General features: G+C 69.6%; 53 protein-coding genes (2 of these 53 cut by a window edge). 35 read left to right on the top strand and 18 right to left on the bottom strand.

The annotated features are described in order from the left end of the window. A protein-coding gene (locus ORI60_RS30090) for a helix-turn-helix domain-containing protein (protein ID WP_266041372.1) crosses the window boundary here: on the bottom strand, positions 1–550 show its 5' portion. It extends 287 nt beyond the left edge of the window; the window shows 550 of its 837 coding nt (coding positions 1–550); it begins with the start codon at positions 548–550; its stop codon lies beyond the left edge, outside the window. Positions 551–677: 127 nt separating this feature from the next. Between ORI60_RS30090 and ORI60_RS30085 the strand changes: the two genes are divergently transcribed. Next, a complete protein-coding gene (locus tag ORI60_RS30085; protein ID WP_266041371.1) occupies positions 678–1,178 on the top strand; it encodes a DUF4262 domain-containing protein in 501 nt (166 codons plus the stop codon). Then, on the top strand, positions 1,175–1,642 hold the full coding sequence (locus ORI60_RS30080) for a GNAT family N-acetyltransferase (RefSeq protein ID WP_266041370.1): 468 nt from the start codon (positions 1,175–1,177) through the stop codon (positions 1,640–1,642). Before ORI60_RS30085 ends, ORI60_RS30080 begins: the two co-directional genes overlap by 4 nt. A 183-nt stretch (positions 1,643–1,825) precedes the next feature. Here the strand turns inward: ORI60_RS30080 and ORI60_RS30075 are convergent, their stop codons facing one another. After that, complete coding sequence (locus tag ORI60_RS30075; protein ID WP_266041369.1) at positions 1,826–2,389, bottom strand: TIGR03086 family metal-binding protein; 564 nt, start codon at positions 2,387–2,389, stop codon at positions 1,826–1,828. Between the two features lie 149 nt (positions 2,390–2,538). Here ORI60_RS30075 and ORI60_RS30070 point away from each other — a divergent pair, with 149 nt between their 5' ends. Beyond that, positions 2,539–4,008, top strand: a complete 1,470-nt coding sequence (locus ORI60_RS30070; protein WP_266041368.1) for a peptide MFS transporter — start codon at positions 2,539–2,541, stop codon at positions 4,006–4,008. Positions 4,009–4,171: 163 nt separating this feature from the next. Here ORI60_RS30070 and ORI60_RS30065 read toward each other — a convergent pair whose 3' ends face one another. Together ORI60_RS30065 and ORI60_RS30060 are read right to left on the bottom strand one after the other, a co-directional pair. Further along, entirely contained in the window at positions 4,172–5,452 is a 1,281-nt protein-coding gene (locus ORI60_RS30065) for a cytochrome P450 (protein WP_266041367.1), read from the bottom strand. 31 nt (positions 5,453–5,483) lie between these two features. Next, the gene (locus tag ORI60_RS30060; protein WP_266041366.1) at positions 5,484–6,077 is read right to left on the bottom strand and encodes a TetR/AcrR family transcriptional regulator; all 594 of its coding nucleotides are present in this window, start codon (positions 6,075–6,077) and stop codon (positions 5,484–5,486) included. Between the two features lie 154 nt (positions 6,078–6,231). Between ORI60_RS30060 and ORI60_RS30055 the strand changes: the two genes are divergently transcribed. From ORI60_RS30055 to ORI60_RS30020, 8 genes are all read left to right on the top strand, one after another. Then, positions 6,232–6,384, top strand: a complete 153-nt coding sequence (locus ORI60_RS30055; RefSeq protein ID WP_266041365.1) for a hypothetical protein — start codon at positions 6,232–6,234, stop codon at positions 6,382–6,384. A gap of 236 nt (positions 6,385–6,620) precedes the next feature. Beyond that, entirely contained in the window at positions 6,621–9,494 is a 2,874-nt protein-coding gene (locus ORI60_RS30050) for a PQQ-dependent sugar dehydrogenase (protein ID WP_266041364.1), read from the top strand. Positions 9,495–9,633: 139 nt separating this feature from the next. Then, entirely contained in the window at positions 9,634–10,833 is a 1,200-nt protein-coding gene (locus ORI60_RS30045) for a glutamate-cysteine ligase family protein (RefSeq protein ID WP_266041363.1), read from the top strand. Next, positions 10,830–12,134 carry an ergothioneine biosynthesis protein EgtB gene (gene egtB / locus ORI60_RS30040; protein ID WP_266041362.1) on the top strand — a complete coding sequence of 435 codons (1,305 nt, stop codon included), beginning with the start codon at positions 10,830–10,832 and terminating at the stop codon, positions 12,132–12,134. The genes ORI60_RS30045 and egtB overlap by 4 nt, the downstream gene beginning before the upstream one ends. Positions 12,135–12,138: 4 nt before the next feature. Then, on the top strand, positions 12,139–12,864 hold the full coding sequence (egtC, locus tag ORI60_RS30035) for an ergothioneine biosynthesis protein EgtC (RefSeq protein WP_266041361.1): 726 nt from the start codon (positions 12,139–12,141) through the stop codon (positions 12,862–12,864). Continuing rightward, positions 12,861–13,832, top strand: a complete 972-nt coding sequence (gene egtD, locus ORI60_RS30030; protein ID WP_266041360.1) for an L-histidine N(alpha)-methyltransferase — start codon at positions 12,861–12,863, stop codon at positions 13,830–13,832. Before egtC ends, egtD begins: the two co-directional genes overlap by 4 nt. A 63-nt stretch (positions 13,833–13,895) precedes the next feature. After that, positions 13,896–15,494, top strand: a complete 1,599-nt coding sequence (locus ORI60_RS30025) for an alpha/beta hydrolase (RefSeq protein WP_266041359.1) — start codon at positions 13,896–13,898, stop codon at positions 15,492–15,494. 80 nt (positions 15,495–15,574) lie between these two features. Beyond that, positions 15,575–17,188: an alpha/beta hydrolase gene (locus ORI60_RS30020; RefSeq protein WP_266041358.1), complete on the top strand. Its 1,614-nt coding sequence runs from the start codon at positions 15,575–15,577 to the stop codon at positions 17,186–17,188. 488 nt (positions 17,189–17,676) lie between these two features. Here the strand turns inward: ORI60_RS30020 and ORI60_RS30015 are convergent, their stop codons facing one another. Next, on the bottom strand, positions 17,677–18,396 hold the full coding sequence (locus ORI60_RS30015) for a sulfite exporter TauE/SafE family protein (RefSeq protein ID WP_266041357.1): 720 nt from the start codon (positions 18,394–18,396) through the stop codon (positions 17,677–17,679). A gap of 63 nt (positions 18,397–18,459) precedes the next feature. Between ORI60_RS30015 and ORI60_RS30010 the strand changes: the two genes are divergently transcribed. After that, on the top strand, positions 18,460–20,223 hold the full coding sequence (locus tag ORI60_RS30010; protein ID WP_266041356.1) for a LamG-like jellyroll fold domain-containing protein: 1,764 nt from the start codon (positions 18,460–18,462) through the stop codon (positions 20,221–20,223). Here the strand turns inward: ORI60_RS30010 and ORI60_RS30005 are convergent. Next, the gene (locus ORI60_RS30005) at positions 20,183–21,106 is read right to left on the bottom strand and encodes a sigma-70 family RNA polymerase sigma factor (protein WP_266041355.1); all 924 of its coding nucleotides are present in this window, start codon (positions 21,104–21,106) and stop codon (positions 20,183–20,185) included. The genes ORI60_RS30010 and ORI60_RS30005 overlap by 41 nt on opposite strands. 152 nt (positions 21,107–21,258) lie before the next feature. Here ORI60_RS30005 and ORI60_RS30000 point away from each other — a divergent pair, with 152 nt between their 5' ends. Further along, positions 21,259–22,470, top strand: a complete 1,212-nt coding sequence (locus tag ORI60_RS30000) for an RNA-guided endonuclease InsQ/TnpB family protein (RefSeq protein ID WP_266041354.1) — start codon at positions 21,259–21,261, stop codon at positions 22,468–22,470. Positions 22,471–22,524: 54 nt separating this feature from the next. Here the strand turns inward: ORI60_RS30000 and ORI60_RS29995 are convergent, their stop codons facing one another. Further along, the gene (locus tag ORI60_RS29995) at positions 22,525–23,487 is read right to left on the bottom strand and encodes a helix-turn-helix transcriptional regulator (protein WP_266041353.1); all 963 of its coding nucleotides are present in this window, start codon (positions 23,485–23,487) and stop codon (positions 22,525–22,527) included. A 185-nt stretch (positions 23,488–23,672) separates the two neighbouring features. Between ORI60_RS29995 and ORI60_RS29990 the strand changes: the two genes are divergently transcribed. Further along, the gene (locus ORI60_RS29990; RefSeq protein ID WP_191303927.1) at positions 23,673–23,864 is read left to right on the top strand and encodes a S1 RNA-binding domain-containing protein; all 192 of its coding nucleotides are present in this window, start codon (positions 23,673–23,675) and stop codon (positions 23,862–23,864) included. 38 nt (positions 23,865–23,902) lie between these two features. On the opposite strand, the gene ORI60_RS29985 is transcribed toward ORI60_RS29990, so the two are convergent. The 4 genes from ORI60_RS29985 to ORI60_RS29970 all read right to left on the bottom strand — a co-directional run bounded on the left by ORI60_RS29985 (position 23,903) and on the right by ORI60_RS29970 (position 27,225). Then, positions 23,903–24,760 (bottom strand): hypothetical protein, encoded by an 858-nt coding sequence (locus ORI60_RS29985; protein ID WP_266041352.1) that lies wholly within the window; start codon positions 24,758–24,760, stop codon positions 23,903–23,905. Continuing rightward, entirely contained in the window at positions 24,757–25,218 is a 462-nt protein-coding gene (locus tag ORI60_RS29980) for a hypothetical protein (protein ID WP_266041351.1), read from the bottom strand. Before ORI60_RS29980 ends, ORI60_RS29985 begins: the two co-directional genes overlap by 4 nt. A 97-nt stretch (positions 25,219–25,315) precedes the next feature. After that, positions 25,316–25,792 (bottom strand): hypothetical protein, encoded by a 477-nt coding sequence (locus tag ORI60_RS29975; RefSeq protein WP_266041350.1) that lies wholly within the window; start codon positions 25,790–25,792, stop codon positions 25,316–25,318. Further along, positions 25,792–27,225, bottom strand: a complete 1,434-nt coding sequence (locus ORI60_RS29970; protein ID WP_266041349.1) for a helix-turn-helix domain-containing protein — start codon at positions 27,223–27,225, stop codon at positions 25,792–25,794. Before ORI60_RS29970 ends, ORI60_RS29975 begins: the two co-directional genes overlap by 1 nt. Before the next feature lie 383 nt (positions 27,226–27,608). Between ORI60_RS29970 and ORI60_RS29965 the strand changes: the two genes are divergently transcribed. The 10 genes from ORI60_RS29965 to ORI60_RS29920 all read left to right on the top strand — a co-directional run bounded on the left by ORI60_RS29965 (position 27,609) and on the right by ORI60_RS29920 (position 38,271). Beyond that, positions 27,609–28,097, top strand: coding sequence for a hypothetical protein (locus tag ORI60_RS29965; RefSeq protein WP_090014002.1), 489 nt, complete (start codon positions 27,609–27,611; stop codon positions 28,095–28,097). A gap of 9 nt (positions 28,098–28,106) precedes the next feature. Beyond that, on the top strand, positions 28,107–28,505 hold the full coding sequence (locus ORI60_RS29960; protein ID WP_266041348.1) for a Rieske (2Fe-2S) protein: 399 nt from the start codon (positions 28,107–28,109) through the stop codon (positions 28,503–28,505). A gap of 106 nt (positions 28,506–28,611) precedes the next feature. Continuing rightward, positions 28,612–29,082 carry a Rieske (2Fe-2S) protein gene (locus ORI60_RS29955; RefSeq protein WP_266041347.1) on the top strand — a complete coding sequence of 157 codons (471 nt, stop codon included), beginning with the start codon at positions 28,612–28,614 and terminating at the stop codon, positions 29,080–29,082. A 42-nt stretch (positions 29,083–29,124) separates the two neighbouring features. Continuing rightward, positions 29,125–31,026 carry an excinuclease ABC subunit UvrC gene (gene uvrC, locus ORI60_RS29950; protein ID WP_266041346.1) on the top strand — a complete coding sequence of 634 codons (1,902 nt, stop codon included), beginning with the start codon at positions 29,125–29,127 and terminating at the stop codon, positions 31,024–31,026. A gap of 92 nt (positions 31,027–31,118) precedes the next feature. Then, positions 31,119–31,730 (top strand): HD domain-containing protein, encoded by a 612-nt coding sequence (locus ORI60_RS29945; protein WP_266041345.1) that lies wholly within the window; start codon positions 31,119–31,121, stop codon positions 31,728–31,730. A gap of 784 nt (positions 31,731–32,514) precedes the next feature. Next, positions 32,515–33,372, top strand: coding sequence for an RNase adapter RapZ (gene rapZ, locus ORI60_RS29940; RefSeq protein ID WP_416234516.1), 858 nt, complete (start codon positions 32,515–32,517; stop codon positions 33,370–33,372). A gap of 5 nt (positions 33,373–33,377) precedes the next feature. After that, on the top strand, positions 33,378–34,346 hold the full coding sequence (locus tag ORI60_RS29935; protein WP_266041473.1) for a gluconeogenesis factor YvcK family protein: 969 nt from the start codon (positions 33,378–33,380) through the stop codon (positions 34,344–34,346). Then, entirely contained in the window at positions 34,337–35,323 is a 987-nt protein-coding gene (gene whiA / locus ORI60_RS29930) for a DNA-binding protein WhiA (protein ID WP_030478101.1), read from the top strand. The genes ORI60_RS29935 and whiA overlap by 10 nt, the downstream gene beginning before the upstream one ends. Positions 35,324–35,469: 146 nt before the next feature. Next, on the top strand, positions 35,470–36,834 hold the full coding sequence (locus ORI60_RS29925; protein WP_266041343.1) for an FG-GAP-like repeat-containing protein: 1,365 nt from the start codon (positions 35,470–35,472) through the stop codon (positions 36,832–36,834). A gap of 36 nt (positions 36,835–36,870) precedes the next feature. Then, positions 36,871–38,271, top strand: a complete 1,401-nt coding sequence (locus ORI60_RS29920) for an FG-GAP-like repeat-containing protein (protein WP_266041342.1) — start codon at positions 36,871–36,873, stop codon at positions 38,269–38,271. 46 nt (positions 38,272–38,317) lie between these two features. Here ORI60_RS29920 and ORI60_RS29915 read toward each other — a convergent pair whose 3' ends face one another. Further along, positions 38,318–40,669 (bottom strand): ATP-binding protein, encoded by a 2,352-nt coding sequence (locus ORI60_RS29915; protein ID WP_266041341.1) that lies wholly within the window; start codon positions 40,667–40,669, stop codon positions 38,318–38,320. A 90-nt stretch (positions 40,670–40,759) separates the two neighbouring features. Here ORI60_RS29915 and ORI60_RS29910 point away from each other — a divergent pair, with 90 nt between their 5' ends. The 6 genes from ORI60_RS29910 (at position 40,760) to ORI60_RS29885 (ending at position 44,839) form a co-directional block, all read left to right on the top strand. Further along, entirely contained in the window at positions 40,760–40,975 is a 216-nt protein-coding gene (locus ORI60_RS29910) for a hypothetical protein (protein ID WP_266041340.1), read from the top strand. A gap of 115 nt (positions 40,976–41,090) precedes the next feature. Then, positions 41,091–42,095: a type I glyceraldehyde-3-phosphate dehydrogenase gene (gene gap / locus ORI60_RS29905; RefSeq protein ID WP_090105218.1), complete on the top strand. Its 1,005-nt coding sequence runs from the start codon at positions 41,091–41,093 to the stop codon at positions 42,093–42,095. 17 nt (positions 42,096–42,112) lie between these two features. After that, entirely contained in the window at positions 42,113–43,306 is a 1,194-nt protein-coding gene (locus ORI60_RS29900; protein WP_266041339.1) for a phosphoglycerate kinase, read from the top strand. Continuing rightward, positions 43,306–44,094, top strand: a complete 789-nt coding sequence (gene tpiA / locus ORI60_RS29895) for a triose-phosphate isomerase (RefSeq protein ID WP_266041338.1) — start codon at positions 43,306–43,308, stop codon at positions 44,092–44,094. Before ORI60_RS29900 ends, tpiA begins: the two co-directional genes overlap by 1 nt. Positions 44,095–44,188: 94 nt before the next feature. Continuing rightward, positions 44,189–44,428, top strand: coding sequence for a preprotein translocase subunit SecG (gene secG, locus ORI60_RS29890; RefSeq protein WP_089958273.1), 240 nt, complete (start codon positions 44,189–44,191; stop codon positions 44,426–44,428). Between the two features lie 66 nt (positions 44,429–44,494). Continuing rightward, positions 44,495–44,839, top strand: coding sequence for an RNA polymerase-binding protein RbpA (locus ORI60_RS29885; RefSeq protein ID WP_030470277.1), 345 nt, complete (start codon positions 44,495–44,497; stop codon positions 44,837–44,839). 69 nt (positions 44,840–44,908) lie between these two features. Here the strand turns inward: ORI60_RS29885 and ORI60_RS29880 are convergent, their stop codons facing one another. Then, entirely contained in the window at positions 44,909–45,775 is an 867-nt protein-coding gene (locus ORI60_RS29880) for a hypothetical protein (protein WP_266041337.1), read from the bottom strand. Between the two features lie 193 nt (positions 45,776–45,968). Here ORI60_RS29880 and ORI60_RS29875 point away from each other — a divergent pair, with 193 nt between their 5' ends. The 3 genes from ORI60_RS29875 (at position 45,969) to ORI60_RS29865 (ending at position 49,386) form a co-directional block, all read left to right on the top strand. Then, the gene (locus ORI60_RS29875) at positions 45,969–46,598 is read left to right on the top strand and encodes a hypothetical protein (protein ID WP_266041336.1); all 630 of its coding nucleotides are present in this window, start codon (positions 45,969–45,971) and stop codon (positions 46,596–46,598) included. After that, positions 46,595–48,205 carry a serine/threonine-protein kinase gene (locus ORI60_RS29870; protein ID WP_266041335.1) on the top strand — a complete coding sequence of 537 codons (1,611 nt, stop codon included), beginning with the start codon at positions 46,595–46,597 and terminating at the stop codon, positions 48,203–48,205. Before ORI60_RS29875 ends, ORI60_RS29870 begins: the two co-directional genes overlap by 4 nt. Before the next feature lie 83 nt (positions 48,206–48,288). Then, a complete protein-coding gene (locus tag ORI60_RS29865) occupies positions 48,289–49,386 on the top strand; it encodes a hypothetical protein (protein ID WP_266041334.1) in 1,098 nt (365 codons plus the stop codon). On the opposite strand, the gene ORI60_RS29860 is transcribed toward ORI60_RS29865, so the two are convergent. The 3 genes from ORI60_RS29860 to ORI60_RS29850 form a co-directional block, all read right to left on the bottom strand. After that, complete coding sequence (locus ORI60_RS29860) at positions 49,376–50,632, bottom strand: sensor histidine kinase (protein WP_266041333.1); 1,257 nt, start codon at positions 50,630–50,632, stop codon at positions 49,376–49,378. The genes ORI60_RS29865 and ORI60_RS29860 overlap by 11 nt on opposite strands. Positions 50,633–50,764: 132 nt before the next feature. After that, positions 50,765–51,394: a DUF4360 domain-containing protein gene (locus ORI60_RS29855; RefSeq protein WP_266041332.1), complete on the bottom strand. Its 630-nt coding sequence runs from the start codon at positions 51,392–51,394 to the stop codon at positions 50,765–50,767. A 77-nt stretch (positions 51,395–51,471) separates the two neighbouring features. After that, entirely contained in the window at positions 51,472–52,098 is a 627-nt protein-coding gene (locus tag ORI60_RS29850; RefSeq protein ID WP_266041331.1) for a DUF4360 domain-containing protein, read from the bottom strand. A gap of 194 nt (positions 52,099–52,292) precedes the next feature. Between ORI60_RS29850 and ORI60_RS29845 the strand changes: the two genes are divergently transcribed. After that, the gene (locus ORI60_RS29845; RefSeq protein ID WP_266041330.1) at positions 52,293–52,682 is read left to right on the top strand and encodes a response regulator; all 390 of its coding nucleotides are present in this window, start codon (positions 52,293–52,295) and stop codon (positions 52,680–52,682) included. Here ORI60_RS29845 and ORI60_RS29840 read toward each other — a convergent pair. Continuing rightward, positions 52,670–55,564: a substrate-binding domain-containing protein gene (locus ORI60_RS29840; RefSeq protein ID WP_266041329.1), complete on the bottom strand. Its 2,895-nt coding sequence runs from the start codon at positions 55,562–55,564 to the stop codon at positions 52,670–52,672. The two genes, ORI60_RS29845 and ORI60_RS29840, sit on opposite strands and share 13 nt — an antisense overlap. A gap of 117 nt (positions 55,565–55,681) precedes the next feature. On the opposite strand from ORI60_RS29840, the gene ORI60_RS29835 reads away from it, so the two are divergent. After that, positions 55,682–57,061, top strand: coding sequence for a hypothetical protein (locus ORI60_RS29835; RefSeq protein ID WP_266041328.1), 1,380 nt, complete (start codon positions 55,682–55,684; stop codon positions 57,059–57,061). Between the two features lie 179 nt (positions 57,062–57,240). On the opposite strand, the gene ORI60_RS29830 is transcribed toward ORI60_RS29835, so the two are convergent. Further along, positions 57,241–57,284, bottom strand: partial view of a GNAT family N-acetyltransferase gene (locus ORI60_RS29830; protein ID WP_266041327.1) — the final stretch only. The gene runs 385 nt beyond the window's last position; 44 of the gene's 429 nt are visible here — the last part of the coding sequence; its start codon lies off the right edge, out of view — the gene reads right to left on this strand; the stop codon is at positions 57,241–57,243.

Raw genomic sequence — 57,284 nt, 5'->3', positions numbered from 1 at the left:
CGCGCCACACCTCTTCGCCGCCGACAGGCAGCCACAGCGCCTGTTCGTGCACGTAGAAGGTGAAAGTCCTGTCGTAGTCGAGGATCTCCGTCCGGGCGGCCCTCGCGGCGACGGTCGCGGCGAGGTTCTCCGGCGAGACCGTCCGCGCCTTCGCGGTCACGGCGGCGATGTACTCGAAGATCTGGAGCAGGCCGGGGACGAGGATCATCGACCAAGCGATGATCTCGGTGGCTTCCTTCTCCTGGTTGATCAGCGTGCGGACCTGGTCCGGCACACCCTCGTCGGGCACCCGCAGGTAGACGCTTCCCTGTTCGCGGAACAGCTCGATGAGCCGTTCGCGTTCCTCTAGCGGTGTGCGGCAGTAGGCGAGCAGCTCGCGCACCTCGGGCTCGTTCACTCCGCCCTTGCCGGCGAGCATGTCGGACAACTTCGCCTCTTGCCAGCCGAGCGCCTCGGCGAGCTGGCGCTGGGTCAGGCCGGTGCTCTCGACGGAGGCCCGGACGCCGTTGCCGAACTCGCGGCCCACCACGCTGGACGATCTCTTGGGCATGGACGGACGGTAGGGGCGAAGACCGCGAAAGCTCTATCGTTTCGCGCCAAATCTGCCTGAAGGTGGGAGCGTTGGAACAGCTCCAAGCAGGCATAAGGCGCCGGAGAGGTGCCGTAGGCTGGGTGCCGTGCTTTCCGACGAAGACATCGAGCTGCGCGCCCGCCTGCTCTCCGCGGCTGACCGGTTCGGCCACATCAACATCGTCGTGAACCCGGACGCCGAGGGGCCGGGCTACGTGTTCTCGGTGGGGGCCTGGCGGCGGTTCGGCGTGGCCGAGGCGGTGGTGATCGGGCTGCCGCAGGGCATGGGCGAGATGCTGATCAACCTGTACGTCAAGCGGGCCAGCGAGGGCGAGCGGTTCCTGCCCGGCAAGCTCTACGACGACTTCTTCGAAGGGGTGCCCGTCGCGTTCGAGCGGGTCTACAAGGGCTTCTACCCCGAGTTCTTCGGGAGCGCGTACCTGCTCTACGACGGGTCGGACTTCGCGGCGCTGCAGATCATCGTGCCGACGCCGCAGGGGCAGTGGCCGTGGCAGCCGGACGCGCCGGAGGGGTTCCACGACCACCAGATCATCCTCACCGAGAGCGGCCTGCCGGAGAGCTGGACGCCGGGGGTCACCGGGCCGTGAACGTCCACATCGGACCGTTGACGCGCGGGCACGCCGGTGAGGTCATGACGATCCAGCGCGCCGCGTACCTCGCGGAGGCCAGGCGGTACGGGGCGTGGGACCTGCCGCCGCTCGTCGAGACGCTCGGCGAGATCCGGCGCCACCTCGGGGACGGCACGCCGGCGTTCGGCGCGTTCGACGGGGCGCGGCTCGTCGGGTCGGTGCGCAGCCGGCTCGACGGCGAGCGCATGGAGGTCGCCCGGCTGGCCGTCGCGCCGGACGTGCAGGGCGGCGGAGTCGGGCGCAGGCTCCTGGAGGCGATCAGCGGGCGGGCGCCCGCGGACGTGCGGGTCGTCTGGCTGTTCACCGGCGCCGAGAGCGACGGGAACATCAGGTTCTACGAGAGCGCCGGGTTCGTCCGGGTCAGCGAGCACCTCGACGCCGTCGGCATCAGGTGCGTCACCCTGGAGCAGAAGGTCGTCTGACGGAGACCGAACCGTTGTCCGGAGGTCGTTGTCCGCTTTCCGCGCGCCGACACCGGACAACGATCCACCTGTAGAAATGCGGTGCGGTCGACGGTCCGGGGGGATCCGGCGACCGCAGTCGGGGGAGGAGCGCCCCGCACCGCGGGAGGTACAGGGGGATGCGGTGCGGGGCGCTTCGGACAGCTAAGGCTTGCGTCCGAGGAGCCCGATCAGTCGTGTCTGGTCGTCCGCGTCCGGTGCCACCGGAACAGGTGAGTCGAACATCGACGACTCGCCCCACTCGTCGATGTTGCGCTCGACGTAGGCCAGCACCGCCGAGGCGAGATCGGGATCGATGCGTTCGTCGGCACCGATCGAGCGCGCCAGGTCCCACGCGTGGACCGCGAGATCCGTGGTCATCTGCCAGCAGTACTCCTCGGCGTCCAGCTTCCCCGACGACAGGGTCACCGGTTTGGCCAGCGCGAACGGCCCGAGCCACGCCTCGCGCGCCGCCGCGGCCGCCACGACCCAGGACACGAGCGGGTCGTCGCCCAGGTTGTCGTGGTCGAACCTGTCGCCGACCTGCGCCGCCGTGCAGCCGGCCAGCAGTTCGGGCGCCCAGAGCTGCTCGTGGACGAGATGACCGACGAGATCTCTGACCGACCACTCCCGGCAGGGGGTGCCGAGCGACCACTGGTCCGGTGCGATCTGCCGGACCCGCCGGTCGAACTCCGTCATCGCCACGCCGTGCGCCTGGATCAAGTCCATCCCAGCAGTGCATCAAATCTCGGCCAAGTGCGCACCCCGGCGTGAGAGTTGGGCCACTTGGACGCAACCCCGATTACAAACCGTACGCGCGTTCGGCGTAATCTCGACCAGATCCGCCGTGACAGAAGTTGACACGAGAGGACGATGACGTGAGCGCTCCTAGCGCCAGCATCTCCGCGCAGGACAAGGGATTCTTCGGGCACCCCCGGGGCCTGTCCACGCTGTTCTTCACCGAACTCTGGGAACGGTTCTCGTTCTACGGGATGAAGGCCATCCTCGGCCTCTACCTGTGGACAGCCGTGTCCGAGGGAGGTCTTGGCGTCGACAAGGCGCTCGCCCTGTCGGTCGTGGCCATCTACGGCACCGCGGTCTACATGTCCGGTGTCGCGGGCGGCTGGCTGGCCGACCGCGTCTGGGGCGGCCAGCGCTCGGTGTTCTACGGCGGCATCCTGATCATGCTCGGCCACATCTCGCTGGCCCTGCCGATCGGCCTCACGGGCGTCTACGCCGGCCTGATCCTCATCGTGCTCGGCACAGGCCTGCTCAAGCCGAACATCTCGACCGTCGTCGGCGGCCTCTACGAGCAGCACGACACCCGTCGCGACGCGGGCTTCACGATCTTCTACATGGCCATCAACATCGGTGGCTTCATCTCGCCGCTGATCACCGGCGCGCTCGCGGACGGCCTCGGCTTCCACTGGGGCTTCAGCGTGGCCGCGGTCGGCATGGCGCTCGGCCTGGTCCAGTACCGGTTCGGCCGCAAGAACCTGCGCGGCTCGGCCGCCGTGGCGCCGAACCCGTTGCCCGCGCAGGAGAAGGGCCGCATCTACGGCCTGATCGGCCTCATCGCCGCGGCCATCGTCGCGCTGGGCGTGCTGGCGTTCTTCCTCGGCGGTGTCGAGGGCGTCATCCTGATGATCAGCATCATGTCCGTCGTGCTGCCGATCGGCTACTTCACCGTCATGCTGCGCAGCAAGAAGACGCTGCCGCACGAGCGCCCGCGGGTCGTCGCCTACATCCCGCTGTTCGTCGCGGCGGCGATGTTCTGGCTGATCTTCGAGCAGAGCGCGTCGGTCATCGCGGAGTTCGCCGACTCGAACGTCGACAACCACGTGTTCGGCTGGGAGTTCCCGGTCGCCTGGTTCCAGTCGATCAACCCGATCATGATCATCGTGCTGGCGCCCGTGTTCGCGCTGCTGTGGGTGAAGCTCGCGAACCGCGCGCCGTCCACGCCGCGCAAGTTCGCGGGCGCGCTGGTGCTCGTCGGCCTGTCGTTCGTGCTCATGTACTTCGCGAGCAACTCGGCCGCGGACGGCAAGGTGACGCCGCTCTGGCTCGTGGTGATGTTCCTGATCATGACCGCCGGTGAGCTCATGCTCTCGCCGGTCGGCCTGTCGGTCACGACGAAGCTGGCGCCCAAGGCGTTCGCCTCGCAGACGATGGGCCTGTGGTTCCTGGCCAGCTCGGCCGGCAGCGGTGTGGCGGCGCAGCTCGTGAAGTTCTACACGACGAGCCCGTCGGCGTACTTCCTCACGCTGGGCGGCGCCGCGGTCGTCCTCGGCGCGGGCCTGGCCGTGGCGGCACCGGCGATCAAGAAACTGATGTCCGGCGTCGAGTAAGGCCTGACCAAAGGCGAGAGGGAGGCCCGTCGCGGCGGCGGTGCGGCGGGTCTCCCTCTCACTTCTAAGAATGCACTACGCAGATGTGTCATTGGGGCACGAACATTGCTCCAGCCGGGTGAAGTCGAGCACTCGCCGCAACGAAACTAGCCCCAGGTCAGCACTACTTCACCGTCAGTGATCGACTGGTCTCGTTGGCCCGCACCGGAAGTCGCAACGCGCCGCGGATGAGCTTCGAGCGCCTGCGCGTCACCGGGCCGTCCGCCGCCAGGTTCGGGAAGCGCTTGAAGAGCTCGTGCAACGCCAGCGAGCCTTCGATGCGGCTCAGGCCGGCGCCGATGCAGTAGTGGATGCCCGCGCTGAACGCGAGGTGCTCGCGCGCGTTGGACCGCGTCGGGTCGAACCTCTGCGGGTCGGAGAACACCCGAGGGTCGCGGTTCGCGGCCGCCAGCATCAGCATCACCGGCATGCCCTTCGGCAGCGACACCCCGGCCAGTTCGAGGCGTTCCCCCGGCCAGCGGATCGTGTACTGCACGGGCGGGTCGAGCCGCAGCACCTCCTCGACGAACCCCTCGGCGTACTCGGGGCTCTGCGCCAGCGGTGCCACGGTGTGCGGGTTCTCGAACGCCTTCAGCACGCCGTTGCTGATCAGGTTGACCGTCGTCTCGAAGCCCGCGAAGAGCAACAACCCCGTGGTGGCAACGAGATCCTCGCGGCTGAGGTCCTCGTGCCGCGTCACCAGGTGGCTGACGATGTCGTCCTGGGGGTCGCGGCGCCGTTCCTCGATCAGGACGTCGATGAAGTCGTTGTACTCGACGATCGTGGCGTGCAGGTTCTTGAGCTGCTGGTGCGACCACACCCCGTCGAGCGTCTCCGCGAGGGCGCTGCCCCAGCGGGCGAAGACGTCCTTGTGGTCGTCGGGCACGCCCAGCAGGTCGGCGATGACCTGGATCGGCACCTGCGAGGCGAACTCGGTGACCACGTCGAACCGGTCGCCCAGCCGGTCGAGGTGGTCGGTCACGATCTTCTGGATGGACGCCGTGCGGTCCTTCAGCGCCCGTGGCGTGAAGAACGGCTGCACGAGCTTGCGCAGCCTCGTGTGGTCGGGCGGGTTCTTCATCAGGAACGAGTCCTGCACCGGGTTGACGATCTTCTCGCCGTCCTTGACCAACGTGATCGGCACCATCGACGCCTCGTCGAAGGTCGCGGTGACGAACCTGTTGTCGCGCAGCACCGAGTCGCAGATCTCGCGGCTCGGCGTGACGTAGGCACCCATGCGGCTGCGCACCATGTCGCCCTTGGCGCGCACCTTCTCGTACATCGCGTACGGGTCGCGGTCCGGCGGCGATGCCATGACACCCGCGTACGGGTCACCGATCAGGGCGTAGCCGCGGACGAGCGTGCGCAGCGCGAAGAACTGGGCGGCGGTCTTCAGCGTGGACATGTGTCCACAGTGCGGTTTGCGCGAAGAACGTTCAAGGGTTGCGGCGGTGTCGCCGCACGGTTTCTTCCACGAGATCGAGCACGGGCTCCATGTCGTCGGCCGGCAGTCCCATCGCGAGGTGGGAGACGAGGCCTTCCAGCACCAGTTCCAGGAAGCTCGTCAGCACCGTGACGTCGACGTCGTCGCGCAGGTTGCCGGCCTCGCGCTGGCGGATGAGGCGCTGACGGGTGGCGGCGGTGAGTTGCTCGCTGCGTTCGGCCCACCGCGCCCGGAAGTCGGGGTCGGTGCGGAGCCGGCGGGAGACCTCGAGGCGCGTGCCGAGCCAGTCGGCGGCGTGCTCCTCGGTCCGCTTCTCCGGCTCGTCGAGGAGGTCGCGCATGACCTGGACGAGACCCTGCTCGGCGACGACGTCCGCCATCCGGAGCGCGTCGTCCTCGGCCAGTGCGAGGAAGAGCGACTCCTTGTCGCGGAAGTGGTGGAAGATCGCGCCGCGAGAGAGGCTCGTCGCTTCTTCCAGGCGGCGTACCGTGGCACCCTCGTAGCCGTGTCGCGCGAAACAGGCACGCGCACCGTCGAGGATCTGACGGCGGCGGGCGTCGAGGTGGTCCTGGCTCACCCTGGGCACCGGTAGATGGTCGCAGGGAGACGGTGGGAAATCCAATCCGTACGTACGGATTGAACAGGTCCATCTGTGTGATCTTCCCCGGTGGTCCCTTTCGTGTGGATCATCGGCCGGGCCTGCGCGAACGGGCGGCGTCGTGCCCATATCCTCTGCCGCCATGGACACCCAGGAGATCGTCAAGCTGTCGACGCTCGCCGAGCGCCTGGGCTGGCAGCGGCGTGAGTCCACAGGCGTCCACCTGATCGACCTGCTGCTCAGCCGGCCCGTCTCGGACCTCATCGCCGCCCTCGCCGAGAACCGGGACAGGTGACGGGATTCTGGTAAGCGCTTTCCAGCACGTCCGGGACGGGGTTGACTCAGCCGCCGCGCAGTGGTGTGATCTGCGCGACAGTCAAGAAAGTTTCCTGTCTAAAACTGCATCCGCCGCCGCTCCGCCGTGATCCCCCTACCCCTCTCGTGGGAGGCACAACAGTGGCACCGAGTAGAAGCCGGGCGTTTCGCGCGTTCGGCGTGATGGGTGTTGCCTGCACAACAGCCGTCGCAGTGATGTCGGTACCGGAGCCTGCCCTCGCGGCGCCGGTGCGGTACGAAGCGGAGAACGCGACGATCTCGCAGGGCGTGGTGGAGTCGAACCACGCCGGGTTCTCCGGGGCCGGGTTCGTGAACGTCGACAACGTCGCGGGGAGCTCGGTCGAGTTCACCGTCACCGCGTCGAAGGCGGGCCAGGCCAAGCTGGTCTTCCGCTACGCCAACGGAACCGCGGACAACCGGCCCGCCGACGTGAGCGTCAACGGCGGCCTGGCCGTCGACGAGCGCGCGTTCGCCGGCACCGGCGCGTGGACGACCTGGGCGTCGGCCGAGAACACGGTGAACCTGAACGCGGGCTCGAACAAGATCAAGGTCACGTCCACCGGTGCCACGGGTGGCCCCAACCTCGACTACCTGGAGGTCGAGGAGGTCGCGTCCGTTCCCGCGCTGGAGCAGGAGGCGGAGGACGCGACGATCAGCCAGGGCGTCGTCGAGTCGAACTGGGCGGGCTTCTCCGGCCGCGGGTTCGTCAACTACGACAACGTCATCGGCTCGTCGGTCGAGTACACGATCAACGCCGAGTCCGGCGGCGAGCACGACCTGACGTTCCGCTACGCCAACGGGACGACGACCGACCGCCCGGTCTCGGTGACCGTGGACGGCGCCGGTGCGCAGACCGTCTCGTTCCCCGGCACGGGCGCCTGGACGACGTGGCAGACGCGGACCGTGAAGGTCGCGCTGCACGCCGGTGCGAACAGGATCAAGGCGACCGCGACGACCGCGAACGGCGGCCCGAACGCCGACAAGCTGACCGCGGTGCTGGTCGGCCCGCCCGACGACGAGGCGCCGACGCCGCCGCGCAACCTGCAGTTCGTGTCGTCGACCCACGACTCCGTGACGCTGAGGTGGGAGGCGGCCACCGACAACGTGGGCGTCACCGGCTACGACGTCTACCAGCACGGCCAGCTCGTCACGAGCGTCGGCAACGTCCTGGAGGCGACCGCGACCGGCCTGCGCGCCGACACCGAGTACGACTGGACCGTGTTCGCGAAGGACCGCGCGGGCAACGTGTCGCAGGCCTCGAACAACGTGCCGGGCCGCACCAAGCCGGCGCCCGTGGACAGCCAGGCGCCCACCACGCCGGGCACCCTGCGTTCCACCGGCGCCACCTCGACCAGCGTCGCGATCGCGTGGGGCGCTTCGAGCGACAACGTGGGCGTGACCGGCTACGAGATCCACTTCGACGGTGCCCTGAAGCAGACCGCGGACGGTTCGGCCACGTCGGCGACCGTCGCGGGCCTGGTTACCGGCCAGACGTACGCGGTGAAGGTGCGGGCCAGGGACGCGGCGGGCAACTTGTCGGCCTTCTCGAACGAAATTTCGGTCAAGCCGGTGGCGGGCGGCGGCACCGGTGTGCCGAACCCCGGCACGGTGAAGCAGATCGCCGGCGGGGTCGACGTGGCCTGGGGTCTCGCGTTCCTGCCCGACGGCTCGGCGCTGGTGACCGAGCGCGAGACGTTCACCGTGCTGCGGGTGACCGAGGCCGGTGCCAAGACCGTCATCGGCAAGGTGCCCGGCGCCATGGGCACCAACGGCGAGGGCGGCGCGCTCGGCGTCGAGGTCTCGCCGAACTTCGCCTCCGACCGGTTCGTGTACGTCTACCACACCTACAGCGGCGGGAACCGCCTGGTCAGGGCGCAGTTCGACGGCGCACAGCTGACCGGCTGGACCACGTTGCTCGACGGGGTGCCGAAGAACCGCTACCACAACGGCGGCCGCCTGCGGTTCAGCCCGGACGGCCGCTACCTGTTCATCTCGACCGGCGACGCGCAGAACGGCAACAACGCGCAGAACCTCAACACCAACGCCGGCAAGATCCTGCGCATCAACCCGGACGGCTCCATCCCGTCCGACAACCCGTTCCCCGGCAAGGCGATCTGGAGCTACGGCCACCGCAACGTGCAGGGCCTCGACTTCGACTCGCAGGGCCGCCTCTGGGCCTCGGAGTTCGGCAACTCGCAGCAGGACGAGGTCAACCTGATCACCAAGGGCGGCAACTACGGCTGGGAGCCCTGCGAAGGCACGATCGGCAGCTGCGCCGGCACCGTCCCGCCGAAGAAGACCTGGCCGACCTCGCAGGCCTCGCCCTCGGGCCTGACGATCATCAACGACCACGTCTTCGTCGCCACCACCGTCGGCCAGCGCATCTACCGGATGCGCATCGACGCGGCCGGCAACCTCGTCGACCAGCAGACCTACTTCCAGGGCAGCTACGGCCGCCTGCGCACGGTCGAGGTGGACCGGGAGGGCGACATCTGGCTGACGACGACGGCCGACAAGGACGGGTCGGCCGGCAACGACCGGATCCTGCACGTCGACGTCGTCTACGAAGGTGGCGGCGGTGCCTTCAAGCTGACGTCCCCGGCGTTCGCCGACGACGCGATGATCCCCGCCAGGCACACGTGCGCCGGTGACGGTGTCGCCGGCCAGGACCCGTCGCCGGCGTTCGCGTGGGGCGAGTCCGCCGGGGCGCAGGCCTACGCCATCGTGTTCGCGGACCGCGTGAACAACGGCAACAAGCTCCACTGGGCGATCTGGGACATCCCGGGTGGTACCCGCTCGCTGCCGGAGAACCTGGGGTCCGGGTTTGCCGTGCCGGGCCAGGGCTCGGCGAAGCAGAAGGCGATGGGGTCCGGTGCCAACGCCCTGAAGTACTTCGGGCCCTGCCCCGGCGGCTCGACCAACCCGTACACGTTCACGTTGTACGCGATGAACACCGCGACCGTGCCCGGGATCACCTCCGGTTCGTCCATGGCGCAGATCGAGACGGCCATCAAGAACGCGTCAACCGCCAACACGGTGTTGCGCGGCCGTTCGAATGCCAGGACGTAGATCCAGCCAGTGGGACAAGCGCCCGTGTGCACGCGTGCACACGGGCGCTTCACTTGGTTCGTAAGGATTTGAGGGCTGCGAGTGTCAGACCCCGCGTGTAGCGTCGAACGGGCCAGACGATCACGGGGAGTGTGGCAGCGTGACTGCGTTGCGTAATCAACCGGCGCCGGCGAGGTTCGCCGACCGCGCCGAGGCCGAGGCTTATGTGGCCTCGGTCTGCTTCAAACACGGGCCTCCGAGGCTTTTCGGCGTGGAGCTGGAATGGACCGTCCACCACGCCGAAGACCCTGCCCAGGTCCTCGACGAACACCGGCTCGCCGCCGCTCTCGGCGAACACGCACCACCCACTCTCGTTCCGGACAGCCCGCAGAGGCCGCTTCCCAGCGGCACCCCGCTGACCGTCGAACCGGGCGGGCAGGTCGAGATCTCCACTCCTCCCTGCACCAGCCTTCCGGACCTCTTCTCCACAGTCGCCCAGGACATCTCCCACCTCACCGCCATGCTCGCCGACCACGGTCTCGTGCTCGGCGACAAAGGCGCTGACCTGCACAGACGGCCCACGCGCCTGCTCCAGGTGCCTCGGTACGCCGCGATGGAGCACGCGTTCGGCGCGCTCGGCGCCGACGGCATCTCCATGATGTGCAACACCGCGGGCCTGCAGGTGTGCCTCGACTTCGGCGAGCAGAAGCACCTGCAGGACAGGTGGGCCGCCGTGCACCAGCTGGGCCCGGTGATGATCGCGCTGTTCGCGAACTCGCCGAGCATCGGCGGCATGCACCAGGACTGGGCGTCCGCGCGCATGCGGGCGCTCTACGGCTGTGATCCCGTGCGCACCAGACCCAGTGCCGTGTGCGCCGATCCGGCCCAGGCCTACGCGCGCAGAGTCGTCGACACCCCCGTCATCGTGGTGCGCGGGCCGGGTCCGAACTGGATCCCGGAGCGCAGGTTCACGTTCGCGGAGTGGGTGGACGGCGCGCACGACCGCGTCCCCACGAGCGACGACCTGGACTACCACATGTCGTTGATGTTCCCGCCGGTGCGACCGCGCGGGTACATCGAGATCAGGTACCTCGACACACCCGCTCCGGGCGGGTGGATCGCGCCGAGTGCGCTGCTCGTCGCGCTGTTCAGCGATCCGTCCGTTGTGGACGGTGTGCTGGCGGCGACGGAACGGGCGGCCGGGCGGTGGCTCGCCGCCGCCCGGTACGGACTGGCGGACGAACGCATCGCGCGTGCCGCGAAAGACGTTGTGGCGCTGGGCATCGAGGCGTTGCCCCGCACCGGACTCTCCCACGACCAGATCGGCGCCATCAGCCGGGAGCTTGAGGGGAAGCTGTGACTCGCCAAATCGATGGAGACGACCTCCGCGAGAAGGTGGCGGGGGAACTGTTGCGCTCGCGCGCGCGTTCCACCGCCCTCACCGACGCCGTCGACGAGCACGACCTCGTGCGGCAGCATTCGAAACTGATGTCGCCGCTGGTCTGGGACCTGGCGCACATCGGCAACCAGGAAGAGCTGTGGCTGGTTCGCGACGTCGGCGGACGCGAGCCGGTGCGCAGCGACATCGACGAGTACTACGACGCGTTCAAGTTCTCCCGCAGCGTGCGGCCCGAGCTGCCGCTGCTCAACCCCCGTGAGGCCCGCCAGTACGTCGGCGACGTGCGCGGCAAGGTGTTCGACGTGCTGGAGAAGGTGCCGCTGCAGGGGCGCCGGCTCGTCGAGAACGCCTTCGCGTTCGGGATGATCGTGCAGCACGAGCAGCAGCACGACGAGACGATGCTCGCGACGCACCAGTTGCGCACGGGTGAACCGGTGCTGCACGCACCGTTGCCGCCCGGTGGAAACCTGGTGCCCGCGACGGAGGCGTTCATCCCGGGCGGGCCGTTCGAGATGGGCACGTCGGACGAACCGTGGGCGCTGGACAACGAACGCCCGGCGCACGCCGTCCACGTCGACTCGTTCTTCATCGACACGACACCGGTCACCAACGGCGAGTACGCCGAGTTCGTCCTGGCCGGCGGCTACGACGACCGTCGCCTGTGGACGGACGAGGGCTGGGAGCACCGGACGAACGCCAAGCTCGTGGCGCCGAGGTTCTGGCAGCGCGAGGAGAACTCGTTCGTGCGCACGGCCTTCGGCGTGACGGAGCCGATCGTGCCGGACGAGCCCGTGGTGCACGTCTGCTACCACGAGGCCCAGGCGTACGCGACGTGGGCGGGCAAGCGCCTGCCCACCGAGGCGGAGTGGGAGAAGGCGGCCCGCTTCGACACCGCCGCCGGCAGGACGCGCCGCTACCCGTGGGGTGACGAGGAACCGACGGAACAGCACGCGAACCTCAACCAGCGCCACCTGCGCCCGGCCCCGGTCGGCGCCTATCCGGCGGGGGCGTCGCCCGCCGGGGTGCACCAGCTGATCGGCGACGTGTGGGAGTGGACGTCGAGCGACTTCGGGCCCTATCCGGGCTTCGAGGTGTTCCCGTACCGCGAGTACTCCGAGGTCTTCTTCGGCCCGGACTACAAGGTGCTGCGCGGCGGCTCGTTCGGCACCGACAAGTCCGCGATCCGCGCGACGTTCCGCAACTGGGACTACCCGATCAGACGGCAGATCTTCGCCGGCTTCCGCTGCGCCAGGGACGCCTAGCCGGATGTGCCGCCACCTGGCTTACCTGGGCACCGCCGTGCCCGTCGCCGGTCCGCTCTTCGAGGCACCGCACTCGCTGGAGCACCAGTCCTACGCGCCCGCCGACATGCGGGCGGGGGGAACGGTCAACGTCGACGGGTACGGCGTCGGCTGGTTCCCCGGCCCGGTGCGCTACCGGCGGGCCGGCACCCTGTGGAGCGACCCGAACCTGCGCCAGCTCGCGGGCACGGAGTCGACGGCCTTCCTGGCCGCCGTCCGGTCCGCGACCACCGGGATGCCGGTGGCGGACGCGGCCTGCGCGCCGTTCACCGACGGCACGTGGTTGTTCAGCCACAACGGACGCGTCGACGGCTGGCCGCACACCGTGGCCGGGCTGGCGAAGACCCTCGACGTGACCGACCTGCTCACCATGGACGCGCCGACCGACTCCGCGTTGTTGTGGACGGTCCTCAGACGTCGCCTGGAGACGGGGAAGAACCCGGCCCAGGCGCTCGTTGAACTCGTGCGGGAGGTCGCGGACGTGGCGCCGAAGTCACGCCTGAACTTCCTGATGACCAACGGGAAGGTGCTCGTGGGGACGACGTGGACACACGCCCTGTGGGTGCTGCAGAAAGGCGAGGGCGTGACACTCGCGTCCGAGCCGCTCGACGACGACCCGGACTGGCGGGAGATCCCCGACCGGCACGTGGTCACCGCCGTTCCATCCACTGTGGAGGTTCGACCTTTATGACCGAGCCGGTGCTGGACGTTCATCTCAAGCCGGAGGACGCCGCACACGCGCTACGTGCCGACGTGCGGGCCGGACTGACCGCGGACCCGAAGTGGGTCTCGCCGAAGTGGTTCTACGACGCCGTGGGCAGTGCGCTGTTCGAGGACATCACGCGGTTGCCCGAGTACTACCCCACCAGGGCCGAACGGGAGGTGCTGGCGGAGCGCGCGGGCGAGATCGCGGAGACCACGGGCGCGCACTCGCTGGTGGAGCTGGGTTCCGGCTCGTCGGAGAAGACGCGGCTGCTGCTCAGCGCGTTGCGCGAGCACGGGACGTTGCGGGAGTTCGTGCCGCAGGACGTGTCGGTGTCGGCGCTCACCGAGGCCGCGCACGCGATCATGGCGGACTACCCGGGCCTGCGGGTGCACGGCGTGGTCGGCGACTTCACGCAGCACCTGTCGTTGCTGCCCGGTGAGTCGCCGCGCGTGGTCGCGTTCCTCGGCGGCACGATCGGCAACCTCATCCCGGAGGAGCGGGAGAAGTTCCTCCGCACGGCCCGCGACGTGCTGGATCCGGGGGAGTGGCTGCTGCTCGGCACGGACCTCGTCAAGGATCCGGGCACGCTGGTGCGCGCGTACGACGACGCGCAGGGCGTGACGGCGGAGTTCAACCGCAACGTGCTGAACGTGCTGAACCGCGAGGTCGGCGGAGACTTCGACGTCGAGGCGTTCGAGCACGTGGCGTTGTGGAACGCCGAGCAGGAGTGGATCGAGATGCGCCTTCGGGCGAAGCGGGCGATGAGCGTGACGCTCGCCGAGCTCGGCCTGGTCGTGGAGTTCCGCGAGGGCGAGGAGCTGCGCACCGAGGTGTCGGCCAAGTTCCGCGAGGAGGGCGTGCGGCAGGAGCTGGAGGACGCCGGGTTCTCGCTGCACCGCTGGTGGACCGACGCCGAGGGCCGGTTCGCGGTCTCGCTCGCCCGAGCGGTGTAGCCGGGGTCACAACCCGACGAAAGGCGGGTACACGCGGTGCACGCCCAGTGATGGGCTGCAACGATGACTCCTGCATCAACGCGTGCCGTGCGCGTGGCGCTCGTCAGTGCGCTCGCGCTCGGCACGGTCATCACCGGCCTGGGCAGCGCGTCAGCCCAGCCGGAAGCCGCCTCCGCCGTCAGACCCGCCGCGTGGGGGCCGTGCGCGGCGGACGTGCTCGCCGAGATCCCCGCCGCCGAACGCACGAAGGTCAGCTGCGCGGTCCAGGCGGTGCCGGTCGACCACTCGCGCCCGCGCGGGGACTCGACCGGCGTCGTCATGATGAAGCGCCCCGCCGGAGACCCCTCGAAGAAGATCGGTTCGCTGTTCATCAACCCCGGCGGCCCCGGTGGCGCCGGCCTGATCTACAGCGCCTACGGCAGCAGCTTCTTCACGCCGGAGATCCTCGAGAAGTTCGACCTCATCGGCTTCGACCCGCGCGGTGTCGGCCGCAGCGCGCCGCTGCGCTGCTTCCGCACCCAGGAAGAGGCCGAGGCGGTCAACGAGGGCTGGTACGCGCTGCCGATCACCAAGGACGAGATCGCCAGCTCGATCCGGCAGTCCAAGGTCTACACCGACTACTGCAAGATCAACGCCGGTCCGCTGCTCAACCACATGTCGACGGAAGCGGTCGCACGCGACCTCGACGTGATGCGCGAGGCCGTGGGGGACAGGCAGCTCACGTACGTCGGCTTCTCGTACGGCACGCTGCTCGGCGCGACCTACGCGAACATCTTCCCGCACCGGTCCCGCGCCCTGGTGCTGGACGGCAACGTCGACCCGCAGCTGCGCCTGACCAACGGCGCGCAGTACGACCGCGAGCGCGCCCGCGGCTTCGAGATCGCGCTGGACGCGATGCTGAAGCGCTGCGACTCGGTCGGTGTCGCGAGGTGCGCGTTCGCCGGTGACGCGCGCAAGAAGTTCGACGACATCCGCGAGTCGCTGCGCAAGGGCCCCACGACGTTGCCCGACGGCACCCAGGTGACGCTGACCGGCCTCGTCGGCCGCACCGCGAGCAACCTGTACAGCCCGACCACGTTCAAGGCGCTGACGGCGTGGCTGCAGTCGATCCACGCGGCCCAGAACCCCTCCGCCGCCGCGCTGACCGTCCAGTCCGTTGTGGACGTTCCGGTGCTGAACAACCTCGGCGGCAAGGCCGACATCCGGGTGCTGCCGGAGACGCCGTACACGAGCGACGACTCGTACTACGCCGTCAACTGCACCGACAAGCCGTTCTCCCGCTCGAACCGCAACTGGGCGCAGACCGCGGACAGGTGGGAGAGGGAGTCGCCCACGTTCGGCCGCTACCAGGCCGCGTCCGACCTCCTGACCTGCCCGACGTGGCCCGCCCGCAACCCGGACCGCTGGATCGGCCCGTGGAACCGCCACACCAAGAACCCGATCGTCGTGGTGGGCAACTACTACGACCCGGCGACGCAGTACCTGTTCTCGGAGCGCATGGCCAAGCAGCTCGGCAACGCGCGGCTGATCAGCGTCGACGCGTTCGGTCACTGCATCCTCGGTGACTCGGCCGGCGCCGACGCGGCGGTGACGAGGTACCTCGTCGACCTCACCGCCCCCGCGAACGGCCAGGTCTTCCAGCCGAACGCGCAACCGTTCTAGTTCGTCTACACCCGCCTGTCGCCGGACAACCCGACGATAGGCGGGTACAAACGGTGCACTGTCGGTGATGGGGTGCATCCGTGAAGTCATCCTCCGCATCAGCGCGTGTCGTGGTCGCGAGTGCGCTCGTGCTCGGCACCGTCGTTTCCGGCCTGGGCGTGGCGAACGCCCAGGCCGAGGCCTCGTCCGGCGTCAGACCCGCTGCCTGGGGGCAGTGCGCGGCCGACGTCCTCGCCGGCCTTCCCGCCTCCGTGACGCCCGAGGAGCGCGCGAAGCTCACCTGCGCCGTCCAGGAAGTGCCCGTCGACCACTCGCGCCCGCGCGGTGAGAAGACCGGCATCGCCATGATGAAGCGCCCCGCGAACGACCCGTCCCGCAAGATCGGCTCGATCTTCCTCAACCCCGGCGGCCCCGGCGGGTCCGGCCTGCTGCGCGGCGCCGTCGCGAAGAACTACTTCCAGCCGTCCGTGCTGGACAGGTTCGACGTCATCGGCTTCGACCCGCGCGGCGTGGCCCGCAGCGCGCCGATGCGCTGCTTCCGCACCCAGGAAGAGGCCGACGCGGTCAACGAGGGCTGGTACGCCCTGCCCATCACCAAGACCGAGATCGCGAGCACCATCCAGCAGTCCAAGACCTACACGGACTACTGCAAGATCAACGCCGGTCCGCTGCTGAACCACATGTCGACGGAAGCGGTCGCACGCGACCTCGACGTCATGCGCGAAGCCGTGGGCGACCAGCAGCTCAACTTCGTCGGCTTCTCGTACGGCACGCTGATCGGCTCGACGTACGCGAACATCTTCCCGCAGCGCACGCGGGCGATGGTCATCGACGGCAACGTCGACCCGCGCCTGCGCCTCACCAACGGCGCCGAGTACGACCGCCAGCGCGCCGACGGCTTCGAGATCGCCCTCGACGCCATGCTGAAGCGCTGCGATGCCGTCGGTGCCACCAAGTGCGCGTTCGCCGGTGACGCCCGCGGCAAGTTCGAGGCGATGAAGACCGCGCTGGGCAAGGCCCCCGCGACGCTGCCGGACGGCACGAAGGTCACCCTGACCGACGTGGTGAGCCGCGTCGCCGGCGACCTGTACTCGATCGCCCGGATCACGACCCTGGCCGCCTGGCTGCAGAACGTCCACGTCGCGCTGAACCCGTCCGCCGCCACCTTCGGCGTCCAGGCCGCGGTGGAGCTGCCCGCGCCGCTGAACAACGCCGGTGGCCGCATGGACGTCGACCCGCTGCCCGACACCCCGTACACCGCGGACGACTCGTACTACGGCGTCAACTGCACCGACAAGCCGTTCGCGCGCACGAACCGCCACTGGGAGAGGACCGCGGCGAAGTGGGAGGCGGAGTCGCCCACGTTCGGCCGCTACCAGGCCGCGTCGGACCTGCTGACCTGCGCCACGTGGCCGACGCGCAACCCGGACCGCTGGATCGGCCCGTGGAACCGCAAGACGAAGACCCCGATCGTCGTCGTGGGCAACTACTACGACCCGGCCACGCAGTACCTGTTCTCGCAGCGCATGGCCAAGCAGCTCGGCAACGCGCGCCTGATCAGCGTCGACTCGTTCGGCCACTGCATCCTGGGCCGCTCCGCGGAGACGGACGCGGCGGTCGCGAAGTACCTCGTCGACCTCGTCGCACCGGCCGACGGCCAGGTGTTCCAGCCGAACGTTCAGCCGTTCGCCTGACCGGTTCGCCGGAAGCGGGGGGGGGGCGCCCGCGCGCGCCGGCCCCCGGCGCCCCCCCCCCCCCCCCCCGCCCCCGGGCCGGCCGCCCGGGGGGCGCGGGGGGGGGGGCGGCCGCCCCCCCCCCCCCCCCCCCGCGGCGGCGGCGATCAGCAGGTACGCGGAGTACGAGGGCCACAGCCACACCGCGAGCCCGAAGAGCGCGGCCGTGGCGAACGTCGCCCAGCCGCGTCGCACGACCGCCCACACCAGCAGCGCGGCGGCGACCACCCACAGCAGGCTGTAGTCGTAGAGGGCTTCGTCGATCCGGCGGCTCATCTCGATGCCGCGCAACGTCTCGTAGGTCTCCTCGCCGGTGTACCAGTCCGGCTGGCTGCCGCAGCGCGCGCCGGGTTGCGCGCACAGGTCGCCGAGGTCGCGCAGCGGCGCGTTGACGATCAGCGTCAGCGCCGCGAGAGCGCCGATCGCGAGCACGGCCCACGTGGGGATCCTCACGACAGCAGGCTCCTCGCGATCAGCACCACGGCACTCGCCCCCGCCACGACCAGCGTGGGAGTCCGCACGCCCTTCGCGTCGAACTTGGCGCGCAACGGCCCCGACAGCAGGAAACCGGCCACCAGGAACGGGATCAGCAGCACTCCGCTCCACAGCTGGTGCGCCGTGACGTTGCCGGTGACGGTCAGCCCGAGGACCGAGACGGCCGAGCCCAGCGTGAAGAACGCCGCGAGCGTCGCCCGCACCTCCGGCCCGGCCTGGTTCTGGTAGAGCAACGCGACCATCGGGCCGCCGATCGACGTGGCCGTGCCGAACGAGCCGCTCGCCACCCCGGCGGTGACCAGTGACGGCGGGGTCGGCTGAGGACGCCAGGACGTGGTCGACAGCAGCACGCACGCCAGCACCACGGCGCCGACGACCACGCCGAAGTTCTTCGGCTCCAGCGAGTCGACGATCCAGATGCCGACGACCGTGCCCGGCAGGCGGCCGAGCATCGCCCAGCCGACGCCACGCCAGTCGACGTGGCCGAACTCCCTGACCAGCGACATGACCGCGTGCGCGCAGGCGATGACCAGGACCGGCACCGGGACGAGCGCCGGGTCCAGCAGCGCGAGCAGAGGCACGGCGACCAGGGCCAGCCCGAAGCCGATCAGGCCCTGCAGCAACCCTCCGAAAGCGACGACCACGCCGGCGAGCGCCAGCAACCCCCAAGACATAGTTCGCGATGCTATCGACCGTTGTTCGCCTGCCGTTGGCCCAGCACACCTACGCTCCGCGCCATGACCGCGTCCCGCCGCTCCTTCCTGCTCGGCACCGGTGCGACCGCCGCCGCTGCCGCCCTGGTCACGCCTGGTTCCGCCGCCGCTGACAACGTTGTCGGCGGCCGCCCCGACCCCGAGGCGCGGCGGTTCACGCTCGCCGTGATCCCGGACACGCAGTACATGTTCGACCTCGACCGCGGCGACTCGGCGCCGTTGAAGGCCACGCTGCAGTACCTGGTCGACCGCCAGAGGTCCGAGAACATCGTCTTCGTCAGCCACCTCGGCGACCTGGTCGAGAACGCCCGCCAGAGCGAGATCGACGACATCAGCGAGCGGTTCGAGGTGCTCGACCGCCGCCGCGTCGGGTACAGCGTGCTCGCGGGCAACCACGACGTGCCGGACTCGCGGCTGGACGACCAGCGCGGACGCACCCCGTACCTCGACAGGTTCGGGCCGCGGCGGTTCCGGTCCTCGCCGACGTTCCGCGGGGCGAGCGCCGACGGCTACAACACGTTCCACGTCTTCCGCGCGGCCGGCAGGGAATGGCTGGTGCTCGCACTGGACTGGCGCATGTCCGCCAAGGGCTTCGAATGGGCGCGCTCCGTGCTGAAGCAGCATCCCAGGCTGCCGGTCATCCTCACCACGCACGAACTCGTCTACGACGGCGGCGACGGCACCGCGGCGATGTCCGACTACGGCCGCAGGCTGTGGAACGAGCTGATCAAGGACAACGACCAGATTTTCCTGACCCTCAACGGGCACTTCTGGCCACCCGCCCGCACGACGATGCGCAACACCGCCGGCAACGACGTGCACGTGCACATCACGAACTACCAGGACCGCTACTACGGCGGCGGCGCGATGATCCGGTTCTACCACTTCGACCTGGACCGCGCCGTGATCGACGTCCGCACCCTGTCGCCCTGGCTGCTCGGCAAGAAGTCGCTCAACCCGCTGGAGCGCAAGGAGACCGAGCTGACCGGCCCGGCCGACCGGTTCAGCGTGCCGATCGACTTCGAGCAGCGGTTCGCCCGCTTCGACCCGCCGGTGCTGCCCGCCCCGCAGCCCGCCCGTGACGTGCTGGTGCGCGGCACGGTCGCGTACTGGCGCCTCGGCGAGGGCCTGAAGGACCTGTCGGGCAACGGGAACGACCTGCGGCAGACCGGCTCGCTGACCCCCTCGGACGACCACAGCAGGTTCGCGCCGTCACACCGGTCGCTGTACTTCGGCAAGGACGGCCACCTGTCCACCGTGGACTCGGCGCCGGTGAACAGGGAGACCTTCGAGCGCGGCTACACCATCGAGCTGTTCCTCAAGCTGCCGAAGGACTTCAACCACCCGTGGTGCGGCCTGTTCACGAAGCTCGCCCCCGGATCCGCGGCCGGCAAGACCGGGGACGACCCGAGCGAGCCGATCGCGACCCTGAACGTCGCCGGTGGCGGTCAGCTGCAGTGGGCGGTGTTCCCGCGCAACCTGCCCGGCATCTCCACGAACTGGGGCCACGAGATGGACTACGAGACGTGGTGGCACATCGCCGTGGTCAACGACGGTGTGCACACCACGCTGCACGTCGACGGATCCCCGTTGCTGCGCAACCCGTCCACACCCGCGCGCGGCATCTCGACCGCCGGTGACCCGTGGCTCGTCGGCGCCTACGCGTACGGCGAGGTCGTCGAGAAGTCGTTGCACGGCTGGATCGGCGACATGCGGATCGTGAACCGGCCGCTGGACCGCGCCGAGTTCATGCGGTCGAAGGCAGCCCGAACCGCGGGAACAGACTGAGGTCGAAGAACGACGAGACGCGCGTGATCCGGCCGTCGCGGACCTCCAGTGCCTGGAGGTTGAACGGCCGGAACACGCCGGCCCCGTCGCGCAGGTAGAGCCCGAACGCGGGCTGGCCGTTCGCCTCCGTGGCGACCATCCTGGCGCCGTGCGGCACCGCCGGGCACTGGTTCGCGAGGTGCCACGCGACCATGTCCGGGCCCCGGTAGAACTGCGGGTACGGCGGCATCTCCCAGACGACGTCCCGCGCGACCATGTCGATGATCGCCGGGATGTCCTTGGCCTCGAAGGCTTTCACCCACCGGTCGAGCAACGGCTTCGCGGCCGCGGGCTCGACCACCTCGTCCTCGCTGAGGTCCTTGAGCTGCGCGTGCGCGCGTTGCAGAGCGCTGTTGACGGCCGCGACCGTCATCTCCAGCTCGTCCGCGGTCTCGGCGGCGCTGAGCTTCAGCACGTCCCGCAGGATCAGCACCGCGCGCTGCCGCGGCGGGAGGTGTTGCAGTGCCGCGACGAACGCCAGCCTGGTGGACTCCCGTTCGGCGACGATCGCGGCCGGATCGGTCGGGAACGGCTCCAGCCACGGCACGTCGTGGTCCTGGGTGAGCGGATCGGACTCGGTGGCCGCCTGGGTGCCGAGCCCGAACGGCAGCGGGCGCCTCGTGCGCCCGTCGAGGGCGGTGAGGCAGACGTTCGTCGCGATCCGGTACAGCCACGTGCGGATGGACGAGCGGCCCTCGAACTGGCCGTACGCCTTCCACGCGCGCAGGTACGTCTCCTGCACCAGGTCCTCGGCGTCGTGCAGCGAGCCGAGCATCCGGTAGCAGTGCGCGAGGAGCTCCCGTCTGAACGGGTCCGCCGCGGTCGCGAAGTCCACTGTCACCATGACCTCCGGTGGAGGCCCCGGCCTTCAGGCCGGGGCGGAATCTGGACTCCGCTTGGAGCGTCTGAGCGGAGCCGGGGCGGTCCAGGCACGCGGTGCGCTGGCCGGCAGTGCTGCGTCGTGGTCGTCATGGTGTTCCCGGTAGGTTGTGGTTCGTGCGAACGGCGTACAAGTGCCGGGCTTATCCGACCCCTGAGCAGGCTGTGGTGTTGAACCGCACGTTCGGGTGTGTGCGTCTGGTGTGGAACAAGACCTTGAGCGAGCGCAACCACCGCTACCGTGCCGAGGGTGTGCGCACGTCGTATCGGCAGACCGATGCGGCGCTGACGGGGTGGAAACGCACCGAGGAACTCGCGTTTCTGTCGGAGGTGTCCTGTGTGCCGTTGCAGCAGACGCTGCGGCATCAGCACACCGCGTTCGGCAACTTCTTCGCCGGGCGTGCCCGTGTTCCGAGGTTCAAGTCCCGTACCGGGCGGCAGAGCGCGCACTGCACCCGCTCGGCGTTCCGGATGCGTGAGGGCGTGCTGACGCTGGCCAAGACCAGCACACCGCTGCGGTTCGTGTGGTCCTTCGGCGGCGTGGACCTGGCCGCGCTGGACCCGACGATGGTCGTGATCTCCCGCGAGCCGGACGGACGCTGGTACGTGGCGTTCGCCGTGGCCACCACCGAGCTCTCCCCGGCCGAGCCCGCCGGCCACGCGATCGGCGTCGATCTCGGCCTCACAGACCTCGTGGTGACCAGTGACGGTGAGCGGATCGCGAACCCGCGGCACCTCGCCCGCAAGGCCCGCAACCTGGCCCGCTACCAACGACGGATGGCCCGCTGCCAGCGCGGCAGCCGCAACCGCCGCCAGGCTCAGGCCAAGGTCGCCCGCGCGCATCGCAAGGTCCGCAACGCACGCCAGGACTTCCTGCACCGCACCACCACGGCTCTGGTGCGCTCGGCCGACGTGATCGCGATCGAGGACCTGTCGGTCAGGAACATGGTGCGCAACCGCCACCTCGCCCGTGCCATCTCTGACGCGGGCTGGGGCGAGTTGCGCAGGCAGCTCGAGTACAAATGCGACCGGGCCGGCCGCACGCTGGTCGTGATCGACCGCTGGTTTCCCTCGAGCAAGACCTGTTCGGTCTGCGGGCACGTGCTCGCAGAGCTTGCACTGTCCGCCCGGCACTGGACGTGTCCGGGCTGCCGCACCCGGCACGACCGGGACCTCAACGCGGCGAAGAACATCCTTGCGGCTGGTCGAGCCGTAACCCGAGACGTCGTCTCGGGTGATGCCTGCGGAGCTGATGTCAGACGGCAAGGGCCCTCCCTTCCGCGATCGGCAGTGAAACAGGAACCCCGTGCCGTGAGGCACAGCGCGTAAGCGCTACCCGCCACGCGGCGGGTGGGAATCCCTGCTCTTCAGAACAGGGACAAGTCAATCCCGCACTGTAATGGCGTTGTGGAGTCTGCGGACGAGGATCTCGACGTAGTCCCTGAGTTCCACCGGTTCGTGCACGTCGAACTCGAAGCCCAGGAACAGCAGGTGGAACACGATCCGTTCGAGAGCGTCGGCGCCCGTGCGCATCAGGCAGGACTGGTCGTCGATCGGTTCCAGCGCGGCGGACATGGGCGTGGTGCGCTCCGCGACCGCCTGCATGGGTGCGTGGATCGTGAGCACCGCCTGGTAGGTGTAGACGTTGGAGGCGACCTGCCTCGACACGAACTCGCCCAGGGACTGTGCGGGCGGCTCGCGGGGCGTGAACCTCGCCGCGAGCGCGGGCTGCTCGGTGATGCGGTCCACCCGGAACGTTCGCCAGTCCTGTTTGGACACGTCCCACGCCACCAGGTACCACCGGCGGCCGGTGTGCACGAGACCCTGCGGTTCCGCGAGGCGTTTCGCGGGCTCGCCCTGCGTCGGGGCGTAGGTGAAGCGCAGCTGCTGGTGGTCGCGGCACGCGGCGGCGATGATCGTGAGCGTCTCCGGGTCGACCGTCGGGCCCGCGGCCGGCAGGGCGGTGGTGTGCGCCTGGAGCGCCTGCACGCGTCGCCGCAACCTCGCCGGCAGCACCTGTTCGAGCTTGGTGAGAGCGCGGATCGACGTCTCCTCGATGCCCGCGACGGAGCCGTTCGCCGCCGTCCTCAGTCCGACCGCGACGGCGACCGCCTCGTCGTCGTCGAGCAGGAGCGGCGGGAGCTCCGCGCCCGCACCGAGCTGGTAGCCGCCGGCCGCGCCGGGCAGCGACGTCACGGGGTAGCCGAGGCTGCGCAGCTTGTCCACGTCGCGGCGGATCGTGCGCACGTCGACGCTGAGCCGGTCGGCGAGCTCCGGGCCCGTCCAGTCACGCCGCACCTGCAACAGGGACAGGAGCTTCAGCAGGCGCGCGGACGTCTCCAGCATGGGAGGGATTCTAGATTCCGTTGCGGACGACGGCCTGTGGTGGCTAGGGTTCTCGTCATGACTGCCGGGTCGGCCTTGTGCCGTGAGCGGAACGGTTGCCCGGCCCTGACTTGATCAGGGCCCCTCCCTCCCCGCGTCTGTCCGCTTTGACGGGACACGCGCTCAGGGAGAGGAGGTGATGCGCAATGCTTCCCAACGTTGGTGATGTCTTTTCGGGGAAGGTCGTCTCGACCGTTCCCTTCGGATCGTTCGTCGAGCACCCCGCCGGTGCACACGGGCTCCTGCACGGCCAGCAGGCCGAGGTCGGTGCCTCGGTGCAGGTGAAGGTGCTCGCGGTGGACGCCGTGCAGCAGCGGTTCAGCCTGGAGCTGGCGTGAGTTGAGTGCTCGGGCAGAGGCGCCCTGCCCGGGCTTTCTCACGGTCTCCGGTAGTCCGCGCACTCGCCGGTCAGGCGGTTGTGCAGGGTCTTGCGGTGCCCCTCGTCCTGGGGTGCCGGACCGAGCGCGTCCGCTGGGCTGGTGATGCCGTGCAGCAGCCGGTACAACACGACATCCGTTGCGGTGTAAAGCCAGTCGTCCGCCTTGCCGGGCGGGGCGGCGGGTCCGAGCATGTTCTCGAACCACGCCGGGAACAGCAGATCCCGTGCCACCGCGTCCTCGATGCGCGCGCGGATCAGCTGCCGCACGTGCCCGATGGCCTCGTTGCCGGCCGTCTTGGCGACGGTGTCCTTGGCGTGCGTGTCGTCGTCCGGGGCGTCGGGGCGTTCCTGGTCCGTGATGGACCGCCACTGCTGGTAGTTCTTGCGCCACAACGTTTCCGCCGAGGGCGGGAGGTGCGTCAGGGCCTCGGCCGCGTCGATCGCCTCCAGTGCCCTGCGGTCGTACTCGGCGATGGCCTTGCGCGTGTCCTTGGCCTCCTGCGGGGTGAAAACCCTGCGGGCGTAGGCTTCCTGGCCTTTGTGGATCTTCGCGAGCTGTGCCTCGTCGATCTCGGGCCAGTCGTCGAAGTCCGCCTTCTGCGTCTCGCTCGCCCGGACCTTCCGGTTCAGCGCCACCAGGAGGCGCTCCAGGCGGTGGACGCTCTCCGCGAGCTCGGTGACGCGGTCGTTGGTCTTGGTGAGCTTGCGGGTGTTGTCCTTGAGCTGGTTCGCCTGGCTGAGCTGGTGGTGCGCCGCGTCGGTCTGGGCGTGGTCGATGCGGGTCTCCAGCGACTTCAGCTCCTTCTTGAGCCGCTCGACCTTGCCGTCCAGCGCCTTGACCGGGTCGATGTTCACTTGAGCGTCCTCCAGGCCCACCAGGCGATGCCCGCCGCGGTGATCAGTGTCGCCCAGCCGCTGGCCAGCGGGGTCAGGAGGGTGGCCAGCAGTGCCGCGCAGATCGCGGTGGTCCTGGCCCGGGGTTCGAAGACCCGGCGGCCCGCCGGGTCCACCAGGACCGACGCGGCCGTGGCCACCGCCACCAGCAGCGAGAGCAGCGACCAGGCGTCGAACCAGCCCACGGCGACGATCAGGGCCGCGGCGGTGGTGGCGATGGCGATCATGCGGTTCGGGGACGTCAGCCTGGCGGCCTCGACGTCCCTGCGGGCCTGCACGACCGCTTCCACTTCGGCGTTCGTGGTGGCGAGGAGGGACCGGAAGTCCGGGCTGCCGGGGCCTGCCGCCTTGAGGGCTCGTAGGGCTGTTCGCAGGGACTGCTGGCGGTCGGCCAGGCGGGCGAACGGATCGGCTGCCATGCCCCGAAATCGTGATCAAGCGCGGTGGGCGGGGCTAGGCCTGTGAGGGGAGTTGGTCCGGTTGCCGACGAACTTCCCTCACTCGGCCTAGTGGCGGTCAGGACTTCCTGCGCGCCCCTTCCGGCCAGACGACCTCGATGGGCACGCCGGACGCGCGTGCCTGCTCCACCACGTCCGCCGTGCCGCCCTTGCCCTGGGCCGGGACGCCGTCCCACACCGCCACCAGGAGCTCGACGGAGGCGAGCATGCGCTCGTTGGCCGCCACGTACGCCAGCCGTCCGCTCGACATGTGCGGGAGGACGCTGACGACCGTGGCGGCCGCGCGGAGCTCGTCGTAGTCGGCCACCTGGTGGGGTTTCAGGCGGTCGCGGTAGTCCAGGGCGGGCAGGACCACCTCCACCTCCCCGCCCAGCGCCAGGACCGCCCTGGCGAAGACCTGGTCGGCTCCGGGAGCCAGGCAGGTCACGCCGACCAGGTTGGTGCCGAGCCGTTCCAGCACCTCCGTGATGGCGGCCTGGACGGCCGGAACGCACTCCGGGACCAGGTTGCTGTGACCGGTGATGCCGACGCGCATCAAGCGGTCCGGATCGCTCTGATCGCGTCTCGGGTGTCCTGCACGGCGGGGATGTGGCGGTGCCGTGCCGCCTCCTTGGCGAAGTCCTCCAGTTTGCGCAGGACTCGCCCGGAGGAGAGCTTCGCCGCTGTCGGCAGGACCTCGTTGATCAACCCGCACGCTGCCTCCGGGTCTCCCGCGACCATTTTGGTGCGCGCCAGTCCGATCACGTCGAAGGCGCGGTTGCGCACCTTGGACGGGTCCCGCAGAGCCAGTGCCCGCCGGATGTGCTGTTCGGCGAACACGGCCTGGGACGGGTCGTGCATGGCGAGGTCGCGGCAGCGGGCGCCGATGACGCCCTCGAGCTCGGCCTCGTCGAAGCTGTGCAGGTAGCGCGGCTCGTTGTCCGCGTCCCGCTGGGCGAAGCTGTCCTGCGCCATGCCCACGGCCTGGTGGAACTCGCGGGTCTTGCCCATGCTCGCGTAGGCCCAGGCCTCGCGGGTGAGCAGGAGCGCCTTGAGCGTCGGCGTGCCGGTGCGGCGGGTGCCGTACTGGCCCAGCTGGACCAGCTCCAGGCCGTCCTCGGGACGGCCCAGGTCGAACATCTGCCTCGCCATGGCCGCCAGGCACAGCGCCGCGAAGCCGTCGTTGTGGCCGGCCTTGGCCATCCGGACGGCCAGCACGTAGTAGCGCTGGGCCGCGTTGTGCAGGCCGGCGTCGAACGACATGCTCGCCGCCACCTTCGACAGTTCCGCGCCGATGAAGAACGCGCGTTCCGTCGTCGGCCCGGACGGTGCCCGGCCCAGGCGTTCGGCCAGCTCGTCGAGCTGACCCAGGACGGCCTTGCGGGCCAGCCCGTAGCCGCCCCGGCCGCCCCATCCGCGCAGCCCGTCGGCCACGCGCTGCAACGCGAACAGTTCCTCCTCGCTGATCGCCGAGTGCGACGACCACTTCGACAGGTTCTGCAGGGGGTGCAACCACCGCTGCAGAGGCTCGACCAGTGCGGACCCCACCGTCACCGCGGCGGCTCCTGTGAGCGCCGCTCGTCTGCTGATCGCCAAGTCGCTCCTCGCCGTCTCCTCGACCGAACGGGCAATGCTCGTCGCCTCCCAGGGGGCGGCGAGCACGTCTGGCGGGCCGTTGTCAGGGGAGCCCACCTGAGCTGGGATGACGACGCGGTCGAACCACAGTCGTTCGCCCGGAACACCGAGCACCAGCGCGAAGTGGCGCAGCCGGTCGAGGCGGTCGATCTGGTTCTCGCCCGACTCGTAACGCGAGAGCTGCGCCTGGCTGATGCCGAGCCACGCCGCCATGCGGTCCTGCGTGACCCGGCTGAGGTGCCGGGGGTGGTGCCGGTACGCGGAGATCAGCGCACCCATGTCGCGGTCCGCGCACGCGGCGACGATCGCGGGGTGGTCCCAGAAGTCGTTCGGGACCTCAGGTGGTCCGTGCACGTCCGCACGAGCGTTGCGGCGGCACCGGTGACACAGCCGATCGGGGTTGTCGGCGGCGATGAACGCCCCACACGGGCAAGCGCGTCTGGATTTGGGTCTCGCTGCATCCATCGGCCTCGCCCCCGTCACTGAGCGTTTTCCCAGTGTACGGACGTGTGATCGTCAGTCCATCCATCTCATGCATAAGACGTAATGGGTTCGCGTGTCGCAGTCCTGGTGCCCCCGCCCGGCGGATGAGCTTCATACGCCTGCTGCATGAGGCCCATGCAGCAGGCGAGTGGTGTTGGCGTGAAGTGAGAAGGACCCTGCACAACGTCAGGCTGCGGGTGGATCCCCGTGGCCGTGACCAGTGCCTGACCCACCAACGGGGAGGACAACCGCCGATGAGCCTCACGACCGCGGAGACCGGCACGGCCGGGATCCCACAGAACAGGGGACACGCACGGGCGATCGGGGAGGCCGTGGCCGGCTACCGGTTGCTCGGCTGGCAGGTGACCGTCACCGAGCAGGGCGTGTTCCTGCCCCTGGGCCCCGCCACGACAGCCTTGGCGATGCCGGCGCGGATCGGGTCGCGAGTCCTGGCCGACCTGAAGTCGCGGATGCTCGCCGGACCGGTCACGGTGATCCCCGGCCCCCGCGAACACTGGATCTTCCTGGCCGAACTGGTGGCGTTGCTGCCCACCCACCTGAAGGCGCCACCGGAGGTCCAGTTCGTGCGGTCGCCGCACCGGATCGCGCTCCCGCCCACCATGACCAGGTACGGATCGCTGCGCTGGGCGAACCCGCCGTCGCACTCGCGGCACTGGTTCCCGCCGTTCACCGCCGTGCTGGCGCTGGCCCGGCAGGCCGCCGCGGAGGACCAGCGCCGATAATCGGTGCTCGTGGATCGTCGTTCAGTGTTGTTGTGTGGGCTCGCCGCCGCCTTGAGCGCCTGTGGCGAGCCCGCTCCTCGCAAGACGGGCGGTGCCGGCACCGCCCGGCCGGGAGACCGCGTCGTCGCCGTCTCCTCGGTGCCCGAAGGCTCCGGCGTGCTGGTGGACATGCCCGGCAACGCCCAGCTGCTGGTCGTGCAACCTCGATCGGGTGAATTCCGCGCGTTCAACCCGGCGTGCCCGCACGTGGGGTCGATGGTCAACCCGCCTGCCCGCGGCGTGATCACCTGCCCGTTGCACGGGAGCACCTTCGACGCCTCGACCGGGGCCGTCCGCAAAGGACCTGCGGAATCAGGTCTCGCCGAGGTCGCGGTCGTGCGTTCCGGGGACGACGTGGTGCTCGGCTGAGACCTGTGGGTTTGCTGTGCATCGGGCTTCTCGCTGAACTCCGGCGGTCCTGTTCGCGTAATGCTGTGGTGTGACCCCGAACACCCACCACCACGGAGGATCGGTCGTGAACACCGAAAGCCTGGTCAGCAGGCGCGCGGCGCTGTGCGGAATCGCGGTTGCCCTCGCCGTGCCCAGCGGACTCGTGACGGCGTGCAGCTCGACCTCGACCGGTTCCGGAACCACACCCACCCAGGGCGGTTCGACTCCGACGGGATCCTCGGGATCCGCCGGGACCAGCGGCACCGCGCTCGTCGCGCTGGCCGACGTGCCCGAGGGCGGCGGCGCCGTCGTCGACGCCCCCGGCGGCAAGAAGATCGTCGTCGCGCGCATCTCCGCCACCGAGGTGAAGGCCTTCGACGCGACGTGCCCGCACCAGGGCTCGATGGTCGCGGAGCCGTCCGGCGGCACCATCACCTGCCCTTCGCACGGCAGCCAGTTCGGTGCTTCCGACGGCGCGGTGAAGAAGGGACCGGCGACGACCGGCCTGCGCGCGGTCGCGGTGAAGGTCGACGGCGACCAGGTGGTCCTGACCTGACCCTTTCTGTTTTTGTCGGACCGCGTCGATAGTCTGGACGGCGTGGCAGATCCCTCGACGTATCGCCCTGCTGTGGGCACGATTCCGGAGGCTCCCGGCGTCTACAAGTTCCGCGACGCCGGTGGCCGGGTCGTGTACGTCGGCAAGGCGAAGAGCTTGCGCAGCAGGCTGAACTCGTACTTCGCGGATCTGGCGGGGCTGCACCCGCGCACGCGCCAGATGGTGACGACGGCGGCCTCCGTCGAGTGGACCGTCGTCTCCACCGAGGTCGAGGCGCTGCAGCTCGAGTACAACTGGATCAAGGAGTTCGACCCGCGCTTCAACGTCCGGTACCGCGACGACAAGTCGTACCCGGTGCTGGCCGTGACCCTGCACGAGGACTACCCGCGCCTGCACGTGTACCGCGGCCCGCGCAAGAAGGGCGTGCGCTACTTCGGGCCGTTCGCCCACGCCTGGGCCATCCGCGAGACGCTCGACCTGCTGCTGCGCGTGTTCCCCGCGCGCACGTGCTCGGCGGGCGTTTTCAAGCGGCACAACCAGATCGGCCGCCCGTGCCTGCTCGGGTACATCGACAAGTGCTCGGCGCCGTGCGTGGGCAAGGTGTCGGCCGACGAGCACCGCGACATCGTGCTCGACTTCTGCGACTTCCTGGCGGGCAAGACGGACAACATGGTCCGCCGCCTCGAACGCGAGATGCTGCAGGCCTCCGAGGAGCTGGAGTTCGAGCGCGCCGCGCGCCTGCGCGACGACCTGGGCGCGCTGCGCCGCGCGATGGAGAAGCAGGCCGTCGTGCTGGGCGACGGCACGGACGCCGACGTGATGGCGTTCGCGCAGGACGAGCTGGAGGTCTCGGTCCAGGTCTTCCACGTGCGCGGCGGCCGCGTCCGCGGCCAGCGCGGCTGGGTGCTCGACAAGGTCGAGGCCCTCGACGACGGCGGCCTCGTCGACCAGTTCATCATGCAGTTCTACGGCGACAACACCGAGAGCACCCCGCGCGAGGTGCTGGTCCCGGTCCTGCCCGACGACGCCCCGGCCCTGGAAGACCTGCTGTCCGAGCAGCGAGGCTCCCGAGTGGTCCTGCGCGTCCCGCAACGCGGCGACAAGCGCGCCCTGATGGAAACGGTGGCGCGCAACGCCTCCGAGGCCTTCGCCCAGCACAAGCTCCGCCGCGCGGGCGACCTCACCGCCCGCTCCGCGGCCCTGCAGGAGATCCAGGACGCCCTGTCGCTCGACACCGCGCCGCTGCGCATCGAGTGCATCGACATCAGCCACGTCCAGGGCACCGACGTGGTGGCGTCCCTGGTGGTGTTCGAGGACGGCCTGGCCCGCAAGTCCGAGTACCGCCGCTTCGCCCTCCGCGAGGCGGCCACCGAGGGCGACGTGGCCTCGATAGCTGAGGTGGTCCGCCGCCGCTTCCAGGCGATGCTCCGCGAAACCGCCTCCGGCGGCCCCAACCCGGGAATAGACCCGGACACCGGCAAACCCCGCAAGTTCGCCTACCCGCCCAACCTCCTCGTGGTGGACGGCGCGGGCCCCCAGGCCGCAGCCGCCTCCGACGTCCTGGCCGAACTGGGCATCACCGACGTGGCGGTGGTGGGCCTCGCCAAACGCCTCGAGGAGGTCTGGGTCCCGGGCGAACAGGACCCGGTGATCCTGCCGCGCACCAGCGACGCCCTGTACCTGCTCCAACGAGTCCGCGACGAGGCCCACCGCTTCGCCATCGCCTACCACCGCCAGAAGCGCTCGAAGCGCATGACCACCTCGGCCCTCGACGAGGTGCCAGGCCTCGGCGAGACCCGCAAAGCGGCCCTGCTCAAGCACTTCGGCTCGGTGCGGAAGCTGCGACAGGCCACAGTGGACGAGATCAGCGACGTGCCGGGCGTGGGCCGCCGCACCGCGGAGGCCGTGGTGGCGACTTTGGCTTCGTCTGGTGGGAGCTCCTGATGGGACCTGGGCCGGCAGGTGGCGGGACGTCGTTTTCCGGCAACGATGTGACGGGGGAAGTGCCGTCGCCGCTATCGGACGACGGTTCGTCGTTGGTTCGCGGTGCCGCGCCGAGCAAGGGCCTGTCGTCGGCGCACCGAGCCATGACGGAGGCCGTGCCGCTGCGGCCGTTACCCGCGCCCGTCGAGGACTTGCTGACCGAGCTGCAGGCGCCGCCGCGTCTGGTCGCACATCTGCGGGCAGTGCACGACGTGGCCTGCGAACTCATCACCTGGATCGAGCGCCACCACCCGTCGGTCGCCGTCGACCGGGACGCGGTCCTGTACGGCGCGGCCACCCACGACATCGGCAAGGTGTTGCACCCCAACGAGTTGTCCGGTCCGGGCTCGGCCCACGAGCCGGCGGGCCACGCGCTGCTGCGAGAGCGCGGCGTCGAGGAGCGGCTGGCTCGGTTCGCGCGGACGCACGCGTCGTGGACCACGCCGGGCATCAGCCTGGAGGAGCTGCTGGTCAGCCTGGCGGACAAGGTGTGGAAGGCCAAGCGCGTCCCGGACCTGGAGCAGCTGGTGACCGAACGCCTGGCGAGCGCCACCGGCCACGAGCCGTGGGAGGTGTTCATGGCGCTGGACGACGAGCTCGACCGGATCGCGTCGGGCTCCGACGCGCGCCTGGCGTTCCAGTCGAGCTATCCGGTCGCGGTGTGAGGCGGCGGCGCGAGGAACGTGGTCGGCGGTATGAGGCCGGCGGGTGAGGAGCAGGGCTCGCGGTGTGAGGCTGCTGGTGTGAGGAGCAGGGCTCGCGGTGTGAGGCTGCTGGTGTGAGAAGCAGGGTTCGCGATGTGAGGCGGCGGCCGACGGAGCTGGCGGTCTGGCCGCCGCGGTGGCGGCGGACGAGGTGCAGGCCGAGGCCGGCGGCGTGGGAGACGTGGCCGGCGGTGTGAGGCTGGCAGGTGAGGAACGTGGCTGGCGATGTGAGGCCGACGGTGCGAGAAGCGTGACTGGCGGTGCGAGAAGCGTGACTGGCGGGTGAGGACGTGGCTGGCGTTGTAAGGCTGGCGGGCGAGGACGTGGCCGGCGATGTGAGGCTGGCGGCGTGAGACACGCAGCGGGCGGTGTGACGAACACGGCGGGCGGTGTGACCAACACGATGGGCGGTGTGACGAACGTTGCCAGCGGTGCGAGGCGAGTGGCCGACCCGCGTGCTCCCTCCTTCTGTCGCGGCGAAGATGACCATGGTTTCGTGACATCCACTAGACGGTGTGAGGCGTGGATCAGGACGAGGTTCACCCGTCCGGGTGGCGAAACCGGCCGCGCCACGTAGCGTCTCAACTGTCGAACCTGCCGCACGCGAGGGCCGTTCCGGTGGAGACTCTTCCCGGGCGCGCCCGGCGTGGCGGGGCCCAACATCGAGCAAGCCCGAACGAGAGCGGCACAGTCGCGCTCATGAACAGGTAACGGAGTCGTAGTCGTGAACGCGGAGAAGTCCGGCATCGAAGTCGCCGTGGTGACCGGGCTGTCCGGTGCGGGCCGCAGCACCGCGGCCAAGTGCCTGGAGGACCTCGGCTGGTTCGTCGTGGACAACCTGCCCCCGGAACTCATCGCCACCATGGTCGAGCTCGGCGCCCAGGCGCGCGGGGCGATCACCAGGGTCGCGGTCGTCATGGACGTGCGCAGCCGCGCGTTCACCGAGGACCTGGCCTCCATCATCAAGGACCTCGACGCGCGCGGGTACAAGCCGCGCGTGCTGTTCCTCGAGGCCACCGACGCCGTGCTGATCCGGCGCTTCGAGGCGGTGCGGCGCGGTCACCCCATGCAGGGGGACGGGCGGCTGCAGGACGGCATCGAGGCCGAGCGGATCCTGCTGACGCCGCTCAAGCAGGAAGCCGACCTCGTGGTCGACACGTCGGCGTTGAGCATCCACCAGCTGCGGTCCAAGATCGAGGACAGCTTCGGCAGCGAGGCGGCCAGCCGGACCAGGGTCACGGTGCTGAGCTTCGGGTACAAGTACGGGCTGCCGATGGACGCCGACCTCGTCATGGACGTGCGGTTCCTGCCGAACCCGTTCTGGATCCCGGAGCTCCGGGAGCAGACGGGGCTCGATGGTGAGGTGCGCAACTACGTGCTGTCCCAGGAGGGCGCGGACGAGTTCCTTGATCGGTACCACGAGTTGCTCAGGCTCATCGGTGCCGGCTACCGGCGCGAGGGCAAGCGCTACCTGACGCTCGCGATCGGGTGCACCGGTGGCAAGCACCGCAGTGTCGCCCTGAGCGAAGAGCTGGCCGGGCGGCTGGCCAGCGAGGACGGCACGGCCGTGAAGGTCGTGCACAGGGATCTGGGACGTGAGTGACGAAGTTGAAAGCTGTTGCTTTGGGTGGCGGTCACGGGCTGCACGCGACGCTGAGCGCGTTGAAGCAGGTCACCGACGACGTGACGGCCGTGGTGACGGTCGCGGACGACGGCGGGTCCTCCGGGCGGCTCCGGCGTGAGCTGTCCGACCTGCTGCCGCCCGGTGATCTGCGCAAGGCCATGGCGGCGCTGGCGGGGGACGACGAGGCCAGCCGGCGGTGGACGTCGCTGTTCAAGCACCGCTTCGGCGGCACCGGGGCGCTCGCGGGGCACGCGGTCGGCAACCTGGTGATCGCCGGGCTGCTCGAGCAGCTCGGCGACCCCGTCGCCGTGCTCGACCTCACCAGCAGGCTGCTCGGCGTCAAGGGCCGGGTGCTGCCCATGTCGAACGATCCGCTCGACATCGAGGCGGACGTCGTGGGGCTGGACGAGGACGAGACCGACGTGCGGCGCATCCGGGGGCAGGTCGCCATCGCGACCACGCCCGGGCTGGTGCAGCGCATCCGGTTGACTGCCCCGAACGGGCGACCTGCCGGCTGTCCGGAAGCGGTACAGGCTGTACTTGACGCCGATGTCGTGGTACTCGGACCTGGATCGTGGTTCACCAGCGTCTTGCCGCATCTGCTCGTGCCCGAACTGCACGACGCGCTCGTGCACACGCGGGCCAGGAAGGTGCTCGTGCTCAATCTCGTCCCCCAACCGGGTGAAACCGCTGGTTTCTCTCCGGAGCGGCATTTGGACGTAGTCTGCGAGCACGCACCCGAGCTGAAGGTGGACGCGGTGATCGCCGACGTCGACTCGGTCCCCACCCCGGACCGGTTGACGCGAGCCGCCTCGGCACTGGGTGCGCGTACGCATCTGGCCAAGATCGCCGCACCGGACGCCGCAGAGCGGCATGATCCGGAGGCACTTGCCGGTTGCCTGAGGCAGGTGGTCGTGGAGACCGGAGTGGGAGGGACTGGCCAGTGGCGATGACGTCGGCGGTCAAGGACGAGCTGAGCAGGCTCGCGGTATCCAAGACCTGTTGCCGCCGCGCGGAGGTGTCCTCCCTGCTCAGGTTCGCCGGCGGCCTGCACATCGTGTCCGGCCGGGTCGTCGTCGAGGCCGAGCTCGACCTGGGTTCCGCGGCCCGCAGGCTGCTCAAGGAGATCCAGGCGCTCTACGGCCACCACGCCGAGGTGTTCACGATCCAGTCGAACGGACTGCGCAAGGGCACCCGGTACGTCGTCCGCGTGGTCAAGGACGGCGAGGGCCTGGCCCGGCAGACCGGTCTGCTCGACCCGCGCGGCCGCCCGGTGCGCGGCCTGCCCGCGCCGGTCGTGTCCGGTGGCGTGTGCGACGCCGAGGCCGCGTGGCGCGGTGCCTTCCTGGCGCACGGCTCGCTGACCGAACCCGGTCGCAGCTCGTCGCTGGAGATCACCTGCCCCGGCCCCGAGGCGGCGCTCGCACTCGTCGGCGCGGCGCGCAGGATGGGCATCTCGTCCAAGTCGCGCGAGGTCCGCGGGGCCGAGCGCGTGGTGATAAGGGACGGCGACGCCATCGGGGCGATGCTGACCAAGCTCGGCGCGCACGACAGCGTGATGGCGTGGGAAGAGCGCCGCATGCGGCGTGAGGTCCGCGCGACCGCGAACAGGCTGGCGAACTTCGACGACGCGAACCTGCGCCGCTCGGCCCGTGCGGCCGTCGCGGCGGCCGCACGGGTGGCGCGCGCGTTGGAGATCCTCGGGCCGGAGGCACCGGACCACCTGGCCGCCGCCGGGCAGCTGCGCCTCGCGCACCGCCAGGCGTCGCTGGAGGAACTGGGCCAGCTGTCGGACCCGCAGATGACCAAGGACGCGGTGGCAGGCCGTATAAGGCGTCTGCTGGCCATGGCGGACAAGCGGGCCAAGGACCTGGGCCTGCCGGACACCGAGTCCGCGGTCACGGCCGAGATGCTCGAGGCAGAGGTCTAGGACGAAGCAAAGCAAATGGCCCGCAGCCGATCGGCTGCGGGCCATTTGCTTTGCAGGTCGTGTGCAGACGGTTTGCAGACGGTTTGCAGGTCAGCATCAGATCGTTTTCCCAGCAAGCAGGAAACACCAACAGCCTGGGGAAACTCATGAATCGCTTGACCGGAATCCTGGCCGCGCTCACCATCTCGTCGTTGTCCTTCGGTCTTGTCGGGACCGGTACGGCGCACGCTGCCAACGCGCTGCCGTGCACCTCGGCCGGACCTTCGTCAGCGGACGCCGCTGACGCCGCGGCACTCAATCCGCAGCTGGCGAAGAAGATGCGCGGCCACATGACCGCCTACAACACCTCCTGCGCCCGTGCGGTGGTGCAACGGGTGAAAGCACGCGGCTTCAACGAGAGAGCCGCGGCCATCGCGATCTCGACGACCATCGTCGAGAGCAGCAACGCCAACCTGGACGGCGGCGACCTCGACTCGGTCGGCCTGTTCCAGCAGCGGGCGAGCTGGGGCAGCTTCGCCGAGCGGACGAACCCCGCGATCGCGACGGACAAGTTCCTCGACACCATGGTTCGCTTCTACCCGAACGGATCCTGGAACAACGCGGACATCGGTGCCGTGGCAGCGGACGTGCAGCGGCCGCGCGAGGACCTCCGTTACAAGTACGGCGTCGAGGCACCCGACGCGGTCAAGATCGCGAACCACCTCTGGGGAGGTGGCGGTGGCGGAACGCCGTTCGGCAAGGCGGACGTGGTGCGGTTCAACGCTGACGGCACGCTCACCGGCTGGCAGAACAACGACGCCTTCAGCGGTTCCTGGTATGCACCACAGGGCATCGGCGGCACCGGTCCAGTGGAGCCGGCACGGCTGAAGTTCGGTGATCTCAACGGGGACGGTCGTGAGGACCTGGTCCGCGTCAACGCCGATGGCACGCTGACGGGCTGGCAGAACAACAACGCGCTGGCCGGTTCGTGGTTCGCGCCCTCGACCATCGGCGGCGTCGGCTCCGTCGAGCCGAAGCAGCTGCGGCTCGCCGACCTCAACGGCGACCACAAGGCCGATCTCATCAAGATCGACGCTGACGGCGCGCTCACCGCCTGGCAGAACAACGACGCCCTCGGTGGTTCCTGGCACGCGCCGGTGAACATCGGCGGCACCGGCGCGGTCGACCCGGCCCAGCTGCGCTTCGCCGACCTCAACGCGGACGGCAAGGCCGATCTGATCAGGGTCAACGCTGACGGCACGCTGACGGGCTGGCAGAACAGCAACGCGCTGGCCGGTTCGTGGTTCGCGCCGTCGACCATCGGCGGCGTAGGGGCCGACGGTGTCACGGGTGTCCGGTTCGCCGACCTCAACGCGGACGGCAAGGCCGACGTGATCAAGGTCAACGGCGACGGCACGTTGACCGCGTGGCGCAACAGCAATGCGCTCGCCGGTTCGTGGTTCGCACCGTCGACCATCGGCGGCGTCGGCATCAACGAGACCGACCGCGTCGACTTCGCAGAGCTCGGCTGAGCAATCCCGCACCTCACTCGGACAAGGAGAACCACCATGACGCTCACTCGCGCCCTCAGCCGGGTCGCCACGACCTTGCTCTCCGCCGCCGTCCTCGGCCCGTTGCTGCTCATCGGCCAGGCCCAGGCCGCCACGGGCGCCGACATCGCCAACCTGGCCAACGCCAACGAGGGGAAGATGGCCTGCAGCACCAACAGCTTGGGAGGCAGGTACTACTACAGCAGCTGCACCGGTTTCAGCGGGCTCCCCGAGTACTGGTGCGCTGACTTCGCCAAGTGGGTCTGGGCGAACGTCGGAGGCATCAGCGTGAACGGCCTCGATCCCGGCGCCCGCAGCTTCTACCGGTACGGACTCAACAACGGCTCACTCACCGACACCCCTCACGTCGGTGACGCCGCGGTCTTCAGCCCGAACAACTCGGTCAGCAACGTCCAGCATGTCGCGATCGTCGTCGCGGTCAACTCCAACGGCACGGTCCGCGTCCAGAACGGCAACTGGGACGGCGGTTCCGGCGACCAGCCGACCACCTCCGGCAGGTCCCGCGTGGTGCCGACGACGATCAACGCCACGACCGGCACCTACTCGGCGAGCGAGGGCTACTACCTCGTGAAGTACGTCCGCCCGGTCGGGATCAGCGACGCGCCGCCGCCCCCGCAGTTCGGCAAGGCCGACGTCGTGCGGTTCAACGACGGAGGAACGCTGACCGGCTGGCAGAACTTCGACGCCCTGGCCGGTTCGTGGTTCGCGCCGGAGGGCATCGGCGGTGTCGGCTCGGTGGAGGCGTCGCGGGTGAAGTACGGCGACCTGGACGGTGACGGCAAGGAAGATGTCGTCCGCGTCAACGCCGACGGCACGCTGACCGGCTGGCAGAACGGCAACGCCCTCACCGGCTCGTGGCACGCGCCGTCGACCATCGGTGGCGTCGGCGACGTCGACCCGAAGCAGCTGCGGCTGGCCGATCTCAACGGTGACAAGCGCGCGGACCTGGTCAAGATCGGCACGGACGGCTCGCTGACCGCGTGGCTGAACAACAACGCGCTGGCAGGATCCTGGCACGCGCCGGTCAACGTCGGCGGCACCGGTCCGGTCGACCCGGCTCAGCTGCGCTTCGCCGACCTCAACGCGGACCGCAAGGCCGATCTGATCAAGGTCAACGCTGACGGCACGCTCGTCGCGTGGCAGAACAACAACGCCTTCGCCGGCTCGTGGTACGCGCCGTCGACCATCGGTGGGGTCGGCGCCGGTCCGATCGCCGGCGTCAAGTTCGCCGACCTCAACGCGGACGGCAAGGCGGAGGTGATCAAGGTTGCCGGGGACGGCCTGCTGACGGCGTGGCAGAACAACAACGCGCTGGCGGGTTCGTGGCACGCCCCGTCGAACATCGGTGGTGTCGGCACCGTCGACCCCGAGCGGGTCGAGTTCCCCGACCTCGGCTGATCTGAACCACTCCGGAGGCCCGCACCTGGCGATCAGGTGCGGGCCTTCAGTGCGTCTGGCGGCCCGCCCACACGGCGAGCTGGGCCCGCGACCGCAGCCCCAGCTTCGACCGCGCCCTGGTGACGTGCCGGGCGACGGTGTGCGGCGAGATGCCGAGCCGCTGGCCGATCTGCCGGTTCGTCAGCCCTTCCGCCACCAGCGTCGCCACGTGCAGCTCGCGGGCGGAGACCAGCTCGTCGTCCTCGGCGTGCGGTTGCGCGGTCAGGGCGTAGGAGATGGCCTGCGCCAGCGACATCCGCTCGCCCGTCGACTCGGCGGCGCGCAGCCGCCCGGCCGCGATCCGCTCGCGGCAGACCGCGCGCGCCTCGTCCAGCAGGGCCTGCCAGTACGGTTCGGCGCGGAAGTCGTAGCGGGTGCGGACGGCGGAGGCCGACACGAGCAGGGACAGGGCGCGTTCGTCGTCTGAACCCTCGCCGACCAGGCCCAGCGCGAGCCCCTCCAGGTCGTAGTACTGGTCCATCGGGTGTTCGGAACCCACCTCGAGGCTCTCGCGGAACAGGCCGATGGCCTCGGCGTAGTTCCTGTGCGCCAACGCGATCGCACCCGCGGTGTGCAGGACCGGGTTCAGCATGTGCGGCAGGCCGATCAGCCGGGTCAGCGTCACCGCCTCGCGGACCAGCGGGGCCGCCCGGTCCGCGAAGCCGTGCTGCACCAGCGTCCAGCCGTAGGAGTTCAGCAGGATGGCGCGCGCGAGCTTGTCGTCCGACTCCTGCAGCAGCGCGGCGGCCTCGCCGAACAGCCGCCAGGCCCGCTCCGGGTCACCGGTGTGGGCCTCGGCGGACGCGAGCACCTCCAGTGCGCGGGCAGTCGTGCCGGGACGGCGGGCGTCGGCGCGTTCGATCGCCAGCGACTCCTCGGCGAACCGGCGGGTCACGTGCCAGCCGCCGCGCACCCGGTGGTGCATCGCCGCCAGGACCGCCAGAACGCTGCGGTACGCCCGCGGCATCGGCCGGGACAGCGCCTGGTGCAGCAGTTCGGTGGGGGCGCCGCGAGGGCCGCGCGGGGTCGACGTCCAGGCCGTCGCGACGATCGCGAGCGCGTGCCGCGACCAGTCGCCCGTCTGCGCCGTGCGGGTCACGGCCAGGTCGAGCAGGCCGACGTTGCGGTCCAGGCGCAGCACGACGGGCGGCGACGGGAAGAACGACGAGATCTCCGGCTCGACTACCGAACACACCCATTCGACGACACGGTCGGCCACGAGAGAGAGTTCCGCGTGCGCGACAGCGCGCTCGTAGCAGTAGAGACGGACCGATTCGAGCTGGCGGAACGTCGTGTGGCCACCGGCCCGGTCGACCACCAGCAACGACTTCTGCTCGAGACCGGTCAGCAGGTCCAGGGCGTCGGGGACACCGCAGACCGCGCTCGCCACGCCGAGGTCGAACGGCACGCCCAGGACGGCGAGCCGCCGCGACGCCGCCTGCTCCTCCTCGGACAGCAGGTCGTAGCTCCAGCCGATCGCCGTCCGCAGCGTGCGGTGCCGGTCCTCGGCGGCGCGCGGCCCCGCGGTGAGCAAGGCGAGGCGGTCGCCCAGCCGGGCGACGATGTCGGCGGGGGAGAGCACGGTGATGCGCCGCGCGGCCAGTTCGATCGCCAGCGGCATGCCGTCGAGGGCACGGCACACGGCGACGACGTCGGCGACGTTCGCGGCGTCCACCTCGAACGAGCGGTCCACCGAGATCGCGCGGTCGCGGAAGAGGACCACGGCGTCGTACCGCCTGGCCTCGGCCACGTCGGCCTCGACCGGGGGCAGCTCCAGCTCGCCCACCGCGAAGACCTGTTCCCCGGCAAGGCGAAGAGGCTCGCGCGACGTCACCAGGACGCGCAGCCGCGGGCAGCACGCCAGCAGCTCCGACACCACGTCGGCGACGTCCGCCAGCAGGTGCTCGCAGTTGTCCAGCACGAGCAGCGGGCGCCGGTGCCGCTCGATCTCGGCGATCACCGCGTCGCGCACCGAGCGGTTCGGCAGCGGGTGCGCGCCGACCGCGGTGTAGATCGCCTGGACGGCGTCGGACACCGGTGCCAGCGCCGCCCACCACGTCCGGTCGGCACGCCTGCTCACGTGCTGGAGCGCCAGCCTGGTCTTGCCGGCACCCGCCGGGCCGACCAGCGAGACGAGGCGGTCCGCGCCCAGCCGCGCCAGCGAGGCCAGCTCCTCGCGGCGGCCCACGAACGTGTCCAGCGGAGCCGGGAGAGCCGGGTCCCGCGGGGAGTCGTCGCGGGCCGAGCTGCGTTCGCGGTACGCGCGCTGACGGCAGGCGTTGGAGCAGTAGCGCCGGCCCGCGGCCGCCTCGGTGAGCGGGTTTCCACATGTCACGCAGGCGGCGGTGGCGGCCGTCATGACCATTGACCGTACCGGCGCGTAACGGTCCGTAACACCCGCTGATTCGGGGTATTGATCGGTCCTTCCGGACGTCGTCAGGATCGGTCCATGACAGCGCAGAGCAGACCGGCGGAACCGGCGGCGTCGCTCGTGCCGCCCCAGGACCGCCCCGTCGTCGACGAGTGGCTCGCCCGGATCAACGCCGTGGTCGGCGGGCACGCGCAGGAGACCGGTCCGGAGGCGTGCCGCACGGCGGCGGAGGCCGCGGAGGAGCTGAGCGCGTACCTCTGGATGCTCCGCGCGGTGCACCGCCGAACGGCCTAGTCGGAGCAGGTTTTTCTGGTTCGATCCAGAGATACTCACTATCCCTGTGACCAGGGACGCAGTTCGGCAGATAGGGTGGGCTTGTTCCTACCAAGCTGAACGCAAGGAGTCAGTCGTGACGGTTCGTGTAGGTGTCAACGGTTTCGGTCGCATCGGGCGCAATTTCTTCCGCGCCGTGAGGGCCGGCGGCCACGACATCGAGATCGTCGCGTTCAACGACCTCGGTGACGTCGCCACGATGGCGCACCTGCTGAAGTACGACAGCATCCTCGGTCGTCTGGACGCCGACGTGCAGGTCACCGACGAGGGAATCTCCGTCGACGGCAAGGTCATCAAGGCCCTCGCCGAGCGCAACCCGGGCGCTCTGCCCTGGAAGGACCTCGGCGTCGACGTCGTGGTCGAGTCGACCGGTTTCTTCACCGACGCCACCAAGGCCCGTGCGCACGTGGACGAGGGCGGCGCCAAGAAGGTCATCATCTCCGCGCCGGCCAAGAACGAGGACCTCACCGTCGTCATCGGCGCGAACGAGGAGAAGTTCGACGGTTCGCAGACGATCATCTCGAACGCGTCCTGCACCACGAACTGCCTCGCGCCGCTGGCCAAGGTGCTGAACGACAGCTTCGGCATCGAGCAGGGCCTCATGACCACGATCCACGCGTACACGCAGGACCAGAACCTGCAGGACGCGCCGCACAGCGACCTCCGCCGTGCCCGCGCCGCCGCGCTGAACATCGTCCCGACCTCCACGGGCGCCGCGAAGGCCATCGGCCTGGTGCTGCCGGAGCTCAAGGGCAAGCTGGACGGCTACGCGCTGCGCGTGCCGATCCCCACCGGCTCGGCCACCGACCTGACCGTCACGCTCAAGCGCGAGGTCACCGTCGACGAGATCAACGCCGCGTACAAGGCCGCCGCCGAGGGCCCCCTGGCCGGCATCCTCAAGTACTCGACGGACCCGATCGTGTCGGCCGACATCGTCACCGACCCGCACTCGTGCATCTACGACGCGCCGCTGACCAAGGTCATCGGCAACCAGGTCAAGGTCGTCGGCTGGTACGACAACGAGTGGGGCTACTCCAACCGCCTCGCGGACCTGGTCAAGCTCGTCGCCTCCAAGATCTGAGCAGGGACGGGAAGTCAGTGAAGACTCTCAGCGACCTGCTCGCCGAGGGTGTCGCGGGTCGGCGCGTCCTGGTGCGCGCCGACCTGAACGTCCCCCTCGACGGAGACAAGATCACCGACGACGGCCGCGTGCGCGCGTCGGTGCCGACGATCAAGGCACTCGCCGACGCGGGTGCCCGCGTGGTCGTCACCGCTCACCTCGGCCGTCCCAAGGGCGAGCCGGACCCCGAGTTCTCCCTGGCCCCGGCCGCCGCTCGCCTCGGTGAGCTGCTCGGCACCGAGGTCGCGCTCGCGAGCGACGTCGTCGGCCCGTCCGCCACGACCGTGGTCGGCGCGCTCACCGACGGTGGCGTCGTGATGCTGGAGAACGTCCGCTTCGACGCCCGCGAGACCTCCAAGGACGACGCGGAGCGTTCGGCGCTGGCCGACGAGCTCGCGGCCTTCGCGGACGCGTTCGTGTCCGACGGTTTCGGCGTCGTGCACCGCAAGCAGGCCTCGGTCTACGACGTGGCGCAGAAGCTGCCCGCGTACGTCGGCGGTCTCGTGGAGACCGAGCTCGGCGTGCTGCGCAAGCTCACCGACGACCTGGAGCGCCCGTACGTCGTGGTGCTCGGCGGCGCGAAGGTGTCCGACAAGCTCGGCGTCATCGCGAACCTGCTGGCCAAGGTCGACCGGCTGCTCATCGGCGGCGGCATGGCGTACACGTTCCTCAAGGCCCAGGGCCACGAGGTCGGCACGTCGCTGCTGCAGGAGGACCAGCTCGACCAGGTGAAGGGTTTCCTCGCCGAGGCCGAGAAGCGCGGCGTCGAGCTCGTGCTGCCGGTCGACGTGCTCGTCACGGCCGAGTTCGGCAACGTCGAGCACGACGTCGTCGGCACCGACTCGATCCCCGCCGGCAAGATGGGCCTCGACATCGGCCCGAAGTCGCGCGAGCTGTTCGCGTCGAAGCTCGCCGACGCCAGGACGGTGTTCTGGAACGGCCCGATGGGCGTCTTCGAGATCGAGACCTACGCCGGCGGCACCCGTGCCGTCGCCGAGGCGCTCGTGAAGTCCGACGCCTTCACCGTCGTCGGCGGTGGGGACTCGGCCGCCGCGGTGCGTGCGCTGGGTCTTCCCGAGGACGGCTTCTCGCACATCTCCACCGGTGGTGGCGCGTCTCTGGAGTTCCTGGAAGGCAAGGAACTCCCCGGCATCAGCGTTTTGGAGTCCTGATGGCAGCCCGGCTCCCGCTCATCGCGGGCAACTGGAAGATGAACCTCAACCACCTCGAGGCCATCGGTCTCGTGCAGAAGATCGCTTTCTCCCTCCCGGAGAAGTACTTCGCCAAGGTCGAGGTCGCCGTTCTTCCCCCGTTCGTCGACATCCGCAGCATCCAGACGCTGGTCGACGGTGACAAGCTGCTGATCAAGTACGGCGCGCAGGACATCTCGCAGCACGACTCCGGTGCCTACACCGGTGAGGTCTCCGGCCCGATGATCAAGAAGCTCGGCTGCCACTACGTGGTCGTCGGGCACTCCGAGCGGCGCGAGTACCACGGCGAGACGGACGCCATCGTCAACGCCAAGGTCAAGGCGGCGCTGAAGGTCGAGGTCACCCCGATCTTCTGCTTCGGCGAGAAGCTCGACGTCCGCGAGGCCAAGGGTCACCTGGAGCTGGTGCGCCAGCAGCTCGAGGACGGCCTCAAGGGCTTCACGGCCGAGCAGGTCGCCAAGATCGTGTTCGCCTACGAGCCGGTGTGGGCCATCGGCACCGGCCGCACCGCGTCGTCCGCGGACGCGCAGGAGGTGTGCTCGCTGGTCCGTTCGTTCGTGGCGGAGAAGTACGGCGAGGAGACCGCGGCGGTCGTCCGGGTGCTCTACGGCGGTTCGGTCAAGTCGTCGAACATCGGTGAGCTCATCGCGCAGAAGGACATCGACGGCGCCCTGGTGGGCGGTGCCAGCCTTCAGGCCGACGAATTCACCAAGCTGTGCGCATTGGCTGCCGGCGGGCCTCTACCCTAAGTTGATCTGGCTAAACCCATAACCCCACTGGTTGCACACGTTCGGCAGTCGAACAGGTACTCTATGGCGTCGGCTGCCTGACAGCGAGGAAGAAATGATCCTGTTCCTGCAGATCCTGTTGATCGTCTCCAGCGTGCTGCTGGTGCTGCTCGTGCTCTTGCACCGCGGCCGTGGTGGCGGCCTTTCTTCGCTGTTCGGCGGCGGTATGCAGTCGAGTCTGTCCGGTTCCTCCGTGGTCGAGAAGAACCTCGACCGCCTGACGCTCTTCGTCGGCGCGGTCTGGGTCATCGCCATCGTGGGCATCGGGCTGCTGATCAAGCTCCCCGGAGCCTGATCAACCGTTCAGCGGCAGAAGCCTTCAGGGGCTTGGGGTAACCACTTGGTGGGGGTGTAACGGTCGATGTCCGGTGGTAACGCGATTCGCGGTACCCGCGTCGGCGCAGGCCCGATGGGTGAATCGGAGCGCGGCGAGTCCGCGCCCCGTCGTCGGGTGTCGTACTGGTGCGCGAACGGTCACGAGTCCCGGCCTTCCTTCGCGGTCGACGCGGAGGTTCCGGAGAACTGGGACTGCCCGCGCTGCGGCCTGCCGGCAGGTCGTGACGAGCAGACGCCACCCGCGCCTCCGCGCAACGAGCCGTACAAGACGCACCTTGCGTACGTGAAGGAGCGGCGCTCCGACGCGGACGGCGAGGCGATCCTCGAAGAGGCTCTCGCCAAGCTGCGCCGCCAGCGCGAAGAGCCTTAAGGCTCAGATCTTCGGTGATCACGCGAAAGGCCCCCTCTACTGCGGAGAGGGGGCCTTTCGCGTTTCTCGCTATCGCCTGAGGCCGGAGAACTGACGGCGCAGCATCGCGGCACCCACGAGCAGGAAGAACAACAGCACCACGAGCGTGCTGGTCGTGCCGCCGGACGAGCTCGACAGCGTCACGTCCACGTTGCCCACGAGCACGATGCCGCACTCCGCGCGCACCTTGTGGCGGCCGGGCTCGATGTTCGAGAACCGCACGGGCGAGCGGAACTCGCCGTTCTCGTCGGCCGTGGTCCGGCCGACGTCCTGGCCCAGCGACCTCAGCGTCACGCTCGCGCCCTTGGGGCAGCCGGTGCCGGTCGCGGTCAGGTCGTCGCCGGGCTGGATGTTGTCCTTGTCGAGGACCAGGACGCCGTCACCGGGGTTGGTCAGCGCGTCGGTCGTCGAGGACGACGGGGTCGACGAGTCCGTCGTCGTGGTGGTGGTCGTCGTGGTCGTCACCGGGGGAGTCGTGGTGGTCGTGATGACCGGGGGACGGGTCGTCACGGGCGGGTTGGTCACCGGCGGGTTGGTGACGGGCGGCTGCGTGGTGACGGGCGGCCGAGTCGTGGTGACCGGAGGCGGCGGAGTCACGGTGAACTGGTTGCGCGCGAGGTGCTGGCACTCGTCGCTCGCGGTGAAGGTGTAGGTGCCGACCTTGCTTCCGGCCGGGATGGTCGCGGTGACCGAACCGTTAGCCGACCACGGCGCGGTGGCCAGTACGCTTCCGGCCCAGCCGATGCGAACAGTGCCCTTGCACCTGTAGAAGCCTGACCAGGTGAATGTCGCGGTGGAGCCCGCGGGACCGCTGGTCGGGTTCGCGGTCACCGACGTCTGCTGCTGTGCGGCCGCAGGTGTGGCGACCAGCACCGTAACACCGGCTGCTACAGCCACGAGTAGACCTAAAGACCGCATTCCAACTCCCCGGATCAGAACCTAAGGTGCGCTAGTGAGACGTCGCATGGCCGGTGCAGGTTTACTGCTGTGGTGCGGAATTATGCTGCTTCCCTCCACGGCCTCCGCACAGGACGGGTCTGTGATCCTCGAGGCCGATGTGGACGGTAGGCCGGTTGGAGTAGGGACCCTGGTGCTGGACCCGTCGCAGACCGCCAAGGTCTCGATCACGGTCCGCAACAACACGGACACCCTGCAGCGAGTGAAGACCGTGCGGATCAGCGGCACCGCGCTGGCGTTGACCTTCTTCTCCTACGACACAACGGTTCCGTTCGACGTGCCGGCGAAGTCCTCCGAGACGCGGTCGTTCCCGCTGGAGCCGACCGACCTCGGCTCGCAGGCGATCGGTCTCCTCCCGGTCACGGTCGAGGTCATCGACGTCCAGCGCGAGAGCATCGCGTCCGTGGAGACGACCGGGGACGTCAAGGGCTCGCTCTGGTCGGTCTACGGGGCGTTCGGGCTGGGCGTGCTCGTGCTGACGGCGTTGTCGTGGGCGGGCGCGCTGATCGCGCTGGCGCGCCGGCGGCTGCCCGCGAACCGGTGGCAGCGGGCCATGCGGTTCCTGCCCGCCGGCATCGGGACCGGGCTGGTCGCGGTCATCTCGCTGTCGGTGCTGCGGCTCGTGGCGCCGTCGCCCACGGCCGAGATCCCGTTCATCGTCGGCGCCGCGGCGGCCGCGTTCGTTCTTGGCTACGTGACACCGCATCCGGGCGAGAAGCCACCGTCCTCAATGGATGCGGACACCGTGAGGATCCAGAGGTGACACTGTCCAGTGTGGTCGCCGCCCTGCCGCAGTACGCCGTCGGCGACCAGATCGGCGAGGGCGGCATGGGTGTCGTCTACGGCGGTGTGCACCGCCGGCTCGGGCGTCCTGTCGCGATCAAACGGCTGCCGCACGCCGTGGCGGAAGACCCGAGGATGAGCGAGCGCTTCGAGCACGAGGCGCGGCTGCTGGCCCGCCTCGACCACCCGCACATCGTCCCGGTCTACGACTACGTCCGGCAGCAGGGCGAGCACCTGCTGGTGATGGAACGCCTCGACGGCGGCACGGTCTGGTCGCGGTTCTCCGGTGACGGCCTGACGGCGCAGCAGTCGTGCGGCATCGTGCTGGCGGCGCTGTCCGGGCTGCACGCGGCGCACGAGGCCGGGGTGCTGCACCTCGACGTGAAGCCGAAGAACCTGCTCTTCACCTCGAACGGCGTGGTGAAGGTGGCGGACTTCGGCATCTCCCAGGTGGTGTCGGAGGGCGCGACCCTCGTGACGCACGGTGGCGCGGTGCTCGGCACGCCCGCCTACATCGCGCCGGAACAGGCGATGGGCAACGCCCTGTCGCCCGCGGCCGACGTCTACGCGACCGGCACGATGCTGTACGAGCTGCTCTGCGGCGACCTGCCGTTCGAACGTGGTGGCGGCCCGATCGCGATGATCCAGAAGCGGGTGTTCCAGGACCCGCGGCCGTTGCCGAACGTGCCGGAACCCCTGGCCGGCGTGGTCATGCGCAGCATCGCGCGGGAGCCCGACGCGCGCTACCGCAACGCCGAGACGTTCGCGGTCGACCTCGCCGGTGCGGCTGGCCACCTGTTCGGGCCGGACTGGCTCGTGCGCCTGGGCATCCCCGTGCACCTCGCACCGCAGGTGTCGGCGTCCTCCACACGTCCGTCGCTGCGGCCCGTGCCGGAACGCGAGACGGTCACGCTCACGGGACAGCGCATCCGGGCCACGCTGGTCGACCCGGTTCCCGCCGCGCGCCTGAGCGGCAGCAGCACGCTGGTGCCGGCCTCGCAGGTGATCAAGCCGCCGTCGACGCCGTGGGCGTTGTGGCTGGTGGCCGCGCTCGCGTTGATCGCGATGGCCGTGGTGCCGTTCGTGGCGACCGGCACCCCGCCCGCGACGACCGTCACGATGGACCTCGCGGACCCCGTGAAGGTCGACGGCACGCATCTCGTCGTGACGGCGGCCGGGATCCCGCTCGCGGACGTGCCGCAGCGCGGGCCCGAGGGCTTCGTGCTGCCGGGCGCGGCGCGGTGGATCATCGGCGGCGTCGTGACGGCCCAGGTCGACGAGCAGCCGCCGTTCCTGCTGGAGTCCAGCCAGACGCCGTGGCTGAGCCTCATGGGCACCGGGTCGGCGTTGCTGCTGCTGTTCACGTTCGCGTACCTGGAGTCGAACCTGCGGGCGTTGCGGCGGCGGCAGACCGGCATGGCGGCGGTGATCGCGTCGGTGCCGCTCGGTCTCGGACTCGGGCTGTCCGTGTGGCTGCTGGTGTCGGTGTTGCTCAAGCACGAGCCGACGATGTCCATCGCACTCACGTGCGGTGTGCTCGGTGCGGCGGCGGCGCTGAGCGCGTCACTGGCCTCCAAGCGAGCCTGACGGCGTTCGAAAGCGACAATCCGACCCCTGACCTGCGTTCTCGAAGAAGCAGTGCTTCTTCGGGCAACCAGGCAGGGGGAACGATGATCAGTCGGAAGGTGTTGCTGAAGGCCGTCGCCGGTGCCGCGGCGCTGGCGACCATCGGGGGCGGCACGGCGGCAGCGGCGCCGCGCAAGCGCGGTGGCGTCTGCTACGACACCGGCGTGCTGCACGCGGCAGGGGAACCGCTGAGCCGCGTGCGCTGGAGCCGTCCGCAGCTGGAGCGGGAGATCCGGCTGATCGCGGACGACCTGCGCTGCCCGTCGATCACCGCGTTCGGCAGCGATCTCGGCCGCCTCGCCGAGACGACGGACGCGGCGGTGCGCCGCGGCATGCGGGTCTTTGTGCAGCCGAGGCTCTACGACCACCCTCAAGAACAGATCCTGGAGCACCTGGCGGAGGCCGCGCGCACGGCGGAGCGCAAGCGGCACGGCGACGACATCACGTTCGTCACCGGCTGCGAGCACTTCCTCTTCACGCCGGGCATCATCCCCGGCGACACGTTCCTCGACCGGATCGAGCACATGCCGTCGATCACGGACTGGCCCGCGGTGGTCCGGCGCTTCCGCGAGTTCCTGGCGAAGGCCGTCGAGGTCGCGCGCCGGGAGTTCCGCGGCCGCGTCACCTACGGCGCGGCGGCGGGCGCGGACGCGCGGTGGACCGACTGGTCGTTGTTCGACCTCGTCGGGCTCGACTACTACACGTACTTCGAGACCGATGCCGAATACGCCGCTGACCTGGACGAATACCGGCGCTGGGGCAAGCCGCTGATGATCCTGGAGCACGGCTGCTGCACGTTCACGGGTGCGGCGAAGGCCGGTGGTATGGGCTGGGACGTCGTCGACCACGAAGCCGACCCGCCCGTGGTCAAGCCCGGCTTCGAGCGGAACGAACGCGAGCAGACCGACTACATCGCCCGCATGCTGCGCGTGTTCGCCGCACAGCCCGATGTCGAGGGATCACACCTGTACTCGGTCATCACGCCGGACTCGCCGCACCACCCGACGTGCCGCGATCGTGACTACGACATGGCCTCGTACAGCCTGTTGCGCACGATCCGTGAGCGGTTCGACGACGAGAACTCGCCCTACCGGCTGGAGCCCAAGAAGTCCTTCCACGCCTTCCAGCGCTTCAATCGGTGATGACGCGTTCCCTCGGGAACGTCGCCGACACCAGGAAGCCGCCGTCCTCGGTCGGTCCCGCCGAGAACTCGCCACCGAGCAGCGTGGCGCGCTCGCGCAGGCCGACCAGGCCGTGACCTCCGCTGGGCAGCGTCGACGACGGGCTGGACGCGGCGGTGTTGCGCACCTCGACCAGCACGTTGTCGTCGTACTGGGCGTCGATGAACACCGTCGCGCTCGCGCCCACGGCGTGCTTGCGGATGTTCGTCAGGGCCTCCTGCACCGTCCGGTAGACGGCGCCGGACACCGGTGCGGAGAGGTCCTCGACGGGGCCCTTGAGCTGGATGGTGACCTCGAAGCCCGCGTCGGCGGCCAGTTCCGGCAGCTCGTCGAGGCTCGGCTGGTTGTCGTCCGTGGTGCGCAGGACGGACACGAGCTGACGCAGCTCGTCGAGCGTGCGCGTCGACAACATGCGGATGGTGCCGGCGACCTGCTTGTGCTCGGCGTCGGCCACGGCCATGCGGAGCGCACCCGCCTGCATCGCGATGAGACTGACCTGGTGCGACACCACGTCGTGCATCTCGCGGGCGAGCTTCGCCCGTTCGTCGGCACGGATGGCGTGCGCGTGGAGCACGCGCTCTCTCTCTCGCGACTCGGCCAGTTCGGAGATGCGGTCGGAGAGCTCCTGACGCGCGTGCACCAGCAGGCCGATCGCGATCGGCAGGCCCGCTACCAGGAAGCCGTAGATCGCCGAGTGGAAGTGCCCTGACGCGGGCCGTTCGATCAGCTCCTCGAACGGCCAGGCGACGAACCGGCAGAGCCACACCAGCGCGGCCGCGAGGCCCGTCTGCCAGCCGCCGATGTAGCGGCGGGCGACCGTGTAGAGGGCGATCATCGCGGCGAGCTGCGACCAGCCGACGAAGAAGCCGGGGATGGTCAGGACCAGCGTGAGGAACGGGAACCGCCGGCGCAGGACCAGAGCGCCGACCGCCAGCCAGTTGAGCCACAGCTGGTAGTTCTCGATCGGCGGGAGGTCCGTGATCGGGTCGGCTTCGAGCCACAGCCCGTACAGCCAGACGTCGAGCGCGGCGAAGAAGAGCAACGCGAGGTCGGCGAGGACCTGACGGTAGTCGCCACTGAGCGGCCAGCGTGAACCGGCCGCGGTAGTCGCCGGCCGTCTGGCCGGGAGCAGCGTCGTGGTCAGTATCCGACCTCCCCTGTGAGCCTTGCGATCCTCACCGTACTGCGCGTATGCGGCGGATGGCATTGGCTGCCCCTTTACCCCGACCTGCCCCGTCATGGGGGTAAGACGCCGTCACACGCGAATCTGTACGGCTGTCGCCTCACATATGTGCTACCGCACACGCTCGTGCGAGCGCGTGCGGTAGTCACAGCACTACTAGGGGCATGTCTTCCAGCTGAACTGGTAGGTCGTGTCGATGGCACCGTCCGTGGAGTCCATCGACACGAAACTGGTCGTCGTGGCCGTGTTGGACGTGCCGGGGTAGACGCGGAGCTCGGTGTTGATGTTGAAGTTCCGCTTCTCGCCGCACGGTGAGTAGACGATCGCGGCGAGCTCCGTCTGGTCGGTGGCCTGCCAGTCGTCGCTGTGCGGGCCGTTGTACCGGTGTGAGGCCGAGTCGTTCTGCGACATGCCCTGGAAGTAGTAGTTGGCCTTCTGGATCGCGTACGCCCCTCTTTCCAGGTGGGCGAAGCCTCTGTAGTCGGCCTGGGCGATGCCGTAGGTGAAGCCCTGCGGGACGTTCACCCGCAGGTTGAGCTGGCAGTTCTTGCGGAAGTCGGTCGGCCGTGCGCCGACGCCGACCTGGGCCAGGTAGTCGCTGTAGGTGACGGTGAACGCCTTGTTGTCCTCGGACACCGCGACGGCCGCGGTGCCCGCCGGGCAACCGGAGCCGTTGACCGTGACGATGTCGATGGTGATGTGGTCGGGCGGCGGCGTCTCGCCGGGCGCGCCGGGCGGGATGATGATGGCCGAGGTCAGCAGGGCAGCGGCAACCGCGTTGAGCATGAGGCACCTTTCCGAACGCATCTCGCGGGGAGAGTGGCGGCGGTGGGGACTTCGATGGCGGCGGCCTTTTCAGGGAATCAGCAGCGCTTCCACGAGAAGTGGTGCAGGGTGCGCACTTCTCCACGCTGGTAGTCCATCGTCATCAAACTGTTCGCATTGGCGTCCGAGGTACCCTTGTCGACCCGCAGGGCGCTGTTGACGTTGAGATTCTTCTTCTCCCCGCACGGCGCCCAGACGATCTCGGAGAACTCGGTGCGGTGGGTGATCGACCAGTTGTCGTCGAACGGCCCGTTGAACGTGTGCTTCCAGGTGGTCGTGGCCGATTGCCCCTGGAAGTAGTAATTCACCGACTGGTACCCGATGGCGCCGGGCTTGAGGTGCCCGTAGCCGCCGTAGGTCGCTTCCGCGATGCCGTACGAGAAGCCCTGCGGGACGTTGACCTGCAACGTCAGTTGGCAGTTCTTCCGGAAGTCGGTCGCACCGGCACCCTTGCCCGCCTGGGCCAGGTAGTCGCTGTAGATCACCCAGAACGAGGTGTTGTCCGGTGAGACGACCACTTCGGCGGTGCCGTGCTTGCAGCCGGAACCGTTCACCGTCACCACGTCGATCGTCACGCGCTCCGAAGGAATCGTCGAGGCGTGCGCGGGTGCTGACGACAATGTGAACAGCGCGGCCAGAGCGGCTGCTGCCGTCGCTTTACGCATGAAGTTGGCCTTTCCTGGTGCCTCTTTCTCAGCGTGGAGCGGCAGCGGTGCCGCGAAGGTTAGCGCAGAGCCTCAACCAATGGTGTGACCCAAATGGCCCAGGTCACACTGATGGAGCAGTTCGTGAACGATTGCCAAAAATAGACCGCGACCTGGTGCTGAGGACACGAATAGTTTCCGGCATACTTGCCCGCATGTCGCTGGCTGGGCTGGTGCTCGTCGTCGAGGACGAGGACCCCGTGCGTAGGTACACCGTGAGCCTGCTCGAGGAGCTGGGCTTCACCGTTCTGCAGGCCATCGACGGCATCGAGGCGATCGCGGTCCTGCGCGAGCGGTCCGCCGAGATCGGCGTGATGCTGCTCGACCACAGCATGCCGGGCCTGTCCGGCGAGGAGGTGCTCGCCGAGCTCAAGCGCGAGGGCCTGACCGTGCCGGTGGTGCTGACCAGCGGCTACGACCGCACGTCGCTGGAGCGGCGGTTCTCGGCGCACGAGATCGCCGGCTACCTGCAGAAGCCGTTCCGGCTGGAGACGCTGGACGAGACGATCCGCGCCGTGCTCGCCGACCGCGCTCAGGCCTCCTGAGCCAGCACCTCGCGGACGCGTTCGAGCAGCACCGACTCCACGTACGGCTTGGTGATCAGCACCTCGTCGTCGAGGACCTCGTCGGTCGTGTAGCCGGACATGTAGATCACCGCGGGCGCGGCACCGGTCGAGCGCAGCAGCCGGACGAGCTCGGGGCCGCCCATCTTCGGCATCACGACGTCGGTGAGCACGAGGTCGATGGTGCTGCGGTGCGCGGTGGCGAGCTGCAGCGCCTCCTGACCGTCTCCCGCCTCGATCACCGCGTAGCCCGCGATCTCCAGCGAGCGCCGCGTCATGACCCGCACCTGCGCGTCGTCCTCCACGAGCAGCACGGTGCCCGCACCTCGGTGCGTGGTGGGGCGGCGCGCACACGGCGCCTCAGGCCTGCCGTCGCGTTCGTGCGGCACGGGCAGATAGACCTCCACGGTCGTGCCCTCGCCCGGCGCGCTCTTCAGTTCGATCTGCCCGCCGGACTGCTGCACGATGCCGAACACCGTGGACAGGCCGAGGCCGGTGCCCTTGCCGACCGGCTTGGTGGTGAAGTACGGCTCGAACACCTGCGCCTGCACGTCCGGGGCCATGCCGGCGCCCGTGTCCTGGACGCGCATGACGACGTACTCGCCGGGCCGCACGCCGACGATCCGGCCGGTGTCACCGCTGCCGAGCGTCCTGCTCGCGATCGAGATCGTCAGCGTGCCGCCGTCGGGCATGGCGTCGCGGGAGTTGACCGCGAGGTTGAACAGGATCTGCTCGACCTGGCCCGCGTCCGCCCACACCTGGGCGACGCCGTCGGGCAGGTGCATCTCCAGTTCGATGTGGTCGCCGACGAGCGTGCGCAGCATCGAGTGGACCTGCGTGAGGTTGTGCTTGAGGTCCAAGGACTCCGGGTGCAGGACCTGCTGGCGGGTGAACGCGAGCAGCTGCCTCGTCAGGTTCGCGGCCCGTTCCCCGGCGTGCCGGATGTCCTCGATCGCCGTGCGCCTCGGATCGTCCTGAAGGGTGCGCCGCAGCAGCATCTCGCTGTTGCCGTTCACGACCGTGAGGATGTTGTTGAAGTCGTGCGCGATGCCACCGGTCAACCGGCCGATGGCCTCCATCTTCTGCGCGTGCCGCAACTGCGCCTCGGTCTCGCCGACGCGTTCTTCGAGCCGTGCGCGTGCGTCCTTCAGCTCCTGCATCAGCCTGATGCTGCGCAACGCGCTGCTGAGCTGCTGCTGCACGGCCTCGTAGATCCAGCCGGGCTCCGGACCCTCCTCGAAGATCACGTACCCGAGGTGGTCCTCGTCGGTGTGGAGCGGGGCGATCAGGGCGTTGAACGGGGTGTTCCGCCGGAACCGGTACGGCGTCAGGTTGATGGTGGGGAACGGGGTGTCCGGCGGCGTCGTGAGTTCGCCGTGCTCATACCGGACGAGCGCGCGCGCCGTGCCTGGGGTGTCGTACGCCATGATGTGGCAGCCGGGGATGCCGAGGCGGGGGAGTTCGTCGGCCAATGCGCTCGTCAGCTCGTCCACGTCCCGTGACGCGATGAGCCGTTGCCCTGCTTCACGCACCGTCTGGTCGTGACGCTCGTGCGACAGGTACTTGAACCGTGCGTTCGCGGCGAACGCATCGCCCAGGAGCAACTGCACGCGCAGCCACAGGTCGTTGATGATCGTCGCGTCGCTGATGCGGGCCGTCACGAACCGATGCAGGTCGAACAGCGGCGGCCACCACTGCGCCGGTTCGCACCCTGCGCGCGCGCTCCCGCGGATGTACTCCGCCAGCAACTTCAGGAACTCCGCGCCCTCGACCTCGCCGCGGCCCGCCGCCATGAGCTCGACCACCAGCTGCTCGGCCCACCCGTCCGGGAGCGTCGCGGCGGACTGCCCGAGCGAGTCGCGCAGGTGGTCGGCGACGGTGGCCGCGGTCGCGGACTCGTTGATGCTCAGCCGGTCGTGCGCGGGCGCGTGGTCGCCGAGCCCGGACGGCAGGCAGCCGCACGACCGGCGCACGATCAGCTCGGTCGGCATGGTCTGCCGCTGGCGCGTGGGCTCGCCCCTCACCAGCGCCACCGCGAGTTCGGCCGCCCGGAACCCCATCTCGTGGAACGGCGCCCTGACTGTCGTGAACGCGGGCGTCGCCGCGTCGGCGTGCAGCTCCCGCCGCACCCTCGACGCCAGGCTTCCCGGGCTGTGACCGAGGTCGTGCGTGCGGACGTTCGTGTGGTTGCCGTACCCGACGACGGCGACGTCCTCCGGTGTGCGGAAACCCAGCTCCTCCAGCGCGGACACGACCCCGATCGCGTAGTCGTCGTTCGCGGCGGCGATGGCGTCCGGTGGTTCCTCGAGCCGCGCGAGCAGCTTGCGCACGGACTCGGCGGCGCGGTTGGGTTCCCAGATGAACGAACCCGGCATCGTGACGAGCGCGGGATCGAACGGGATTCCGTGGTTGCGCAACGAATCCGCGTAGCCCAGGAACCGCTCTCGGGCGCCGGCATGCGTTTGCGGCCCCCGGACGAACGCGATCCGGCGCTTGCCGTGCACCTCGATGAGGTGGTCGACGGCCTGCTTCATGCCGTCACGGTTGTCCATCAGGATCGTTGGCCACTGGGCAAGGCTTGTCTCGACGCTCACGATGGGCATGGGCGCGTACCGCTTCACGTACTCCTGCATGCCCTCGGAGCCGATGAGCTGCCCCACGCGCGTAGTCCACACCACGAGCGCATCGATGCGGTTCGGCGAAATGAGGTCGTAAACCGTGTTCGCACGACGCTTGAGCGGATCCGGATGATCCAGTTCACTGCCCACGAAGCACACGAGGTCGCACCCGAGCCGCTGGGCCCCGTCGCTGACACCACGCCACTGCTCGCCCGCGAGCTCGATGAGCGGGCCAGCGGTGATCATCCCGATGGTGGGACGTCGCTTCGCACTGCCGTTTGCCACAAAACCCCCGCTACTCAACGCGATTGGGGATGATACGCGTTGTCGGGGGGAATGCCTGCCGTGTTACCAGGGAGATTGGTGAACGCTGTACTGGAGGGCCTGGCGTCGAACCCCGCGCTGCCCCGGCACCTGCTCGACCGCCTGGTCACCCGCCCCGCCCTGGCCGCCGAACTGGCCGATCGCGCAGACCTGACAGCGGAGCACGTGCGCGCGTTGCTCGCACACGGCGACTCCTCGGCCGTGCACCGGCTGCTGGAGAACGGGATGGCCGCTCCGGCGGACGTACCGATCGTGAACGAATCGGTCGCCCTGGTGCTGACCGGACGCGCCGGCGCCGATCCCGCACTGGTCCGCGCGCTCGCGTTCCACCCGGACCCCTCCGTCCGCGCGAGCCTGCCCGAATGGGCCTGTTCGCTGCCCGCCGACGTGATCGCCCTCCTGGCCCGCGACCCCGAACCGCAGGTGGTCGCCGAACTGGTGCTGTTCCACGCGCTGCCGCCCGCCCTGGCCGAGTCGCTGAGCCGCCACCCGAGCCCCGACGTGCTGCGCGCACTGGCTTCCAGCCCGCACACGCCCGCTTCGGTGCTGGCGTCGCTCAGGTCCGGCACCCTGGTCCGCGAACTGGCGGCCAACCCCGCCACCCCGCCCGAGGTGGCGGCGGACCTGTTGCCGCACCACGCGTCCCGCTACTTCCTGGCCGGACGCCCCGACCTGCCCGCGGAGATCTACGAACAGCTCGCCTCGGAACTCGAGCCGGGCATCCTGTCGCAACTGGCCGCGAACCCCGCCGCCCCCGTCCCGGTCCTGCGCCAGCTCACCGGGACACGTGCCCTGCGCCTCGTGCTCCTGCGCAACCCGGCGATCCCGCTGGACCTCCTGGAGGAACTGGCCCCGGCCGCCCGCATCGGTCCCGAACCGGTGCCCCGCATCGTTTCCGCTTCCCCTTCGGAACTCCGGGCTCTGGCCGCGTCGCCTGTCATGCAGGTGCGGATGATGGTGGCGGCACGTGCCGACCTGCCGCCGGATCTCTTCGCCTGCCTGGTGAGGGCCGACGATCCGGGCGTCGCCGCCGCCGTGGCCGTCCATCCGCTGGTGACGGTGCCCCAGCTGTGGGAACTCGCCTCGCGGCACGGGCCGCGCCTGTACCCGCGGATCGCGCGCAACCCGTTGTGCCCTGCGGAGTTGTTGCACCACATGGCTTCGGGGGCCGGATCGGTCCGGGATACCTGGCGGGCCGCCGCCCGGCATCCGCACGCTTCCGCGGAGACCCTGTTGCTGTGCTTGGAGGATGCCCAGGCCCGGCACTTCGCGGCCGCTCATCCGCACCTGCCGGTGGCGGTGATCGTGGAGTTGCTGGGGAGTGAGTTCACGGCCGGGGCCGCGGCGGCGAACCCGTCTTTGCCGGTGCGGGTGATGGAGGAGCTCGTGGACGGGGAGGGAGCGGGTTCTCCCACTTGATCGGGGTTGGTCTTGTGCGGATCGTTCCACCGTTGGCCGCGTAGGAATCCCGTGGGCGTCGGCGGTTTGCTTCGGTGGTCACTGGTTGATGCAGGTGGGCGCAGGGCAGGGACCAGCCCTCCTCGGGGCTGACCACCGCGGACAGAGAGAACTGGGTTCAACGGGAGCGGGAAGGGCGGCTACCACCACTTGATCAGGTTGGTCTGCTCCTTGCGGACCGCGT

This window comes from Lentzea sp. NEAU-D7 (assembly GCF_026242055.1).
Taxonomy (GTDB): Bacteria; Actinomycetota; Actinomycetes; order Mycobacteriales; family Pseudonocardiaceae; genus Lentzea.
This window is presented reverse-complemented; position numbering and strand designations above follow the sequence as displayed.

Excerpts from the sequence above, each read along its gene's own strand:
- ORI60_RS29965 (WP_090014002.1), top strand. The coding sequence starts at position 27,609 with ATGAGCCTCACGACCGCGGAGACCGGCACGGCCGGGATCCCACAGAAC.
- ORI60_RS30055 (WP_266041365.1), top strand. The coding sequence starts at position 6,232 with ATGGACACCCAGGAGATCGTCAAGCTGTCGACGCTCGCCGAGCGCCTG.
- ORI60_RS29910 (WP_266041340.1), top strand. The coding sequence starts at position 40,760 with ATGACAGCGCAGAGCAGACCGGCGGAACCGGCGGCGTCGCTCGTGCCG.
- egtC (WP_266041361.1), top strand. The coding sequence starts at position 12,139 with ATGTGCCGCCACCTGGCTTACCTGGGCACCGCCGTGCCCGTCGCCGGT.
- ORI60_RS29980 (WP_266041351.1), bottom strand. The coding sequence starts at position 25,218 with ATGGCAGCCGATCCGTTCGCCCGCCTGGCCGACCGCCAGCAGTCCCTG.
- ORI60_RS29915 (WP_266041341.1), bottom strand. The coding sequence starts at position 40,669 with ATGACGGCCGCCACCGCCGCCTGCGTGACATGTGGAAACCCGCTCACC.
- ORI60_RS30010 (WP_266041356.1), top strand. The coding sequence starts at position 18,460 with ATGACCGCGTCCCGCCGCTCCTTCCTGCTCGGCACCGGTGCGACCGCC.
- ORI60_RS29925 (WP_266041343.1), top strand. The coding sequence starts at position 35,470 with ATGAATCGCTTGACCGGAATCCTGGCCGCGCTCACCATCTCGTCGTTG.
- ORI60_RS30005 (WP_266041355.1), bottom strand. The coding sequence starts at position 21,106 with ATGGTGACAGTGGACTTCGCGACCGCGGCGGACCCGTTCAGACGGGAG.
- ORI60_RS30065 (WP_266041367.1), bottom strand. The coding sequence starts at position 5,452 with ATGTCCACGCTGAAGACCGCCGCCCAGTTCTTCGCGCTGCGCACGCTC.
- ORI60_RS29885 (WP_030470277.1), top strand. The coding sequence starts at position 44,495 with ATGTCCGGTGGTAACGCGATTCGCGGTACCCGCGTCGGCGCAGGCCCG.
- ORI60_RS29845 (WP_266041330.1), top strand. The coding sequence starts at position 52,293 with ATGTCGCTGGCTGGGCTGGTGCTCGTCGTCGAGGACGAGGACCCCGTG.
- ORI60_RS29975 (WP_266041350.1), bottom strand. The coding sequence starts at position 25,792 with ATGCGCGTCGGCATCACCGGTCACAGCAACCTGGTCCCGGAGTGCGTT.
- secG (WP_089958273.1), top strand. The coding sequence starts at position 44,189 with ATGATCCTGTTCCTGCAGATCCTGTTGATCGTCTCCAGCGTGCTGCTG.
- egtD (WP_266041360.1), top strand. The coding sequence starts at position 12,861 with ATGACCGAGCCGGTGCTGGACGTTCATCTCAAGCCGGAGGACGCCGCA.
- ORI60_RS30075 (WP_266041369.1), bottom strand. The coding sequence starts at position 2,389 with ATGGACTTGATCCAGGCGCACGGCGTGGCGATGACGGAGTTCGACCGG.
- ORI60_RS29920 (WP_266041342.1), top strand. The coding sequence starts at position 36,871 with ATGACGCTCACTCGCGCCCTCAGCCGGGTCGCCACGACCTTGCTCTCC.
- ORI60_RS29860 (WP_266041333.1), bottom strand. The coding sequence starts at position 50,632 with ATGCCATCCGCCGCATACGCGCAGTACGGTGAGGATCGCAAGGCTCAC.
- ORI60_RS30015 (WP_266041357.1), bottom strand. The coding sequence starts at position 18,396 with ATGTCTTGGGGGTTGCTGGCGCTCGCCGGCGTGGTCGTCGCTTTCGGA.
- ORI60_RS29865 (WP_266041334.1), top strand. The coding sequence starts at position 48,289 with ATGATCAGTCGGAAGGTGTTGCTGAAGGCCGTCGCCGGTGCCGCGGCG.
- ORI60_RS29850 (WP_266041331.1), bottom strand. The coding sequence starts at position 52,098 with ATGCGTAAAGCGACGGCAGCAGCCGCTCTGGCCGCGCTGTTCACATTG.
- ORI60_RS29855 (WP_266041332.1), bottom strand. The coding sequence starts at position 51,394 with ATGCTCAACGCGGTTGCCGCTGCCCTGCTGACCTCGGCCATCATCATC.
- tpiA (WP_266041338.1), top strand. The coding sequence starts at position 43,306 with ATGGCAGCCCGGCTCCCGCTCATCGCGGGCAACTGGAAGATGAACCTC.
- ORI60_RS30050 (WP_266041364.1), top strand. The coding sequence starts at position 6,621 with ATGTCGGTACCGGAGCCTGCCCTCGCGGCGCCGGTGCGGTACGAAGCG.
- ORI60_RS29990 (WP_191303927.1), top strand. The coding sequence starts at position 23,673 with ATGCTTCCCAACGTTGGTGATGTCTTTTCGGGGAAGGTCGTCTCGACC.
- ORI60_RS29995 (WP_266041353.1), bottom strand. The coding sequence starts at position 23,487 with ATGCTGGAGACGTCCGCGCGCCTGCTGAAGCTCCTGTCCCTGTTGCAG.
- ORI60_RS29840 (WP_266041329.1), bottom strand. The coding sequence starts at position 55,564 with ATGATCACCGCTGGCCCGCTCATCGAGCTCGCGGGCGAGCAGTGGCGT.
- ORI60_RS30025 (WP_266041359.1), top strand. The coding sequence starts at position 13,896 with ATGACTCCTGCATCAACGCGTGCCGTGCGCGTGGCGCTCGTCAGTGCG.